Source organism: Treponema denticola ATCC 35405, from assembly GCF_000008185.1.
In the GTDB taxonomy this organism is placed as follows: Bacteria; Spirochaetota; Spirochaetia; order Treponematales; family Treponemataceae; genus Treponema_B; species Treponema_B denticola.
In genome coordinates this window covers 288,357-346,027 of sequence record NC_002967.9, presented here as the reverse complement: position 1 = coordinate 346,027, position 57,671 = coordinate 288,357, and the positions used below count along the sequence as shown (strand labels likewise).

Annotated in this window: 59 protein-coding genes (2 of these 59 cut by a window edge); 38 read left to right on the top strand and 21 right to left on the bottom strand. The window is 36.2% G+C overall.

Annotated features, from left to right (window positions below):
* The 7 genes in view from TDE_RS01530 to TDE_RS01500 are tightly spaced (at most 47 nt apart) and all read right to left on the bottom strand, a layout consistent with a single transcriptional unit that may run on beyond the window.
* Window positions 1–514, bottom strand: partial view of a potassium channel family protein gene (locus TDE_RS01530; RefSeq protein ID WP_002666331.1) — the 5' portion only. Its footprint begins 179 nt before the window's first position; 514 of the gene's 693 nt are visible here — the first part of the coding sequence; it begins with the start codon at window positions 512–514; its stop codon lies beyond the left edge, outside the window.
* A 14-nt stretch (window positions 515–528) separates the two neighbouring features.
* A complete protein-coding gene (locus tag TDE_RS01525; protein ID WP_002681266.1) occupies window positions 529–2,253 on the bottom strand; it encodes a TrkH family potassium uptake protein in 1,725 nt (574 codons plus the stop codon).
* An 18-nt stretch (window positions 2,254–2,271) separates the two neighbouring features.
* Window positions 2,272–3,108, bottom strand: a complete 837-nt coding sequence (gene thyX, locus TDE_RS01520; RefSeq protein WP_002681263.1) for an FAD-dependent thymidylate synthase — start codon at window positions 3,106–3,108, stop codon at window positions 2,272–2,274.
* Window positions 3,109–3,155: 47 nt separating this feature from the next.
* Entirely contained in the window at window positions 3,156–4,268 is a 1,113-nt protein-coding gene (locus TDE_RS01515) for a hypothetical protein (protein WP_002681261.1), read from the bottom strand.
* A gap of 3 nt (window positions 4,269–4,271) precedes the next feature.
* Window positions 4,272–5,222: a lipoprotein gene (locus tag TDE_RS01510; RefSeq protein ID WP_002681258.1), complete on the bottom strand. Its 951-nt coding sequence runs from the start codon at window positions 5,220–5,222 to the stop codon at window positions 4,272–4,274.
* A 29-nt stretch (window positions 5,223–5,251) separates the two neighbouring features.
* Window positions 5,252–6,331, bottom strand: a complete 1,080-nt coding sequence (locus TDE_RS01505; RefSeq protein WP_002681256.1) for a hypothetical protein — start codon at window positions 6,329–6,331, stop codon at window positions 5,252–5,254.
* Window positions 6,328–7,233 carry a hypothetical protein gene (locus tag TDE_RS01500; RefSeq protein WP_002681254.1) on the bottom strand — a complete coding sequence of 302 codons (906 nt, stop codon included), beginning with the start codon at window positions 7,231–7,233 and terminating at the stop codon, window positions 6,328–6,330. Before TDE_RS01500 ends, TDE_RS01505 begins: the two co-directional genes overlap by 4 nt.
* Before the next feature lie 85 nt (window positions 7,234–7,318).
* On the opposite strand from TDE_RS01500, the gene sppA reads away from it, so the two are divergent.
* Window positions 7,319–9,148 carry a signal peptide peptidase SppA gene (gene sppA / locus TDE_RS01495; RefSeq protein ID WP_002681253.1) on the top strand — a complete coding sequence of 610 codons (1,830 nt, stop codon included), beginning with the start codon at window positions 7,319–7,321 and terminating at the stop codon, window positions 9,146–9,148.
* A 38-nt stretch (window positions 9,149–9,186) separates the two neighbouring features.
* Window positions 9,187–10,293 (top strand): redox-regulated ATPase YchF, encoded by a 1,107-nt coding sequence (ychF, locus tag TDE_RS01490; RefSeq protein WP_002666350.1) that lies wholly within the window; start codon window positions 9,187–9,189, stop codon window positions 10,291–10,293.
* Between the two features lie 182 nt (window positions 10,294–10,475).
* Here the strand turns inward: ychF and TDE_RS01485 are convergent, their stop codons facing one another.
* From TDE_RS01485 to TDE_RS01455, 7 genes are all read right to left on the bottom strand, one after another.
* Entirely contained in the window at window positions 10,476–12,032 is a 1,557-nt protein-coding gene (locus TDE_RS01485; protein ID WP_002681251.1) for a hypothetical protein, read from the bottom strand.
* Between the two features lie 76 nt (window positions 12,033–12,108).
* Window positions 12,109–12,390, bottom strand: coding sequence for a type II toxin-antitoxin system YafQ family toxin (locus TDE_RS01480; RefSeq protein ID WP_002676650.1), 282 nt, complete (start codon window positions 12,388–12,390; stop codon window positions 12,109–12,111).
* Window positions 12,387–12,665, bottom strand: a complete 279-nt coding sequence (locus TDE_RS01475) for a type II toxin-antitoxin system RelB/DinJ family antitoxin (protein ID WP_002676649.1) — start codon at window positions 12,663–12,665, stop codon at window positions 12,387–12,389. Before TDE_RS01475 ends, TDE_RS01480 begins: the two co-directional genes overlap by 4 nt.
* A 72-nt stretch (window positions 12,666–12,737) precedes the next feature.
* Window positions 12,738–13,541, bottom strand: coding sequence for a class I SAM-dependent methyltransferase (locus TDE_RS01470; RefSeq protein ID WP_010956712.1), 804 nt, complete (start codon window positions 13,539–13,541; stop codon window positions 12,738–12,740).
* A 73-nt stretch (window positions 13,542–13,614) separates the two neighbouring features.
* The gene (locus tag TDE_RS01465) at window positions 13,615–15,045 is read right to left on the bottom strand and encodes a leucyl aminopeptidase (RefSeq protein ID WP_002681245.1); all 1,431 of its coding nucleotides are present in this window, start codon (window positions 15,043–15,045) and stop codon (window positions 13,615–13,617) included.
* Between the two features lie 343 nt (window positions 15,046–15,388).
* Entirely contained in the window at window positions 15,389–15,808 is a 420-nt protein-coding gene (gene mutT, locus TDE_RS01460; RefSeq protein ID WP_002681243.1) for an 8-oxo-dGTP diphosphatase MutT, read from the bottom strand.
* A gap of 158 nt (window positions 15,809–15,966) precedes the next feature.
* Window positions 15,967–17,925 carry a DUF2075 domain-containing protein gene (locus TDE_RS01455; protein WP_002681239.1) on the bottom strand — a complete coding sequence of 653 codons (1,959 nt, stop codon included), beginning with the start codon at window positions 17,923–17,925 and terminating at the stop codon, window positions 15,967–15,969.
* Window positions 17,926–18,196: 271 nt separating this feature from the next.
* On the opposite strand from TDE_RS01455, the gene ftcD reads away from it, so the two are divergent.
* The 10 genes from ftcD (at window position 18,197) to TDE_RS01405 (ending at window position 30,170) form a co-directional block, all read left to right on the top strand.
* The gene (ftcD, locus tag TDE_RS01450) at window positions 18,197–19,096 is read left to right on the top strand and encodes a glutamate formimidoyltransferase (RefSeq protein ID WP_002681237.1); all 900 of its coding nucleotides are present in this window, start codon (window positions 18,197–18,199) and stop codon (window positions 19,094–19,096) included.
* A 174-nt stretch (window positions 19,097–19,270) separates the two neighbouring features.
* On the top strand, window positions 19,271–21,718 hold the full coding sequence (gene gyrA, locus TDE_RS01445) for a DNA topoisomerase (ATP-hydrolyzing) subunit A (protein WP_002681235.1): 2,448 nt from the start codon (window positions 19,271–19,273) through the stop codon (window positions 21,716–21,718).
* A 9-nt stretch (window positions 21,719–21,727) separates the two neighbouring features.
* Entirely contained in the window at window positions 21,728–22,465 is a 738-nt protein-coding gene (locus TDE_RS01440; RefSeq protein ID WP_002681234.1) for a potassium channel family protein, read from the top strand.
* Window positions 22,466–22,516: 51 nt separating this feature from the next.
* Entirely contained in the window at window positions 22,517–23,920 is a 1,404-nt protein-coding gene (locus tag TDE_RS01435) for an MATE family efflux transporter (RefSeq protein WP_002681233.1), read from the top strand.
* A 3-nt stretch (window positions 23,921–23,923) separates the two neighbouring features.
* On the top strand, window positions 23,924–24,763 hold the full coding sequence (gene rlmJ, locus TDE_RS01430) for a 23S rRNA (adenine(2030)-N(6))-methyltransferase RlmJ (RefSeq protein WP_002681232.1): 840 nt from the start codon (window positions 23,924–23,926) through the stop codon (window positions 24,761–24,763).
* Window positions 24,764–24,877: 114 nt separating this feature from the next.
* Window positions 24,878–25,144, top strand: coding sequence for a type II toxin-antitoxin system Phd/YefM family antitoxin (locus TDE_RS13400; protein ID WP_002681231.1), 267 nt, complete (start codon window positions 24,878–24,880; stop codon window positions 25,142–25,144).
* A gap of 147 nt (window positions 25,145–25,291) precedes the next feature.
* Window positions 25,292–25,867 (top strand): SAP domain-containing protein, encoded by a 576-nt coding sequence (locus TDE_RS01420; protein WP_002681230.1) that lies wholly within the window; start codon window positions 25,292–25,294, stop codon window positions 25,865–25,867.
* Between the two features lie 26 nt (window positions 25,868–25,893).
* Entirely contained in the window at window positions 25,894–26,814 is a 921-nt protein-coding gene (locus TDE_RS01415; RefSeq protein WP_002681229.1) for a DUF4299 domain-containing protein, read from the top strand.
* Window positions 26,815–26,877: 63 nt separating this feature from the next.
* Window positions 26,878–28,563 (top strand): ATP-binding cassette domain-containing protein, encoded by a 1,686-nt coding sequence (locus TDE_RS01410; protein ID WP_002681228.1) that lies wholly within the window; start codon window positions 26,878–26,880, stop codon window positions 28,561–28,563.
* A complete protein-coding gene (locus TDE_RS01405) occupies window positions 28,560–30,170 on the top strand; it encodes an ATP-binding cassette domain-containing protein (RefSeq protein WP_002681225.1) in 1,611 nt (536 codons plus the stop codon). Before TDE_RS01410 ends, TDE_RS01405 begins: the two co-directional genes overlap by 4 nt.
* Window positions 30,171–30,214: 44 nt before the next feature.
* Here the strand turns inward: TDE_RS01405 and fusA are convergent, their stop codons facing one another.
* Window positions 30,215–32,266: an elongation factor G gene (fusA, locus tag TDE_RS01400; RefSeq protein WP_002681223.1), complete on the bottom strand. Its 2,052-nt coding sequence runs from the start codon at window positions 32,264–32,266 to the stop codon at window positions 30,215–30,217.
* Between the two features lie 243 nt (window positions 32,267–32,509).
* Here fusA and TDE_RS01395 point away from each other — a divergent pair, with 243 nt between their 5' ends.
* The 9 genes from TDE_RS01395 (at window position 32,510) to TDE_RS01355 (ending at window position 38,535) form a co-directional block, all read left to right on the top strand.
* Complete coding sequence (locus TDE_RS01395) at window positions 32,510–33,112, top strand: MptD family putative ECF transporter S component (RefSeq protein ID WP_002666370.1); 603 nt, start codon at window positions 32,510–32,512, stop codon at window positions 33,110–33,112.
* Entirely contained in the window at window positions 33,113–33,817 is a 705-nt protein-coding gene (locus tag TDE_RS01390) for an energy-coupling factor transporter transmembrane component T family protein (protein WP_002681221.1), read from the top strand.
* Window positions 33,814–35,283, top strand: a complete 1,470-nt coding sequence (locus tag TDE_RS01385) for an ABC transporter ATP-binding protein (protein WP_002681219.1) — start codon at window positions 33,814–33,816, stop codon at window positions 35,281–35,283. The genes TDE_RS01390 and TDE_RS01385 overlap by 4 nt, the downstream gene beginning before the upstream one ends.
* 164 nt (window positions 35,284–35,447) lie before the next feature.
* Window positions 35,448–35,645, top strand: coding sequence for a hypothetical protein (locus TDE_RS01380; RefSeq protein WP_002676626.1), 198 nt, complete (start codon window positions 35,448–35,450; stop codon window positions 35,643–35,645).
* A complete protein-coding gene (gene vapC / locus TDE_RS01375) occupies window positions 35,642–36,043 on the top strand; it encodes a type II toxin-antitoxin system VapC family toxin (protein ID WP_002681217.1) in 402 nt (133 codons plus the stop codon). The genes TDE_RS01380 and vapC overlap by 4 nt, the downstream gene beginning before the upstream one ends.
* Before the next feature lie 112 nt (window positions 36,044–36,155).
* Window positions 36,156–37,130 (top strand): alpha/beta fold hydrolase, encoded by a 975-nt coding sequence (locus TDE_RS01370; protein ID WP_002676624.1) that lies wholly within the window; start codon window positions 36,156–36,158, stop codon window positions 37,128–37,130.
* Window positions 37,131–37,197: 67 nt separating this feature from the next.
* The gene (locus TDE_RS01365; protein WP_038125541.1) at window positions 37,198–37,437 is read left to right on the top strand and encodes a type II toxin-antitoxin system Phd/YefM family antitoxin; all 240 of its coding nucleotides are present in this window, start codon (window positions 37,198–37,200) and stop codon (window positions 37,435–37,437) included.
* A complete protein-coding gene (locus TDE_RS01360; RefSeq protein ID WP_002672691.1) occupies window positions 37,434–37,829 on the top strand; it encodes a type II toxin-antitoxin system VapC family toxin in 396 nt (131 codons plus the stop codon). Before TDE_RS01365 ends, TDE_RS01360 begins: the two co-directional genes overlap by 4 nt.
* A 79-nt stretch (window positions 37,830–37,908) precedes the next feature.
* Complete coding sequence (locus tag TDE_RS01355; protein WP_002681215.1) at window positions 37,909–38,535, top strand: HD domain-containing protein; 627 nt, start codon at window positions 37,909–37,911, stop codon at window positions 38,533–38,535.
* A 54-nt stretch (window positions 38,536–38,589) separates the two neighbouring features.
* On the opposite strand, the gene TDE_RS01350 is transcribed toward TDE_RS01355, so the two are convergent.
* Window positions 38,590–39,255, bottom strand: a complete 666-nt coding sequence (locus tag TDE_RS01350) for a CPBP family intramembrane glutamic endopeptidase (RefSeq protein WP_002666383.1) — start codon at window positions 39,253–39,255, stop codon at window positions 38,590–38,592.
* A gap of 259 nt (window positions 39,256–39,514) precedes the next feature.
* Between TDE_RS01350 and TDE_RS01345 the strand changes: the two genes are divergently transcribed.
* The 13 genes from TDE_RS01345 (at window position 39,515) to TDE_RS01290 (ending at window position 50,711) form a co-directional block, all read left to right on the top strand.
* The gene (locus tag TDE_RS01345) at window positions 39,515–41,308 is read left to right on the top strand and encodes an ABC transporter ATP-binding protein (RefSeq protein WP_002681211.1); all 1,794 of its coding nucleotides are present in this window, start codon (window positions 39,515–39,517) and stop codon (window positions 41,306–41,308) included.
* Window positions 41,305–43,071, top strand: a complete 1,767-nt coding sequence (locus TDE_RS01340; RefSeq protein WP_002681209.1) for an ABC transporter ATP-binding protein — start codon at window positions 41,305–41,307, stop codon at window positions 43,069–43,071. Before TDE_RS01345 ends, TDE_RS01340 begins: the two co-directional genes overlap by 4 nt.
* Window positions 43,068–43,682: an L-2-amino-thiazoline-4-carboxylic acid hydrolase gene (locus TDE_RS01335; RefSeq protein ID WP_002681208.1), complete on the top strand. Its 615-nt coding sequence runs from the start codon at window positions 43,068–43,070 to the stop codon at window positions 43,680–43,682. The genes TDE_RS01340 and TDE_RS01335 overlap by 4 nt, the downstream gene beginning before the upstream one ends.
* A gap of 385 nt (window positions 43,683–44,067) precedes the next feature.
* A complete protein-coding gene (locus tag TDE_RS01330) occupies window positions 44,068–45,093 on the top strand; it encodes a hypothetical protein (RefSeq protein ID WP_010956708.1) in 1,026 nt (341 codons plus the stop codon).
* Between the two features lie 157 nt (window positions 45,094–45,250).
* A complete protein-coding gene (locus TDE_RS01325; RefSeq protein WP_002675099.1) occupies window positions 45,251–45,742 on the top strand; it encodes a hypothetical protein in 492 nt (163 codons plus the stop codon).
* A 146-nt stretch (window positions 45,743–45,888) separates the two neighbouring features.
* A complete protein-coding gene (locus TDE_RS01320; RefSeq protein WP_002669601.1) occupies window positions 45,889–46,719 on the top strand; it encodes a hypothetical protein in 831 nt (276 codons plus the stop codon).
* Window positions 46,720–46,829: 110 nt separating this feature from the next.
* Window positions 46,830–47,375 (top strand): non-canonical purine NTP pyrophosphatase, encoded by a 546-nt coding sequence (locus TDE_RS01315; protein ID WP_002690264.1) that lies wholly within the window; start codon window positions 46,830–46,832, stop codon window positions 47,373–47,375.
* Window positions 47,376–47,379: 4 nt separating this feature from the next.
* Window positions 47,380–48,171: an SIR2 family protein gene (locus TDE_RS01310; RefSeq protein ID WP_002690262.1), complete on the top strand. Its 792-nt coding sequence runs from the start codon at window positions 47,380–47,382 to the stop codon at window positions 48,169–48,171.
* Window positions 48,172–48,419: 248 nt separating this feature from the next.
* On the top strand, window positions 48,420–48,509 hold the full coding sequence (locus TDE_RS13445) for a BrnT family toxin (RefSeq protein ID WP_252507636.1): 90 nt from the start codon (window positions 48,420–48,422) through the stop codon (window positions 48,507–48,509).
* Window positions 48,472–48,675: a BrnT family toxin gene (locus tag TDE_RS01305; RefSeq protein WP_245522432.1), complete on the top strand. Its 204-nt coding sequence runs from the start codon at window positions 48,472–48,474 to the stop codon at window positions 48,673–48,675. Before TDE_RS13445 ends, TDE_RS01305 begins: the two co-directional genes overlap by 38 nt.
* Complete coding sequence (locus TDE_RS01300; RefSeq protein ID WP_002681198.1) at window positions 48,651–48,917, top strand: BrnA antitoxin family protein; 267 nt, start codon at window positions 48,651–48,653, stop codon at window positions 48,915–48,917. Before TDE_RS01305 ends, TDE_RS01300 begins: the two co-directional genes overlap by 25 nt.
* 66 nt (window positions 48,918–48,983) lie before the next feature.
* The gene (locus TDE_RS01295; RefSeq protein ID WP_002681196.1) at window positions 48,984–49,538 is read left to right on the top strand and encodes a GNAT family N-acetyltransferase; all 555 of its coding nucleotides are present in this window, start codon (window positions 48,984–48,986) and stop codon (window positions 49,536–49,538) included.
* Between the two features lie 99 nt (window positions 49,539–49,637).
* Complete coding sequence (locus tag TDE_RS01290; RefSeq protein WP_002681194.1) at window positions 49,638–50,711, top strand: NADase-type glycan-binding domain-containing protein; 1,074 nt, start codon at window positions 49,638–49,640, stop codon at window positions 50,709–50,711.
* Between the two features lie 76 nt (window positions 50,712–50,787).
* On the opposite strand, the gene TDE_RS01285 is transcribed toward TDE_RS01290, so the two are convergent.
* From TDE_RS01285 to TDE_RS01275, 3 genes are read right to left on the bottom strand one after another with little or no spacing between them, the layout of a single operon-like run.
* On the bottom strand, window positions 50,788–51,246 hold the full coding sequence (locus TDE_RS01285; RefSeq protein WP_002681191.1) for a flavodoxin family protein: 459 nt from the start codon (window positions 51,244–51,246) through the stop codon (window positions 50,788–50,790).
* Window positions 51,243–52,154 (bottom strand): 4Fe-4S dicluster domain-containing protein, encoded by a 912-nt coding sequence (locus TDE_RS01280; protein WP_002681189.1) that lies wholly within the window; start codon window positions 52,152–52,154, stop codon window positions 51,243–51,245. Before TDE_RS01280 ends, TDE_RS01285 begins: the two co-directional genes overlap by 4 nt.
* A gap of 24 nt (window positions 52,155–52,178) precedes the next feature.
* Window positions 52,179–52,631: a MarR family transcriptional regulator gene (locus TDE_RS01275; protein ID WP_002681187.1), complete on the bottom strand. Its 453-nt coding sequence runs from the start codon at window positions 52,629–52,631 to the stop codon at window positions 52,179–52,181.
* A gap of 422 nt (window positions 52,632–53,053) precedes the next feature.
* Here TDE_RS01275 and TDE_RS01270 point away from each other — a divergent pair, with 422 nt between their 5' ends.
* The 4 genes from TDE_RS01270 to TDE_RS01255 are packed head-to-tail and all read left to right on the top strand — an operon-like array spanning window position 53,054 to window position 56,620.
* Window positions 53,054–53,806: a class I SAM-dependent methyltransferase gene (locus tag TDE_RS01270; RefSeq protein WP_002681186.1), complete on the top strand. Its 753-nt coding sequence runs from the start codon at window positions 53,054–53,056 to the stop codon at window positions 53,804–53,806.
* A gap of 21 nt (window positions 53,807–53,827) precedes the next feature.
* A complete protein-coding gene (locus TDE_RS01265; protein ID WP_002681184.1) occupies window positions 53,828–54,442 on the top strand; it encodes an MptD family putative ECF transporter S component in 615 nt (204 codons plus the stop codon).
* A 55-nt stretch (window positions 54,443–54,497) separates the two neighbouring features.
* On the top strand, window positions 54,498–55,196 hold the full coding sequence (locus TDE_RS01260; protein ID WP_002681182.1) for an energy-coupling factor transporter transmembrane component T: 699 nt from the start codon (window positions 54,498–54,500) through the stop codon (window positions 55,194–55,196).
* On the top strand, window positions 55,196–56,620 hold the full coding sequence (locus tag TDE_RS01255; protein WP_002681180.1) for an ABC transporter ATP-binding protein: 1,425 nt from the start codon (window positions 55,196–55,198) through the stop codon (window positions 56,618–56,620). The genes TDE_RS01260 and TDE_RS01255 overlap by 1 nt, the downstream gene beginning before the upstream one ends.
* 35 nt (window positions 56,621–56,655) lie before the next feature.
* Here TDE_RS01255 and TDE_RS13175 read toward each other — a convergent pair whose 3' ends face one another.
* Both TDE_RS13175 and TDE_RS01245 read right to left on the bottom strand, forming a co-directional pair.
* Window positions 56,656–57,234 carry a hypothetical protein gene (locus TDE_RS13175; RefSeq protein ID WP_002681179.1) on the bottom strand — a complete coding sequence of 193 codons (579 nt, stop codon included), beginning with the start codon at window positions 57,232–57,234 and terminating at the stop codon, window positions 56,656–56,658.
* Between the two features lie 8 nt (window positions 57,235–57,242).
* Window positions 57,243–57,671, bottom strand: the 3' end of a protein-coding gene (locus tag TDE_RS01245; RefSeq protein WP_002681178.1) for a hypothetical protein. 1,065 nt of this gene lie beyond the right edge of the window; 429 of the gene's 1,494 nt are visible here — the last part of the coding sequence; the start codon falls outside the window, past its right edge — the gene reads right to left on this strand; it ends in the stop codon at window positions 57,243–57,245.

The following is a 57,671-nucleotide window of genomic DNA, read 5'->3' as shown; positions in this document are numbered from 1 at the left end:
CTTTTAGAGCAACGGAACCGACTGTTTTTCCTATAAAAAATTTCGGCACAATGATTTCTCTTATCGAAAAATCTTTTGTAACTGCAATTGAGTCCATTACATCGGGAGAAATAAGCCGCCTCGCAATTCTTGTTGCTGCTGATATTTCAATATTTAAAACTTCGTTTGCTCCTACCCTTCGTAGAACTGTTGCGTGGAGAGGTGAAACGGCACGCGCTAAAACATAGGGAATATCTCTTTGCTTTAAAAGAGTAGTTGTTAAAACGCTTGCTTCTATATTATTGCCGATGGCGACTATGGCGACTTCTACATCATCCAAAGGGGCTTTTAAAAGAGCTTCTTCATTTGTAGTTTCTACAAGCATTGCTGCCGGAACGATTTTTTTTATTCTTTCGACGGCTTGAATATCATGATCGAAGGCAACCACTGAAGCACCTCCGTCTACAAGAACTTCACAAATCCTTGAACCGAATTCTCCCAAACCTATGACTGCAAAGTTTTTATTTGTTTCCATATATTTTCCTCCCATTATCCTATTGCTATATTTCCATAAGGATATTCTATATCATCATTTTTTTGTTTTTTACCGGCCGCAGTTAAAAAAGTTAAGGGGCCTACTCTTCCGATAAACATTAAGATTATTATTACTATTTTACCGGCTGGTGAAAGCGCTGCCGTTATTCCTGTAGAAAGCCCCACGGTTGCAAAGGCCGAAACGGTTTCAAACAACAATGCTAAAAAAGGAAGGCTTTCGGTAATTGTTAATAAAAAAATTCCAACTGAAATTGCCGCAAGCCCGAAACCGAAAATTAAAAAAGCTTTTTTTACTTGTTCTTCAGGCACCGAAACATTTTTAATTACAACCGTTTTTTGATTTTTTAAAAAAGATTTAAAAAAAGCAAAGACTACTGCAATTGTATTCAGCTTTATTCCTCCGGCTGTACTTCCTGCAGCTCCTCCCATGAACATTATGAATATCATAAAAAGCAAGGTTGCATTTGTCAAATTAAGGAAGGAAACCGTAGAAAATCCTGCGGTACGCAATGTTATAGCTTGAAATAAACTTGCAAGGTATTGAGTTCCCAAAGACATCTCTTTCATAGTATTGCGATGCTCAAGTAAATAAAAAAAAGCAAAAGAAATAAAAAGAATAAAAACCGTAAGGCTTAAAATCATTTTTGTATTTACCGAAATTAAATAATCTGTCTTTTTTTTCTTTAAAAATGTATTTTTTATATCTGTCTTGACCTTAGCTAAAACATCATAAATAACTGCAAAACTTATTCCGCCTAAAATTATGGTAAAGCCTATTGTTAAACTGATAATAATATCGGAGGTAAAAGATTCCAAATTGTTTGAAAAAAGAGCAAAGCCCGCATTACAGAATGCGGATATTGCATGAAATAATGCAAAGCCTAGGGTTTTAAGATTGAAGCCTAAAATGCGTGAAAACCCTATAAATAAAAATACAGCACTTAGGGCTTCTATAAAGAATGTAGATAAAACAATTACTCTTAATGTTTTAAAAAGGTTTGACATGTCATCTTCACTGACCATGTAAGAAATTGTGAGCTTTTCACTGACCGTCATTTTTTTTCGGAAGGCAAGCATTCCGAAAAATGAAAAAACCATTATGCCTAGTCCTCCGACTTGAATTAAAACAATCAGAATAAATTTTCCGACTATGGTAAGTTCGGAAGAAACATCTATAACACTTAAGCCTGTAACACATACGGCGGAAGCAGACGTAAAAAGTGCCGTTAAAAAATTTAAGGGAGAGCCTTTTGCAGATGCTGCAGGAAGCATAAGTAAAAAACTGCCGATGATTATTACCATAAAAAAAGAAATAATCAAAGTACGGGCAGGGTTTGAAATGATTTTCGCAGTTAATCCGGCTCTTTTGCTTATCAATCTAATTATTTTTCCAAACAAAAATATATTTTTAAAAATATCAAAAACAATACTTAATTCTTCAGAAATATTTTTAAAACCTATTTGTATTTTAAAGGTAATAAATATCGATGCAAATATTACCATTGCTAAAAAGTTTGGAAGATTATTTTGAAAATATTTGCGTATATACTTTTCCTGACGGACGGCAAAAAAAGTTTCTGAAATAACAAATAGAAGAATTAAAATATCTATTGCATGGATAATACTTGCAGGCGTGTTTTTAGGATAAAATTGCTGTAAAAATAAAAGTATAAGGCTTAAAGCGAAAGCCATAACGACAAAATAATCTCGCTTTCTCATTTTGCTGTTCCTTGCGTTTTATACCTGTCTTCCGCTTTTAAGTTTTTCGTTAAAACGTTCAAGCTCTTTTCCTTTTAAGCCGCTGTCTTTTCCGGCTATCAAATTACGTATAGCTTCAAGTTCTTCTGCCGAAAAGTTTACGCCGTTTTTTTCATGCCGCTCAAAAGAAGCACAGGCAAGGGGGGTTACGGTTTTACAAATCTCGAACATCACTTCGGCATAGTCTCTGATTTCTTTTTGTGCATGAGCATCCATACGCAGCCGCAAAAAATGAAAAAGATTATGCAAGTCTATTTGCCAATACCATTCGGTATAAGTGGAAAGAGGGAGGTTTATTCTTGCAAGCTCTCTCGCAATATTTTTATCAAGTAATTTAGAGTAGCCTGCATAAATTTCTTCTTGTTGTTTTTGTAAAGAAGTTATAACTTCATTTTGAAGGTCTTGAGGAACTGCTTCATTCATTCTGCCCTGCTTATTATCGCTGCTTTGCAAAGCTATATCCTTTCCGGCGGGTACATAAAACTCGGCCTTTAAGATAGAATACCGTCCCGAAATTTCGTTTAAGCGGGCAGTCCTATGCCTGATCCACTGACGGGCTACAAAAATGGGCAGCTTTACATGAAAGGTAAAAACCACTTGCTCAAAAGGAGAGGTGTGCTTGTTCCGCAAAAGATAATCTATTAAAGCAGCATCTTCACGTACGGTTTTAGTCCCTTCCCCATAAGAAACACGGGCAGACTGCACTATGCGGGCATCAGTTCCCATGTAGTCTACCAATCTGATAAAGCCCTTATCAAGAACCTTAAATTCTTTATCCAAAATTTTTTCCGCTTCCGGAGCTATACAATGTGCCATAGGAGAATGATAGCATAAATTGTGAAAATTGGCTAGAGATTAATTGTTTAGTTTTTTATTATATCCCAACAGTTCCTATAAATATTTGCGTTTATTTTTACATATTTTACCTTGTTTTGATGATATACTCTAAATTCAGGAAACTTTACGCCTTTTATATTTGGCGAGCTTTTTTGCATAAAAAAGATCGCGTCATTAAAAAGTTTAAACCAGCTGATTGTTTCATCATGTTCAAAAATTTTTTCGGATTTTCTTGTATCCCCATCATGGCGGAATAATGCGTTTTTTTGTGTATAAAAAACATTGCCGCCAAGATCAGTATTAAATTCCCCATCCAAACAGACTACATAAATTGTAAAATCATCTAATGACATGGAAACGACGGCTGTTTTTAATCCATCACTCAATGAAATTCTGGTTTTATAATATATACTATTATATTTTTTTGAATATGCGATGTGAACAGGTCTAGCATACGGATAAGGGTACTCCGCCGTTGAATTAGATATAAAAATATAATTGCCGCCATCTTCTTTACCGTAATCATAAGGATAATCTTTATATAGATCCTTACCGGATATTTCAAACTTATAAAGCTTTGTTTCATATAACAATATTTTATTATCCGAATCAAATTCGTATTTATATAAATTACCTCCGTCAAAAAAAAGAATATCACGGTCTCCTATATTTACCGCAACAGTATCTCTATGTTCTAATGGAAGTATTTTAATTATTTTTTTATTTACAACATCAAGATAGCAGATACACCTATCCCCTGATATCACAACAAGACCATCATCAGTAATAGTGATCGAACCTGCGGATAAAGTCATTTCTTTACCGCCTTCATTACATTTTCCGGCTTCAATAAATTGTTGGATAACATCTGTATCTACGTCTCCTCCATTAAACCTTACATCATACCATTTTCCATTTTTGGATAGTTCGAACCATTCATTTTGTGTAGATGCAAATATATATTCCGATTTATCAAAATCATAAATATACTCGTTTGTAACTTCTTGCTGATTTTGGGTGTTAAAATTAAATTTTATTCCTGATTTAAAAAACAGCCAGTGAATCAAAATTCCTACAGGAAGAATTATCATTACTAATACAATAATATAAAGTATAATTATAACTTGTTTTTGTTTCATAGCTTACTCCCAATACTCAATCTCTCGATATGTGGTAGAAAATAAAACTCCATCAGAAAAAAACTTTTCTTCAATCCAGTTATCGTACTCATCATATTGTAAAATTTCAACTGTTCCCCCCAATGAGGTCGTATATTTTCTTATTTTGCCAGAGTTGTCGTACTCACTAATTATCTCATATTCTAATTTATCATTATCATATTTTTTAAATTTTTTTATCATAGCATTTTCATAAATAAATTCATATTTATCAAAAGATCTTTCATGATAATAAATTTTAATTTCTTTATATTTGCCGTCTTCATTGAAGATAAGTTCCATATCATCGAATGTATATTTATTTTCTTTTTCATTGTATAATATCTTTTTATCTTTACGTTTTTTTTCATATTCATTTACAAACTGCCTTACTTCACTATCCGTATTTTCCATCTTATAAACATCTTTGCTAATAAAATTTTTATCATTATAATAATAAGTGTATACTTCATCATGAGAATATGAGTCTGTCGGAATGCAGCCTAATTTATATACATATTTTACTACCTGACCGTTTTTATTAAATAAAGCAAAACTCTTTAAGGTCTTTTGATTTTCAGGTAAATAAGCTTGACAGGGCATATCATATTGCATAACCAAGTCGGATAAATATGATATATATTCGTTAGTCCAACTTTCAAAAATATGTATCTGCTTGCATTTTTTCATGGTTTCAGGCAATACATAATAATTGCTGTTAATATTTGTATATTTCAACTTTCTTATGTTTATCTCATACATAAACGGATTATAAAATTTTAAATCGAGCTCAATGGCCTCATCACTCTTTTTAGCTGAACCTTCTTGTATTACATTTATAGGCTGAAGTTTTTCTTCCTTACTACAAGAAATACTCAAAGTTAGAATAACTAATAAAATAATTAAATTAATAAAAACAGCGCATTTTAATTTCATATTTTCTCCATAATATTTTTATAATACGATCAAACCCCCTGAATAATTCTGGATACAACACCTAAGAAAAAGATCGGTTTAAAGTCTTGATTAAATCCGGCTTGGAATGTAAAAGGAACGTTATCAAATAATGTATAGCCTGCACCTAAACCGCACTCGGCGATAAGGTTTATTTTTTTTACTTCGTTAGAGCCGAAGCCGGCATCTGCAAAGGCTGAAATAAAAAATCCGCTTGAATTAACGCCCGTTCGAGCTGCGTACCATCTAATTTCAGCCCCCCAAATATGCATCGAAGAATATTTTTGAACATCTTTAAACGAAAAGCGCCGCGTCATAGCTTCTTGAGATTTTTCTATTTGGTAATCGGCGGCAGCATTTATATTTTTAGAATTTATCCTACCGGTATTATAAAAAGTATAGACAAAGCCCACGTCAACATAATACAGTTTAAATGTTACCGGCAAATCGAATTTAAGTCTGTAATTAACAAAACGGCTTTCCGGAATCCAATCGGTAAAAAAAGAAAAAGAAGTTGTTGCTTTAAGATAGCCTAAATCTGCAAGATAAACATCGAACCTGATTCCCTGCGATATTTCGGTAATTGTTTTCGGCAGCAACTCTTTTTGTGAACCGGTAAATTTTATTTCATTAACAAGTCTCCGTCCCACACGGGCAGGGAAAGAAATTTTCAGTCTGTTTATAACAAAGATAAAATTATTTCTTGCATAAACAATTTGGTCGGAAGCTTTTTTATGCATTGTAAACGGAACAAAATCATAAAAAGCGTTTATATCCCATTTAAAAAAATCTTTTTGAACAAACATTCCTATGGAAGAACTTATAGCGGGTCCGTTGTCTGCCGAAAAGAAGATTCCCGTATTCGGGAAAACACTGAAATTATTTTGTCTGTAAAGCCATCCGAATTTTACCGAAAGGGGAAATCCGAAATAATGCGGAAGAATATTAAATTTGGAAATGTTTAAAGACTCTTCTTCATTGTTGTTTTTAAGTTCCTCTTTATTTTGAGAAAATCCTGCCGTCATCATAAAACAAAAAATCAAACATAAAATCTTTTTCATTTTTTCTCCGTCTTTTAAACTATTAATCATAATCCGCCTAAGATTCCTTTTTTATAATTTTCATAAAGCAACAAAACAATCTGATGATTGGGGAAAAGATTTTTTGCTTTGTAAAAATATTTCCACCCTTTTTTTGTATCATATATTTTCATATAAAATATGGAATACCAAATAAATGCATTGAATCTATCAATCTCATTTAATTCTTCAATATATTTTTCCGTTGCTTTAATTTGAGAATTAAAATTAGAGGTGGTTTCATCGGCTGAAGAAATCTGCCAGCATGACAGCTTTACAAAAGCAGCCTTATTGGTTTTATCTTTTAAAAGGGCCATCCTGTATAAAACCGGAAGAGCTAATTTTGTGCTAAAACGGTTTGTTTCAGGTAGCTTGAGTTTTGTATATAAGTAGTCTGCATATTTTAAATACACCTCACCTTCCAAATCGGATAGCTTTAAAAATCTTTTTAAATCCTTATCTATCTTTTTTATTTCCTCACCTTGATGATTCATACTGCCGTAATTATAAATGGTAGAAATAATCTCGGCATGTTTAAGATATAAAATTAAGAGCTCGTTTTGTTTTTTTATATCCCTGTTTTTTTTATTCTCTAAAAGAATTTTTTCCAGAGAATCTGTAAGAATATTTTTTCCGTCTGTTAAGATTTTCAAATCTTCATCACCGATAGAACCGGCTCTATAATATTCTGCGAAAAGAGAATTACATTCCTCCAAGCTAAAGATTTTTATCTTATCTGAATCCGACGGGCTTGCAGGAATTTCTTGGGCATAACAAAAAAACGAAAAACCGATAAAAAGAAAAATCCCCGCTATTAACTTATGCGTTCTATTTTGAAAAGAATATTTTTCCATTTTTATAGAGTATATTTTTTTTAATAAAAAGGGAAGTGCCGTTATCATATTCTTTGCCATAAAGATTTCCAAAATCGTTCTTAGTTGAAAAAAAACCGGTTTTTTGCTATGATGATACCTTAAATTGTATTTTTAGGAGACAAACATGCAGGAAAACCAAGAACAAAAAAAGCGTCCGGGTTGTTTTATGGCGTTTTTTCGTGGAATAAATATTTTACGTTTGATAATAATAAACATCATTTTCTTCTTTTTCTTTTTTTCATTTTTGGGGGTTATGGGCAGCATACCCTCTAACACAAAAACAGTAGAGCGCGTACCGAGTGAGGCTGTACTAATGATAAATCCTTCCGGAGTTCTTACAGAAAAGGAATCGGATATTTTTTCGGCCGGCATTCCCGCAATCGGGAAAAAATCGGCAGTCCTCGTTTCAGACCTTGTAAAAGCTATAAAAAATGCGGCCTTCGATAGACGGATAACAAGCCTTTATTTGGACTTCTCGGAATTGGGAGGCCTCTCGTCAGGACACTTAAGTGAACTGGGAGACGCTTTAAAAGTCTTTAAAAATTCCGGTAAGAAAATATATGCCTATGCTGTAGGCTATTCCATTCCTTCTTACTTTTTAGCTTCCTATGCAGACCGAATAGGAATTGATCCGCTGGGAGAAGTCTCCTTTGCGGGCTTTGCTTCCCGTCCGGTCTTTTTTAAAGGTTTGGAAGAAAAATTCGGCATCAAGTGGAATGTGATACAGGCCGGAACCTACAAAGGTATGGCAGAAACTTATTCGAGGGATAATCTTTCGCAAAATGTAAGAACAAACTTAAAATCCATGTTCGATGATTTATGGAATAAGTACACTTCGGATATTGCAGCAAACAGAAATATGCCGCCCGAAAAAATTAGGGCTTTCGCCGAAAACAATAATGCTCTTATAAAAAAATATGAAGGAAACGGAGCGAAGGCCGCTTTAGAAGAAGGCTTTGTTACCGATATTGCTTCAGTCGATGAGTTTGCTGCAAACATAGGCTTTGCCGATAGTAAAACATTTTCGGTAACCGTAAACACAATAGGCTATGATTCATATAATGCAAACTTTGCAGAAATGCCCTCTCAAAATTCTATAGGCGTTATTCATATAAACGGAGCTATCTCTTCTACCGGTACAGGGCGTATAGATGACTCTGCCGTAAGTTACAAGATTGTAGATCTTTTTGATATTGCTCAAGGAGATCCGACTGTAAAAGCTATCGTTGTAAGAGTAAATTCAGGCGGAGGAGAGGTCTTTGCTTCGGAAGAAATAAGACGCGCTATAGACAGAGCTAAAGCATCAGGTTTACCTGTTGTAGTTTCCATGGGGTCCGTTGCCGCCTCGGGAGCTTATTGGATTTCTTCTTCTGCAGATTATATTTTTGCAAGCCCCTACACAATTACCGGCTCAATCGGTGTATTGGCTACAGCTCCATCTTTTAAAGAAGCCGTTAAAAAATATCTGGGTATAACAAGCGATTTGGTTTATTCGGGACAAAAGCCTTCATATTCCGTTTTAGAAGAACCTTCTCCTGAAGAAAAAGAGGTAAGGCAGATGGAAGTTATGCACATATATAAGACCTTTATCGAAACCGTAGCAAGGGGAAGAAATCTTCCTGAAAAAACCGTTGAAGAATTAGCCGGCGGCCGTGTCTATTCAGGTGAACAGGCCTTAAATTTAAAATTGGTTGATGCTTTAGGCTCTTTGGACGAGGCGGTAAAATATGCTGCAGAGCTTGCAAACATAAGCGGACAATATTCCGTAAAAGAAATAAAAAAGCCCCTACCTTTTACGGAAGCCTTGATAAAAAGTATTTTAGAAGATCTTGATGCTTCGACACTTTCGCAGATGAACTTTGCAGACATCAAGGCTTTCACTGACTTTTTAAATTTAAAATCAAAAAAAGGCATCTATGTTTACAGCCCCGAATACCTTATTTGGGAAAACTAAACTTGCGGTAATGAAAAAGTTTTTATGGAGGAAGAGATATGGCTATAAATTGCGGAATTGTGGGTTTACCCAATGTAGGAAAATCGACTATATTTTCGGCTCTTACAAGTGCGCCGGCTGAGGCTGCTAATTATCCGTTTTGTACAATAAACCCCAATGTAGGAATTGTAAGTTTACCTGATGCCCGTTTAAAAAAACTGGCTGAACATTTTAATCCCAAAAAGGTAATTCCTGCAACCGTAGAATTTGTGGATATTGCAGGTCTTGTAAAAGGAGCTTCAAAGGGAGAGGGTTTAGGGAATCAGTTTTTGTCCCATATCAGAGAAGTCGGCGTTATTGCCCACGTTGTGCGCTGTTTTGATAATGATGATATTGTCCATGTTTCAGGGAAAATAGATCCGGCTTCCGATATTGAAACGATAAATATCGAGCTCGCTCTTGCCGATCTTGCAAGTTTGGATAAAAGAGCTGAGCGTGCCGAAAAGGCGAGCCGCATGGGTAAGGAAGCTCAAAAAGAAGCTGCTGTCGTAATGCGGGCTATCGAAAAAATTCGTCCTCTTCTGCAGGAAGGAAAGGGCGCCCGCCTTGCCGACTTGACCGATGACGAAAGAGCCGCAATCTACGACACCCATCTAATTACAATGAAACCTCAAATGTATGTTTGCAATGTAGATGAAACAGGTGCCCAAGACAGCAATCCCTATATAGCGGCGGTTAAAAAGATTGCAGAATCCGAGGGGGCAGATACCGTTGTAATTTGCGGAAAGTTTGAAGCCGAATTAGCCGACCTTGAAAGTGAAGAAGAACGCCTAAGCTTTTTAGCTGAGGTTGGCTTGGAAGAATCGGGCCTTTCACAGCTTGCGAGGGCAGCCTATCACTTAATCGGGCTTAGAACCTTCTTTACGGCCGGAGAAGATGAGTGCCGCGCATGGACAATCCATGCCGGGGATACGGCTCCAAAGGCTGCCGGAGTTATACATACCGACTTTGAAAAGGGTTTTATAAAGGCGGAAGTATACAGCTTTGATGACTTTGTAAAATACGGAAGTGAACAAAAGATAAAGGAAGCAGGACGTTACCGTCAAGAAGGGAAAGCCTATGTAGTAAATGACGGTGATATTATGTTCTTTAAATTTAATGTTTAAATTTTAGATATTTTTGAATAAAAATACTTGACATTTTTATCCGTTTTAAGTATACTCAAGCCACACACAAACGATACACACTGTTTTTCACTAGACTCGCTCATTATCCTCCTTTTGGGTGAGTCTTCTTTTTTTATTCCATTTTATTTTTTTACATAAGTTTATGTTCGTACAGTTTACCCTTACTCTGCGGTTAGGTCAAAAACCGCATCCAAATCAAGTCTATCGGTCTTTATTTGAGAAAATAAAATATTTTGGTCAAGCTTTGCATCAAAGGGAGAGTTTTTAAAAAACTTAAAAAATAATGAGCTGTGATTCTTGGTGTCTTGGTCTATTTCTACAAAGAGCTTGTAGGTTCCGGCTATGTTCCGTTTTGCAAAAATATATAACCGCTCTCCGTTTTTTTGGCCTGCTGCTGCAGCCTTTGACTCTGCTGCCATAAAAAAACTTTTATCGGTCGTTATGCCGGACACAGCAAAGGAGCCAAATTCTTCCAACATATTTTTTCCGTTAAAATTAAAATTCTTTATTAAAACGTTTTTTTTATTTTTGGATTCTTCTGTTTGAATAGGAAATCCTTGTAAATTATCTTTTGAAAGCTCCTCAATAATTTTGGTTAGAACATCAAAGCCCTGATCGTCATTTTCGATGAGGGTACTCATCAGCCGTTTTGCAAAAGCACCGCCTTGGCTTGAGTTTAAGCGCTTTATCATTTCGGCAGGGCTTATTTTTTTTCTTGTTACGGTTTTTTCAGTCTTAGGCTGATTGGTTGTTTTTAAAAATTCCGGGGCAGCCGGAACCTGAGGGAGCACAGGGTTTATTGTATTCGGTTTAGGAATTTCCGGCATACCGGGGATAGGAGGAACAGGCGGAATAGGAATCGGATTAGAGTTTTGTCCAATCGTAGGCAGGGACATAAAGATAGAAAAAATCACTGCGATTATAAATGGGCTTATCGGCATATTGGCAAGCCTGCTTTCAACGGTTTCAAGCCGTGCCTGAAGACTTAAAATGGTTTTTTCCAAACGCCGTTTTTCTTTTTCCAAGGTGCGGCGAGGGTCTTCTTCTTTCTTTTTAGAAATCGTGCCCCGGACTGTTGCAGGGCTTGTCTTATTTAAAAACATTTCTTCTGCCTCAGCCCTTTTTTCCGCATTGCCTATATTGGCCACAAACTTCATCGCCTCATACCCGATGGCAGGGTTTACATTGTAGGCACTGATTTTTTCGATAGCAGTTGCGGATGCCCTCGGGAGGCAGAGCACCCTATCGACATAATCCTCATATCTTACACCGGCTTTTTTACAAAGAGGCCGGGCCTTTCCAAGCAGGCGGCCGAGTTCTTTCATAAGTTTACCGTCTTCTACCATTATGACTTGTCTGATTTCATCGGTTAATTCCAACAGCTCGGGCGACTCCTCAAGAGTGATTTTATAAAAGCCTTTTTTTTCGGCCTCAGCAAGGAGGCTGTGAAAGAGTGTCCAAAACTTGGGGCTGTGTACCCGCGTCGAATAAAAACCGCCCTCTTTTTCACACTGCTTGTGATGAGTATATTCATGCACAGCCGTGTAAATAAGCTCATTATCATTTGCAAAATTCTTATTATGAAGAATAATTTCGTGCGTATCCGGCTTATAAAGCCCGTTTACCTTTTTGCTGCTTTTTCCCGTAAAAACAACAGAAAACTCAAGCTCCGTATCCGCCGTCTCAAGCAAAATTTCTTTAACTCTATCCTGATTCATAGTTGCATTATATACTATTTGAGACAAATTTTCAAAGAGATGAGGTTTGTCAAGATATACATAAATTTGGAAATGCTTATTTCTTAAAAATATCGCTATGTGTTCCCGTATCAACAAGAGTCATAACTAAATTGTTTTCTTCTTTTAAATATAATAATAACCAATCAGGTTGTATGTGACACTCCCAAATACCTTTAAACTGTCCTGAAAGTTGGTGATTTTTATGTTTTACCCCAAGCGGCGTATCTGTCCTTAATTTTTCTATGATACCTTCAAGAAGATTAATATTCAAACCTCTTTTCTTTGCCAATTTGACACTTGCTTTAAACTGAGATGTTTTCTTTAATTGATATATCATACTTCACAATCCGCAAGCAATTCTTTTGCAGTTTTATACTGTTTAACCGAAGCATCACAACTGATTTGTCTTGCTTCTTTTATCGCGGCTAAAACAGATGGTGAAAATTCTTTTTGTGGAGGCAGAATTTCAAAAGGAATTTTTTGCTGATTTATAGCTTGCTTTAAAAATAATCGAATTGCAGTTGTTGTATCAATACCTAATGCATTAAAAAGATCATCAGCTTCTTTTTTTATTTGACTATCAACTCGCGTTTGTAATACTGCAGTGGACATTAGTATCTCTCCTAACATGGTATTTATACTATAAATATAGTATATTTATAGTACATTTGCAAGTATTTATGCTTAAAATTTTAAGTGAACAACCAATGTTCTATGCAATTTATCGGCGAAATACATATATATTCGAGTTAGGAATTTTAATCCCTCACAATGTTTTAATGCTCCATCAAAAAATCCATCGACATCTATAAGCTTTGTATTAGTAATATTTGCAAATTCCTTTGGGTTATCGACACTAAAATACATCTTAGCATTAACATTACCGGTCTTTTGAACATATTTATTAGCTAATTTTAATCCGGTAGAATTTGTTGCGTCAAATACCAACTCTCCTTTAAGAATTAAAGACTTCATTTTTTTTATCATCTCTATAATTTTACCTTCATCGAAGTACTGATATACTCCCGAAACAACAATCATAGTCGGCAATAAAGTATCTATTTCTTTTACCCAATCAAGAGTAAACATATCTCCTGAGATCAACTTTTCATTATCTGCATTTCCTAGTACTTTTTTTCTGGTATCTATAACGTTAGGCAAATCTATTTGATAAAAGTTAGATTTAACATTATTGATACGGTTATAGGCAGTTTCCAAGCCGGCTCCTAAAAACACTACATTGCTCTGAATATTTTCTTCAAGAAATTTTTTTATCTTTTTATCGATTGTTTGTTGTCTGCAAACACTGGCCATATAAAAATATTCGGTAGTATTCTTTTCTATGTTATCCGTCGGTATATATTGTTTTAATGACAATGCTTTTTCATCATAGAAAAATTTAGGGAATTTCTCGGATGCATATATTCTTGCTGCAAGCGGGATATATAATGTATCTTCTACACCATCAAGTAAATTTTTTGTACTCATATCATAACTCTCCTTATATAAAAAATAACCGCAGGAAAGATATTTGCTTCCCTGCGGCATGAGTAAAAGCTGTTTAAGCTTCTTTGCTTAGCATATAGTAAAGACTCTTTACGAGTGTTCCTGTGGCGTTTTCTTTTAGGTAGCCGAATTTTTCGGTAATGTAGGCAGTTCCGGCAATATCAATATGAATCCACGGGATATCTTCTTTTGCAAGGAAGGAACCGACAAAGAGACCGGCCGTCATCATTCCGCCTAATTTTCCGCCTGAATTTTTTAGATCTGCTACTTTCGATTCGTTCATTTTTTTATAATACTCGATAGTGGGCATTCTCCAGACAATTTCGCCGGCTCTTTCATTTGCCTTGACAAGTTCTGAAAAGAACTCATCATTGTTTGTAACTGCGCCGCTGACCTGTTCTCCAAGAGCCGATACACAAGCGCCGGTGAGGGTTGCAAGGTCAATCAGCTTTGTAGCTCCCAAATTATTGGTAGCGTAATAAACGGCATCGGCTAAGGTTAATCTACCCTCGGCGTCGGTGTTAATGATTTCGATGGTTTTACCGCTCATTGAACCGATAATATCTCCGTTTCTGTAGCCGTCTCCCGAAATCATGTTTTCGCAAGAAGCAACAACGGCGACAACGTTTACCTTTGCTTTGAGGTCGGCCAGTGCATGCATTGCTCCGATGACCGTACCTGAGCCACCCATATCCGTGAACATATCAACCATGCTTGTAGCAGGTTTAATGGCGTATCCGCCGCTGTCATAGGTTAAGCCCTTACCTACAAGAGCGATTTTTTCATTGGAGCCGGGATTATTGTAGTATTCCATAACAATGAGTTTGGGTTCCTTGGTGCTTGCTCTGGCTACGTTGAGGAAGGCTTCCATTTTGAGGGCTTCAATTTCTTTTTTGCCGTGGACTGTAACCTTGACACCCTTAGCTTCAAGTTTTTCTTTGGCAATTTTAGCCAGAGTTTCAGGATAGATTACATTTGCCGGCTGGTTTACCAAGTCTCTGGTTAAGAAAACCGCTTCCATGAGCTTGACGGCTTCGTTTATACCTTTTTCGGCTCTGTCTTCCTTGCCTTTTTCGGGATTATAATTGACCGTAATTTCGGTTTGTTCTTTACGATCGCTTTTAAACTTATCATATTTGTAGGTGGCATGGAGCATACCTTCTGCAATAGCCTCAGCCGTCTTATAATTACATAGATTGTTAAGCTTAGGAATATTGAGCTCGACTTCTTCTACCTTGTTCTTTAAAAGCTCACTTGCTGCCTTAAAAAAGGTTTTTCTTAAAACTTCCAAGTCAATTTTTTCTTCTTTACCCAGACCGATAAAAAGCTGGGCTTTAAGATTGGAGTCGAGAGTATAATAAACATCTTCCGCCTTTCCGGAAAATAATTCTTTTTCCTTCAAATGATTAAGATAGCCGCCTTCAATTTTCTCCTCAAAAACCAATTGGGCAACTACACCGCCTTTTTTTGCAATATTAAATTTCATAGTTCCTCCGAAATTGTATTAAAGTTATGTTTAATTTACAATTAGAGTATACATCTTTTATCGATTAACGGCAAGGTACATAGAAAATTACGATAACTTCTTTTTCAATTGGAGTTATGCATCGAATATAGTTATTTTCAATTTCAAAGACTTTTTTGGCATCGAGATTGAAGTTTTATTTGTTTATTAAGCTATTGTTAATCCAAAATGACATCAAGTAAAATAAAAGCATGCATTTAATGGTTTTCTACGTTTTATTTATTATTGGAATCGAGAAGTTTTTCTTAAATCTTGTTACGGAGTCGTGTGTTATAGAAATCATATATCTTAGAAAGGGAAAAATTTAGCATATAAGTTCTTTTATCCTCGCTACGAGTATGACATCTGCTGGAAGCCATGAAACTTCATAGAGAGTTTCCTTTGTGAGCCATTTTCCAGACTCTGCTTCTAGTAGCTTTATTTCTCCTTCTATCAACTCACAAAAAAAACAATACATAACTAGGTGAAAATTGGGGTAGTCATACTCTATGGTATCAATTAATGCTCCTATCCTTACTCTGACTCCAAGTTCTTCTTTTATTTCTCTAATGAGGGCTTGTTCAGGTGTTTCTCCATCTTCAATCTTTCCTCCAGGAAATTCCCATTGACCTTTAAATTCTCCATATCCCTTTGCAGTAGCAAAAAATTTTTTCTTCTGTTCGAGTGAATCACAGATAATTCCTGCCGCGACCCTTATAGTTTTTGTTTTCTTTTTTGAGTTCATTGCTAATCTCCAGTCTTGTTGTACTATATTCAATATCACCTTTGGTCAGCTGAGTTATAGTCTTTATTTTCGTATTAATGTTCAAAATAATGTCATACATAAATGTAATATTTAAAAAAAGTTAAATCCTCGACTATTTTGTAATGTATTTATTATAATTAGATCTCCTTAATACCAATTTCTTTAAGGTAATTATAAATACCGTCATAATATTCTTGTTGACTTGTCATGTCATTATCATCACCAGTAGGAATGAAAATTATGAATCCTTGTCTTGCTCTTGTTAATAGTACCCTATATGCATTTTTCAAGTACAAAATATTATCTTCATTTCTTATATTATTCCATTTTGTCCCTGTGAAATTGTAGTATTCAAATTCAACGCCGTTGAAACGAAGGTTTGCATCCCAACAAACAATTGTCCAGTCAAGTTCAAGACCTTGTATATCAAATTCAGTTGCTGTTTCTTCCAAATAGAAAGATGAACGAACATCATCCATATCATTTAAAAACCATGAAGGAGCATCAACCTTATTTTGCACCCAAACGCCATATTTTCTTAGACGTTTTGCGCCTGAACTTGCAGTTAATCCATACCGTTGAGTACCTTTTGCATTATGTTTTACCCATTTTTTTGCCTCTTGTAAATCTCTTGTTATGCAAATAAGGTAATCATTTCTAAAATTACGATAGAGATTATAAGCTTTCTCCCTATCAACATCCAACAATGCTTTTACAAAGGCTGAGACTTTTTCACTTCTAAATGAACGAAGTGATACTGCCAAATGCAAATCTTTAAAAATATTTACATTTAAACCTTGTATTATTTCATTAAAATCATTATTTTTTGTGTACTCCTTATCGGTTATTTTATCTGAAGTATACACATCCCAATCAGGATATTTTTTTTTCAAGCAATTAAACCAACCTACAATGCCAGCAGATTCACCCCTATTAATTTCTTGTCCGCCACCAATCAAGCATATAATTGTTGCCCATCCATTATGTCGATTCATAATACTTATCAAAAATTCCGGCTCTGACATGTTAAAATCAAGTATTCCTTTTTTACTCTTCATAAAATCTGAAAGATTTGGCTCGTCCCATGCTCTTTGTGCTTCATCAAAAATTGTCACTCTTTCAATCGGAGGAGTATTAACTGAAATTGCATCGTCTCTAAAATGATGAATAATTTGAATAAATTCTTTAGATTTGCGCATAGCATCAGTTTTTTTAATACCATTCCGTTTTACATCATCCCTACATAATGCTTCTTGTAAAACATCAACAAGCGGACCATTCCCAGAAAGGAATACAGCGTGTTCATTTTCATCAATTTTTTGGCGCTCAATTGCAATATTGAGACCCGCAAGTGTTTTGCCTGCACCAGGAACCCCAGTAATAAAACAAATTGACTTTTTGCTATTCTCCTTGCTGTAATCAATTATTTTATTTATAGCTTTTGTAGTTTGATTTAAATTTTTTGCACTTGCATCATTTCTTGAAATATCTTTGACATTGTGTCCCATATACAATGCTTGTGCAGCCTCAATAATTGTAGGTGTAGGCATATAAATTGAGTTTATCCATTTATAATAATAGAATTGACTTCTATTGAAATTCTCTGAAACTTTTTTTATATACTTTCCAATCCCAAACTCATTACAGCAGTAGGTATTTAGAATATTTTCTTTCATAATAGAAATATTCATTTGGGTATTCTGAGCATTTGTACATATTAAGATAGGTACTAACAATTTATCATGACTTTCTTTGTGAAAACAATTTAAATCAAGAGCATAATCTGTTACTTGATTTATTGCATATTTTGGATAATAATTTTCACCAACTTTAAATTCAAGTAGGAATACAATTCCTTTATGTAAAACTACATTATCGATACGATTTCCTATTCTTGGTATGGTATACTCAAAAAGCAAATGTCCTTCTAAAAAATCTGCAAGTTCTCTCTTTAGAATTTTAATTTCCTTTTTCCATGTGTTTTTTTGCAGATCCTCAGCTGAAGATTGGTCATTACTTGCAATTTCCCCAAAAACCTCATATTCATTTTTATATAAAAATTCTTTGATATTGCTTGAATAGTATGATCTACCCATTAAATTAACTCCTTAATATATCTACTGCATTTTAATGCTCATTTTTCTCATACAAATGAGGTATGGTTGCATAATAGTTTTAATATATTCTTTGTTTTTATTTTTTCCTGAATTTCATAGAGTTCATTTTTCTTGCCATATAAGCCATATAATGTTATATCATTTTTTTTCTATAATTACAATATTTATTATAAACGGTTCTTATTATCTTGTCTAAGACTTTTTTTTGTGTTACACTTGCGAAAGACGTTGAAGGTCTTAGGAGTTTTTTATGATGAACAAAATAATTGAATGTGTTCCCAACTTTAGTAACGGCCGCGATCCTGAAGTTTTGGAAAAGATTATAGCCCCCTTCCGCGGAAAAGAAAATGTAAAACTGCTTGATTACGAATCCGACAAGGATCATAACCGCTCTGTTGTAACCGTAATCGGTGAACCCGAAGAACTTAAAAAAACCGTAGTAGAAGCTATCGGAATAGCCGCTAGTCTCATTGACTTACGCAAGCATGAGGGAGCCCACCCCAGAATGGGAGCTACCGATGTTGTCCCCTTTATTCCGATTAAAAATTCCACAATGGAAGAATGTATCGAATTATCCAAAGAGGTTGGAAAGCTCATCTGGGAGCAGCACAAGATACCCGTATTTTTATACGAAAAATCGGCATCTTCCCCTGCACGTGAAAATCTTTCCAATATCCGAAAAGGACAATTTGAAGGCATGGCTGAAAAGGTAAAGCAGCCCGAATGGAAACCCGACTTCGGCGGAACGGAAATTCATCCTTCTGCAGGTGTTACGGCTGTGGGCTGCCGAATGCCCCTCGTTGCCTTTAACGTGAACTTGGCCACAAACGATCTTTCAATCGCAGACAAGATTGCAAAAAAAGTTAGGTTCATAGGCGGAGGCTTGCGCTTTGTAAAAGCAATGGGTGTAGACCTTACGGAGCGCGGAATTGTTCAAGTTTCAATGAACATGACGGACTACACAAAAACTTCTCTTTATCAATCTTATGAAATGGTAAAAATGGAAGCAAAACGCTACGGCGTAAATGTCGTCGGTACCGAAATTGTCGGCCTTACCCCGATGGCAGCCTTAATGGATGTTGCTTCTTATTATCTCCAAATCGAAAACTTTGAATTCAGCCAAATAATTGAAGCAAGATTACTCGAATAGATTTACTATAAGAATTTTTAAAAAACAGATTGTCGGGAATGCTCGGTAATCTGTTTTTTTATTTTATGCTACGGCTAGGTGCACTTTTCCGGTTTGCAGATAGTTGAATTTTCTCCATTCCTTGACCAAGCCCCTTTTTTATGCTAAAATGCCTCGAATTTAGGAGTATAATGCGTGGAAGAGATACAAACTAAGGAAGGCGGAGCCGTAATTCCGATTCCTATCGAAAATGAAGTAAAAAGAGCCTACATAGATTATTCAATGTCAGTTATCGTAAGCCGAGCCCTGCCCGATGTAAGGGACGGTCTAAAGCCCGTTCACAGACGTATCCTTTATTCAATGGAAGAAAAGGGCTTACGCAGTTCAGGCCCCACCCGAAAATGTGCTAAGATCGTAGGTGATGTATTAGGAAGTTACCACCCTCACGGCGACGCTTCGGTCTATGATGCCCTCGTCCGCCTTGGACAGGACTTCTCTCTCCGCTATCCGGTTATTTATCCCCAAGGAAACTTCGGAACCATAGGAGGCGACCCGCCCGCAGCTTACCGATACACGGAAGCTAAGATGGCCAAAATAGCCGAAACCATGGTCGAGGATATAAAAAAAGAAACAGTCGATTTTATTCCGAACTTTGACGATTCTACAAAAGAACCGACCGTTCTTCCGGCTAAATTTCCCTTCTTGCTTGCAAACGGTTCAAGCGGAATTGCCGTCGGTATGGCAACCAATATGCCGCCCCACAACTTACGCGAAATAGCCGATGCGGTTTCAGCCTACATAGACAATCCCGAAATCGAAATAGACGAGCTTTGTAAATATATGAAGGGTCCCGACTTCCCGACAGGCGGAGTTATCTACGGACGAAAGGGAATAAAACAAGCCTTTAAAACAGGCCGCGGAAAAATATTGGTACGCGGTAAATTTACAATCGAGGTCGATAAAAAAGGAAAAGAAACAATAGTCTTTACCGAAGTACCCTATCAGGTAAACACGACCACCCTTGTATCCCGTATCGGGGAACTGGCCCGCGAAAAAATTATAGACGGAATCGCAAACGTAAACGATGAAACTTCGGATAGAACAGGCTTGCGAGTTGTTATAGAGCTAAAGAGGGGGGCTATTACAAAGGTTGTTTTAAACCAGCTTTTTGCAAAGACTGCCCTTCAATCTTCTTTCGGAGTTATAAACCTCGCTCTTGTAAACGGAAGGCCTGAAACCCTTAACTTAAAACTTCTTGTAAAATACTTTGTCGAGCACAGGGTCGATGTAGTTACCCGCAGAACAAAATTCGATTTGCGTAAGGCGGAAGAAAGAGCTCATATCTTGGAAGCCCTCATCGTCGCCATCGACAATATAGATGAAGTTATCAAAATAATAAGGTCATCCCGAGATCCGCAAACGGCAAAAAACAACTTGATGGAAAGGTTCGGCTTTGATGATGTTCAAGCTCAGGCCATAGTCGATATGCAGCTAAAGCGTTTAACCAGCTTGGAAATTGAAGACCTCCGAAAAGAGTTACAGGAATTACAGGTTCTAATCGCTCACTTAAAGGACCTCCTTGCCCACCCCGAAAAGATTTTAGCTCTAATAAAGGAAGAAACTAACGAGATAGCCGAAAAATTCGGAGATGAGCGCAAGACCGATATAGTAGCCGATGAGGTTGAAGAACTCAATATCGAAGACCTTATTAAAAAAGAAGAGATGGTTATTTTAATTTCCCACCTCGGATATATTAAGCGTATTCCTGCCACAGCCTATAAGAGCCAAAATAGAGGCGGCAAGGGTTCCAATTCCGTAAACCTTGCCGAAGATGACTTTTTGGATCAGATTTTTACGGCCTCAACCCATGACTATATTATGTTTATCACAAATGCGGGAAAGGCTTACTGGTTAAAGGTGCATGAAATACAGGAAGCCAGCAGAACAAGCCGCGGCTCTCACATAAAATCCCTTCTTTCCGTTTCTTCCGATGAAGAAATTACGGCTGTTGTTTCCTTAAAAGAATTCGACGATAAGACCTATCTTTTGATGGCAACAGCAGGCGGTGTTGTAAAAAAAGTAACAACCGATAATTTTGCAAATGCAAAAACCCGCGGAATCATAGCGATAAAACTCGATGAGGGCGATAAACTTGTAAGTGCAATTCTTACAGGCGGCAAGGACGAAATCATGCTGATTACCCGCCGAGGTCAAGCCCTCCGCACAAGCGAGGAAGACATCCGCTCTCAAGGGCGTTCTTCCCGCGGTGTTACCGGAATAAAGCTTTCTTCTGAGGACGAACTTACGGGCGCACTCCGAGTGACGGAAAATCAAAAGATGCTTGTTATGACCGAAAACGGCTACGGTAAGCGCGTGGAGTTTTCCGAATTTTCAGCTCATGGAAGGGGAACCGGAGGACAGCGTATCTATACCCTCTCTGAAAAAACGGGAGAGGTTGTAGGGCTTCTTACCGTCTTTGATGACGATGAAGTTGTCTGCATAACGGGCCAAGGAAAAACAATCCGCATAAGCGTAGACTCTGTCGGCACTATGGGAAGGTCTGCACAGGGTGTAAGAATATTAGATATTGAAAGCCCCGATATGCTTATAGGGCTTGATGTTGTTGCCCGCGATGAAGAATAGGTAAAGTTTATGAAAAAATTTGCGATTATGGGATTGGGTACCTTCGGGGTACGAATGCTGGATGAGCTTATAAAAATCGGGGCTGAGGTTATAATCATTGAGCAAAATAAAGACCTTATTGAAATGTATAAATCTAAAGCTTCTTCTGCAATTGTACTTGAAGAAATAAGCGAGCTTTCAGTACGCAAAATTCTTCCCTCCAAGGTGGATACGGTAATCGTAGACTTCGGCCGCAAGGTAGAGCTTTCAGTAATCAGCACGACCATCTTAAAAAATTTAGGCATTGCAAACATTGTTGTACGAGCCCAATCCGATGAACACGGAAGACTTTTAAAAACCGTCGGAGCCACCAGAATAATTTATCCCGACAGTGAAGCGGCCAAAAGAACAACCCCTATTTTAGCTGCCGACCTCCTTCTTAAATTTATGCCTATTTCAAAAAACCTTGCCCTTGCCGAAGTCGGAGTAGAAGCACGATATGTCGGTAAAAGCCTTGCCGAATCCAATATCAGAAAAGATATGGGGGTAAACATTATAGCCCGCCGAAAAAAAGAAAGCGAAGACTTTATCTTTATGGATGACCCTGAGTATAAATTTGAAGAAGATGATGTTCTTTTAGTTGTTGCCTCTGAAGAACACATCTATAATTTTTCCGGCGGAAAGATAAGCCTAAAAAATAATTTAAAAAAAGATGGAGAGATAAAACCGTCAATCTTTAAAAATCTTTTTTCTTCAAAAAAAGTATAATTGGTAATTGGGAGATTGCCGATTTAAAAGCCTAAAGGAGAGTGTGCTATTATGGAGAATCTATCCTGCTCAAAGTGTGTTTGTGATGAAACCGGTCTTCAATTAAAACCTAAAAAAATATCAAAAAATTTATGGAAGCTGGCTTATCCTACGATGATTTCTGCAGGCTTGCAAAACTTTTATGACATTGTCGATATGGTTTGGGTAGGACAGATATCCAAAACGGCTCTTTCAGGTGTTACCCTTTTTTCTTCCATATACATGCTTTTTACCATTTTAAATGAAGTCGCAGGTGCAAGTTCCGTGTCGATGATTTCGCAAAACTACGGCCGAGGCGATATGGAAAAGACTCAGCGTATTGCCGAACAGACTATCAGTTTTAAGGTTGTCCTTGCAATAATGTCTGCTTTTCTTTTAGCCATTTTTTTAAAACCGATTTTATGGTTTTTTCTTCCGGATCAAGAAGTTTTAAATTCCGCTTTGGAATACGGATGGCTGAGAATCTTTTTTATTCCTGTAATGTTTTCTTCATATTCGGTAAATACGATTTTTAGATGTACCGGAGATGCAAAAACTCCCTTGCACATCATGATAATATCCACTATCATAAACTTGGTTTTAGATCCTGTTTTTATGTTCGATATAATTCCCGGAACAAATATTCCGGGCTTAGGTATGGGTGTTTTTGGTGCAGCCCTTGCAACGGTAACAGCCCGAACTATAAGTTTCTTATATGGATTTTTAATTCTTTTAAGCGGAAGACGCAAGGTAAAAATAAGCTTTAAAGGTCTTTTTAAACTCGACAAAAAAATAGATACCGACCTTTTACTCATAGGGCTTCCTTCAGGTATTAATTCCCTTGTCCGCAGCTTTGCTCAAGTAACGATTATGAAATTCGTAACGGTATACGGTGCCGATGCAGTTGCTCTTGCAGGTGTCGGCGGAAAGCTTTCACAGTTTGCCTTTATGCCTATTTTCGGGTTTAATATGGGAGGCGCAACTCTGGTGGGGCAAAGCCTTGGCCGAGATAATGTTAAGGAAGCAAAACTTACTTCTAAGATAAACGCTTTTATGTCAGCCTCTGTAGTAGGAATTTTTGCAGTCATAATTATGGGAATGCCTCAAACTTTTTTGCGGTTTTTCTTCCCAAATGATCCGTCGATGCTTTTGCAGGGTAGTTTAATGTTGCGTATATTTTATCCGTCCTTTATAATTTTATCTATGGGATTGGGGCTTGCTGTGGTCTTTTCAGGTTCGGGTCATACAAGGCCCATACTTTATTCTACCTTGGGTTCTCGCTGGTTTGTACAAATCCCGTTTTTATTTTTAGTTGTAAATATTTTACATCTTCCCTTATTTGCCGTTTGGACTTCATATATTTTTTCGGAGGCAGCCGAATTTATGGTCATTCTATATCACTACCGCAAAGGGGCTTGGTGTAATAAGAGGGTTTAAAATTTGCTGAGTTATCGCCACGGCTTTCATGCGGGAAATCAGGCTGATGTTTTTAAGCACTCGGCTCTCTTTTCTTTTTTAAAAGTCTACACTCAAAAGCAAAAACCATTTACGGCCTTTGATTTAAATGCAGGAAGTGCTTCCTATAATCTTTTAAGCGAATGGAGTTTAAAAACCGGCGAAGCGGAAGAGGGGATAATCCGCTTTTTAGATTTATATAAAAAAGAAAAACTGCCTCTTCCGATACCTGAAGGCTTTAAAGCCTATTTGGATTTTTGCCTAAAAAACTATGATGAAAATTCCTCTTATGCCGGCTCTCCAGAAATCATCCGTTCATTTTTACAAAAAGAATCCAATTTGATTTTATGCGATCTACATTCTGCCGAAGCTGAAAAATTAAAAGAACTGTATAAGCGTGTAGAAAATGTTCATGTGCATAAACGAGATTGCTATGAGGCTGTCAGAGCACTTACACCTCCTCTTCCTATCCGGGGCTTTGCCTTGTTTGATCCCAGCTACGAAGTCGATTCTGATTATACAGCGATTGCAGAGTCTGTCGAAAAGGTCTGTAAAAAATGGCCTATAGGCATCTTTATAATTTGGTACCCTATATTGAATCACAAAACCGAAGAGTGCCGAAATTTAAAAGACCGAATCAGCAAGGCCATGAACAATAAAGTATTAAACATTGAAGTCAAGCATTTTTCAAACAAGATAGACTCTGAAAATGAATACGGCTTACAAGGCTCAGGCCTTTTAATCACAAATCCGCCATGGGGTTTGGAAGAAAAACTGAAAGAAATTTGTGAGTATGTTGAGAAAGTAAGTGCCGGGTTAGATTGAAGAACCATAAGGTTTAGGTTTTTGCCTATGATTATGTGAAAATTCATAGTGAAATAAAAAAGTATTTACTATAGGCATAAAGGTATCATTATGGTATAATGATACCTTTAGGAGGTGTTTATACCGCAAATAGTACCAATTCGCGACTTAAAAAATACGAGTGCGATTTCAAATCTTTGTCATAAAACAAATGAGCCGATTTTTATAACAAAAAATGGCTATGGTGATATGGTTATTATGAGTATGGAAACATATGAAGGAAATGCTTTTTTTAATAATCTTTATGGTAATTTGGAAGAAGCAGAAATGGATTTACAAAACGGCAGGGTTTCCGGTATTGATGAGGCTATAGAGGAAATAAAAAGTCGATATGATTTATAATGTTCAAATCACTGATAAGGCAAGATGATAATAAAAAAATAGTTACTATAATGCATATATTTTATGCAAAACGTGATTATGGAAAATTATTATAACCGTTAATGCATACAGTTACACAATAATTACTGCACATAAGCAAAAGATTCTATGACAATAAAAGAATTTGAGAATAAATATTGGTATATGAGTGAACTCAAAGCACTAGCAAAGTCGCTTGAAATTCCTTTTGATTCAAGAACACGAAAGGATCAGCTTGAAGACATGATTATTCAATTTTTGGAAATCGGAACGGTAAATAAAAAGAATAGTTTTCGGATTAAAAACCGGAATATAGACATATTGAATAATCATAGTTATGTTAAAAATTTTAGAAACAAAAAAGAAACATGGGAATTCATCAATAGTGAAATGGATAAACGAGTTCCGGGATTAAAACCGAAATCAGGCGCAAAATATTGGCTTAATCGTTGGATTGAAAATAAGCTTTCTAATGGCGAAAAAATAACTTATAATGATGTCGTTTGCGAATATATTCGATTAAATAAAACTGAAGAAAAGCTTCCGCAAATTCCATCCTGTAAATTTAATAACTTTATAAGCGATTATCTGGCAAATGAAAAAAATGCAACAAGAAAAGACGCTTTGGAAGCATGGACTATGCTAAAAGATATGAAGGTAAAAAAAGATTATATAACATGGAAAAAAATAAACATCCATAAATAAATTTGTCAGATACGATGGAGGACATTATGAGCGTATCATTTTATATTAACAACAAAAAAACTTTTTTTAAAAGTAAAACACCCATGACCGTAAAAGAATGTTTAGGGTTTTCTTCACAAAAGATAGAGCAATTTGCTTTTGATGAAACACAAAATAATTTCGATTTAGAAAAATTCTATAACTCGTCTGTTGCCGATTATGAATGTTTGCTATGCGGAGTATATGGGGAAAGCTCTCGCGGGTTTGAGCTCTCTTTTGCAAAGGAGTTTAATCAGTATGTTGTGAGAGTTTTCACGCCAAGCACAAATGAAGATTGGCAAATTGCTCTCACCTATATTAAAGATTTAGCCCGGAAGTTAGGGAGTGATATTGTCAGTGAAAGAGGGGAACATTTTACAGTCGAGGATATTGATCAATTTAATTATACCGAGGATATCTTATTCGGAATAAAATCTTATTTTGAAAATAAAGATACGGATGAATACATCAGTTTTGGAATTTTCCGCGAAGTAGCTATTAACCATACGATTGTCGAAGGATTTTTAAATTCTGAAAATCCAATAGAAGCATTTAGTAAATTCTTTAAAGATATTCAGTATTTAGATGCTTTTTCAGCAAATCAGATGTTTTTTGAGGATAATGCTACAAAAAAAATTATTGGGCTTTATACTTTAACCCAAGAAGTAGAAACCATTTTGCCCTATAAGCCGAGTGTAGAATACAGGAATATAAACATAGTAAAAGATGAAGATATAAGTTCTTGGAAATTATCCCTAGTTATTATTAACGGCGATCCAGATGATGAAGAATCTTATCAAGGCGCAGGAGATATTGAATATCAGGATTTTATAGCACGCCTGTCAAAAGACAAATATCGATTTATAGATGCTAAGTATATTTTAGTTGATGCTTTAACACAAGAAGAAATTTTGAGTATACTAAAATAAATATAACTTGACAATATATATATAATAGAATAATAAGTGTAGTAATTATATAAGGAGGTTTTAATGTCAAATAAACCAAAGTTAAAAGTTTTCTCTTTTTATATGAGTTTTATTTTTTTGTTTTTACTCGGGGCTCAATATATTCTTTTAGATTTATATTCTTCCCGCTTATTTGCATTTCAAGAAAATTTATTAAGCCTTAAAACTATTCAAGCAAGACCTCTTGTAGAAACTCTTGTTTTAATTGCAGGTCTTTTATTTATCAATATACTTGCGCGTTTTGCAATCATCCGTTTTGGGCGTAGAAAATTGCAGATAAAAAAAGATATGGTAGAAAAATATTTAAGACTTCCCTTTACTTATTATTATGATGTAAACTATGCTCAAGTTTTAGATTCATTGCAAAGTTATCCCGAGTTTTTTATAAATGATGTTTTAAAAATATACAGGCTTTTTTTTAATGCTGTAATTTGTGTTTTGATTTTTATAAAACTTTTTTATGTAAGTGCGATGTTGACTGTCTTGTCACTGGGATTATTATTTATATTTTTTTTAATAGATAGGTTCTTTTTACGCCTTATTCGGAACATAGATAAGCTGAGAATAAAAACCGCTCCCTCCTTGTACAAGGAACTCGGAGATTCCGTTTCCGGACGCTTGGATATCCGCTCGGTAAGCTCGCATAAATATTTTGAACAAGGTATTTTTTTTAAAATGGATAAACTTTGTAACGGGTGTTTTAAAAAGAAGGAAGGTATAGCGATAAGCCGAAATAATTTGGAGCGCATTATTCAAAAAGTTTTACCTCTTCTTTCACTTCTGGTTGCCTTATTTCTTTTTAAAGATAAGAGCGCAGGGAACACGATAATGCCTTTCTATATGCTTTTTATTTTATTGCCGAATCCTTTGAGTACGATTTCTATATTTGAACATATTAAAAATCTAAAAACAATGATTGAACCCATTGAAGAGATTTTACAAAAAGAAGAAGCCAAAAGAGGAAGCGCTTTATTTAATTATGATGATATCAATGTTAATTCATTAACCGTGAACTTACGAAACCAATACCTTCTTAATAATGTCAATCTAAATATTAAACAATGTGAAAAAGTTTTAATCATAGGAGACTCCGGCTCGGGAAAATCCGTATTTTTAAATTGTCTTATGGGTGCAGACTATAATCAAAAAGGGCAAGTAAACTACGGCAGTACGGAAGTAAAAGAATTCTCTTCTGAAAGTTTTTTGCAAAACACTTCATTCCTTGATCTAAAAGGATTGGTCTTGCCCGGTACGTTAAGATATAACCTGCTTTTAAATAGTCTTGAAAAAATTAGCGACGATGTCTTAAAGTCTCTTATTCGTTCTGTGGGTATTGCGGAATTTATTCCGTTTTTACATGACCTTGATACGGTTCTTGATCCCGATACTTTATCTGACGGGGAAAGAATTACGGTTTCACTTTTAAGAGAGCTTATTAAAAAGCCTCAAATATTTTTTCTTGATGAAACTTTCAGCTCTCTGGATGTTGCGGTTGAAGACAGCTTTTTAAAATACCTAATGTCAACCGATAGTACGGTAATTATGATTTCTCATAAAAACGAACATGTTCAATACTTTGAACGGGTGCTTTATTTTCAAGCCGGAAATATCCGCGTCGATATAAAAGCAAAATATGCTTTAACGAATCCGCCGATAAAAGACTTTTACAATTCGGTATATCAGAATATGCAAAAAGGAGAGAACTTATGAAAACCGTTTATACTTTATACAAAAAATTTTATAAGAGTTTAACATTTCTTCTTATTTTTTTACTTGCTCTAAATGTGTGTAATTCCATATTTCTTGTTTTAGGAAGGATGAGCCTTAATAAAATATTGGACGGGTTTCCTTTTGCTTCTCTTTTAGCTATGTCGATATCCGTTGTAGTGTATGCTATAGTCCAAAGTATTTATGAGCTCATTTTAAATAATTCCATTACTTATCGTGCATTACCGCCTATGATGAAAACGGCCTTTCACCATAGTTTGGTAAACAGCAACCGTAAGGCAGAGGAAGAGGGCTTTTATATAATGTCCTATACTCAAGACATAAATGTTCTTATTCCTTTTTGTTTTCAATTTACGGCTGCTTGTTTTAATATTATTATTCTTAATGCTTTTTTATTGTCCATATCAGTATTTCTTCCTGCTATTTTATTGGTAATAATTATATCAGCTAATATTTTTATTACCTATTTGGATAAGCAAATAAACGGAGCTTACGACTTACTTGATGATGAGAGCATAAGTTACGGCGGTATTGTTAAAACTACATTTCAATCGATTTTTTTAACATTAAATAATTCGATTAAATCTGAATGCGAAAAATCTATTTTACAAAAAGACGAAGAGCTTTTAAAAATCAGAAATAGGATTCAAAAACTGGAAGCCGTAAAAAATATTTTTTTTGAAGGCCAAAATTATTTTATTCCTATTGTCATAAGTGTTTTCTGTCTTTTTACATTGCCCAGCGTTAATTTGGCAAATCTTTTATACATAATCTTTATTATTTCGTTGGCTAATCAAAACATGTCAACTATTTTTTTAGCGGCAAGGCAAATAAAAAGATCGGTTCCTATAGCAAAAAAATATTTTAATTATATTGAAGAATGTGAAAACAATCACAAGAAAAACATTCATGGCGATGGAGCTCTGATTAACGCAAAGAATGTTTCGCTTGCTAAAAACGATAAACTTATATTTAATAATATCGATTTTAAACTAAATGAAGGCGATAGAATTGCCGTTGTAGGACAAAACGGTTCGGGAAAGACAAGCTTATTACGAATCCTTACTATGAATGAAGCGGAGTTTCCAGGCTCGCTTACATATAATTTAAAAGCCTTAGGCGCAAATACAATTCCTTGTCTTTGGAGTCATCCACATATTTTTAATATTTCATTGCGGGACAATCTTGTATTCGGCAAAGCTATTCCCGATTCCGATATAATGGAAATATTAAATGCACTTAAATTATCGCATTTTGTAAACTCCTTACCGGAGGGCTTGGATACTGTTATGGATATGAATAACTTAACCGTATCGGATGGAGAGCGCAGTAGAATTGCATTAGCTAGAATTTTGCTTTTGACTTCCGATTGTCCCGTCCTTCTTTTGGATGAGTTTTCCCGTAATGTGAATACGGAAATAGAAGACTTGATGTTTAATTTAATTTTTACTAAAAAGTCTGCAATCGCTGCCGTTACAAATAATATTTCAACTGCAAAACGCTTTCAAAAAATTTTATTTGTTTCAAAACAGGACGGCAGTATCAGTGAAATCGATAAAGACGAAATAGAGGAAAGAATAAAGAATTAGCTGATATTAGTGAAATATTTAAACCCTAAGACTTTTTTTTATTTCTACCGTTTAATTTCAAAATGGCTGAAGCTCATGGTAAAGGATGCTCTTCCCTGAGTGGCTGAACGGAGGTCGGTGGAAAAGCCGAACATCTTTGCCATGGGGGCTTGAGCGTGTACAATGTCGGTACTTGCCTTTGAATCCATGCTTGAGATTAAGCCTCCCCTCTGAGTGATTTGGCTCATGGCATCTCCGACGAATTCTTTGGGACTCATAATGTCCACAGCCATTACCGGCTCCAAGAGCACGGGGGCTGCTGCACTGCAAGCATCATCAAAACATTTTGCGGCGGCAGCTTCGTAGGCGAAGGGGGTTGCCGTAAGTTCATTGTATTTTACCGAAACAAGTTCTACCTCGATGTCGGTGCAAGGATAACCGACCTTGATGCCAGAACTAAAGCAGCCTTCAATAGAACGCTTAACGGCTTCTAAAAGATCTTCGGGGAGAGCATTGGTGCCGCCCGAACCGGACTTTTGGAAGGTCTTAACTTTTGAAACAAAGCGGTTTCCGCTTCCTCTTTCAAGGGGGCGGACAGTAAGGGTAAGTTCAGCTTCATTGTCTTTCCCGCCCAGCTGCTTGCTGTATTTTTCGGTTTGAGTTTTTTCGGTAGTGATGGATTCCCTGTAAGTAACCTGCGGGTTTCCGACTCTGGCTTCTACCTTAAAATCATCCAACATTCGGCGGGTTAAAACATCTATATGAAGTTCTCCCATGCCGGAAATTATAAGCTGCCCCGTTTCACTGTCTTCGCGGCTTGTAAAGGTCGGATCCTCCTTTGAAAGAATTTCCAAGACCTCTTTTAAGCGGTCGCTTTCCGATAAGCTTTTAGGTTCTACCGAAACGGAAATAACAGGTTCGGGGAATTGCATGGATTCAAGCAAGAGAGGCTGTCCCTCGGAGCCCAGAGTATCTCCTGTCTGAGAGATTTTTAAACCGATAAAAACGGCAATATCTCCGGCTTGAACGGAATCCATTTGTTCCGACTTATTTGAATGCATACGCAAGATTCTGTTTACGCGTTCTCTTTTCTTTTTTCCCGTATTAAAAACTTGATCGCCCGATTTGATTTTACCCGAGTACATTCGGACATAGCAAAGGCTTCCTGCATCCTTATCGTATTGAATTTTAAATACAAGGCCTAAGGGTGCTCCTTCTGCCTTGCAGGGGACAGAAAGCTTTTCTTCCTTTTTGGGATTAAAGGCCTCTGCCGGAAGAACCTCATTGGGGGCGGGCAAAAAGTCGACGACTGCATCGATTAAGGGTTGAACTCCGATATTCTTTCGTGCAGACCCGCATAAAAACGGAATATAGCTTTGATTTAAAACCGCCTTTCTTATTTCTTTTTTGATAAGCTCTTCGGGGACATCTTTTCCTTCAAGGATGAGCTCGGTGATTTCGTCCGAAGCTGAAGAAATAGTATCGAGCATTTTTTCGCGCCATTCTTCCGCCAAGGCGAGGCGCTCTTGGGCTATTGCGGTATATTCGTATTTTTCGCCTTCGGTTGCAGCATCCCAGTGAATTTCTTTCATTGCAATAAGATCGATAACTCCTTCAAAGCTGTCGCTTGCTCCAATAGGAATTTGAACGGGCATGACTTCAACGCCGAATTTTTCGTGCACATCTTTTAAAACTGCAAAAAAGTCGGCTCCGATTCTGTCCATCTTGTTTACAAAGCAAATGCGGGGAACCTTGTACCGGTCTGCCTGATGCCAAACAGTTTCGGTCTGGGGCTGAACTCCTCCGACTGCACAGAGGACTGCAACGGCTCCGTCCAAGACACGCAAGGAACGTTCTACCTCGGCCGTAAAGTCTACGTGCCCGGGAGTGTCGATTATATTTATCTGAAAGTTTTTCCAATAAGTGGTAGTGGCTGCACTTTGGATAGTGATTCCCCTGTCCTGTTCTTGTGCCATCCAGTCCATGGTTGCTTGACCGTCATCTATTTCGCCTATCTTATGAATTTTTCCCGTATAAAACAAAATACGCTCGGTTGTGGTGGTTTTTCCAGCGTCTATGTGAGCCATTATTCCTATGTTACGCATCTTATCAAGCATTTTCACATTCTCCAAAATCTTATTTAAGCAAAAATAATAGCAAAAAATTCAAAAAAAAACAATCGGGGAACTGTTGGAAATTCAGCGGTATTAAATTTGCAAATATTTATTTCTCAAAAAGATTAATATGCGCCCCAACAGTTTTTTATTACCTTGACAATCAAAAAGAAATTGTATATACTAAATAAAATAGCATTGCTATTTTTTAATGGGAGGGGCTTTTAAAGCTGATATAAGGAGAATATGAAAAACAAAAAAACTAACACATTACAGACCAAGGATTTTATTTCTATCGGCGTTTTCTCGCTTGTTTATTTTGCGGCTGCTTTTATCATCGGCGGTGTTGCGCAGATGACGCCGGTTACGTTTCCGTTTATGCCGATGATTGTCGCATTGTTTGCGGGCAGTATTTTTATGCTATATACCGCAAAAATTCCAAAACGGGGTGCAATTTCGATTTTGGGGATTTTAGCAGGATTGTTGCTCTTTATTACCGGAATGTTTTGGATGATGTCGGTCTTTTTTATCATCTTCGGTTTTATTGCAGACGGTATTGCATCTTTCGGCGAGTTTAAATCTTTTAAGAAAAACCTTACGGCGTATTGTATTTTTGCGCTTGCACCGATGGGGGCGTATATACCGATGGCTGTGATGCCCGCTCAATTTGATGCGTTTATGCGCAAAAAAGGAGACTTTTCATCTTTTGCCGAAGTCATTAACGCAATCGGTGCTAACCGATGGGTGGTTCCGGCAATGATAGCGGGAACGGTTGTGTGTGCGATAATAGGCGGAATGATCGGAAAAAAATTGCTGAAAAAACATTTTGAAAAGGCGGGAATTGTGTAAATGTTTTTGGATCCCCGCACCAAATTACTCATTCTTGCAATTACGAGTGTATCGGTTTTTTTGAATGAGAGTACGCTGATAGAAGGCGCTTTTACATTTATCCCCTTTTTGCTGCTCTTACAAGCAAAACATATTCGGCTTGCATTTAAGAGCGGTGCGGCCTTTATCATTTTGCTGGCACTGCCGATGCTGCTAGTGCCGCACCTCCCGGTAACGGCAGGCGGCATTCTCTATATGTTTGCCGTATACATACGCAAACTCATTCCGTGTTTTATGCTCGGCAGTCTTCTCATCCGGACAACCAAGGTAAGTACCTTCTTGGCGGCAATCAGCCGCTTACACCTGCCGAAAGGTTTTACCATTGCATTATCGATTACGCTGCGCTATTTTCCGACAATGACGGAAGAATGGGGTTTTATCAAGGATGCGATGTCCTTGCGGGGCATATCGGTTTCTCCTGCAGGATTGCTTTTTCATCCGGTACGGACAATGGAATATGTGTATGTACCGATGCTTGTGTCAGCGTCAAAAATATCCGACGAGATAACACAGGCTGCTATTACACGGGGAATAGATCATCTTGAACGGAGGAGCTGTCTTGAAAACATACGGTTCCGGATGATGGATGCACTGCTCCTCCTTCTTTACTTGAGTCTTGTTGTACTTATCATTTTCAATTCTGTAAAAGGAGCGGTTCTTCCTTGATTACTTTACGGAATATTTCTTTTTCTTATAATGGAACAAAAGAAAATAATTTGTGTGATATATCTCTTCATATTCCGAAAGGACAATGCGTTCTGCTATGCGGCGCATCAGGCTGCGGTAAAACAACATTGACTCGGTTAATCAACGGTTTAATTCCCCATTTTTTTGAAGGAGAATTTTCCGGAGAAGCAATTATAAATGGAATGAACAGTGAGGAAGCGGATATTGCGCAGCTTTCCGATAGCGTCGGGACGGTCTTTCAAAATCCAAGAACACAGTTTTTTAATACCGATACTGATAGTGAAATCGTATTCGGTTTGGAAAACCGAGGACTTCCTCCGGAGCAATTACTGAGCCGCCTTGAAAAAGTTACCGAGGATTTACAGATACAAAATTTGCGCGAACGCAGCATTTTTGAACTTTCCGGAGGAGAAAAACAAAAGATCGCATTTGCTTCAGTGTATGCTGCAGCACCTGACATATTTGTGTTGGATGAACCTTCGTCTAATATGGATTATCATTCTATCAAAGAACTGAGCGAACTGATTAAAAAAATCAAATTACAGGGAAAGACTATTATCATTGCCGAACATCGTATATGGTATTTGATGGATATAGCTGATAGGGTAATTTTTATGGAAAATGGAAAGATTGCTCATGATATGGATATTAAAACATTTGTTGATCTTCCTGAAGCACAGATAAAAAGTATGAAATTGCGCTGTAGAAATCTTGCTGATGTTAAAGCTGAGACTGTAAATGTATCTCCCGATGTAAGCGTATCTTTCGGCGGGCATACCTTTGCAGTAAAAGATATTACCGTCAAATTAGGGCATACATCCGTTCTGCAAGATATTTCGTTTTCTACAACAGGAGGAGAAATTATTGCAATAACGGGAGAAAATGGAGCGGGGAAAACGACATTGGCGCGTACGTTATGCGGTCTTACACAAGAAGCAGCGGGAAGCATATCTTTTGACGGCAACCCCCTATCGAGAAAAATGCGGAGAGAGCGTTCATATATGGTGATGCAGGATGTCGGTCATCAGCTTTTTACGGACAGCGTATATGCTGAATGCCGATTAGGTATCAAAGATTTGCCGGATCCCGCTATCGATGAAGTGTTAACGGAACTCTCGCTTAACCGGCTAAAAGAGAGGCATCCGCTTTCCCTTTCCGGCGGGCAAAAGCAGCGGCTTGCAGTAGCGGTCAGTGTACTGTGCGGAAAGGACATCCTTATCTTTGATGAACCCACCAGCGGGCTTGATCTTAAAAGCATGCAAGAGGCAGGTCGCATAATCAAGCGGCTTGCTGACGATAAAAAGACTGTTATCGTTATCACCCATGATATTGAGTTTATCAAAACAATCTGTTCGCGTGTACTGATTTTATCCGGCGGAAAGATTGTCAAAGAACTGTGCGGTGAAAAAAAGAATGAACTTGAAATGCAGCTGGAGACATTTTAACAACACGGAAATGATGGATTGAAATACGGTATATGCATTCGTAAGGGCGAGATAAAATGTTTTTTATTGCTTGAAAAACTTGATATCTTGGTATATCATATTAGTAGGTCTAATATGCGTTATGCTCACACGCTATTGGCGTGTTTTTTATAAGGAGGTTTTTGATGGTAGAAACGGCTCTTAAAAAAAAAGCGATGGATTATTTTGCAATGCTTGATAATGAACAGGCACGAATGGTTATTTCATACATGGAAACAATTGAATTTCCCGCTGAAAAAAGACAGCATAGTATTGCCGATCTAAAAGGTAAAATTCAGTTTGCCGATGGATATGATTATAAAGCAATGCGGAGTTCTCAATGATTTTAGTAGATACTTCTGTGTTGATCAATTTTTTTCGCGGCAGGAAAACTGTCGGTACCACATATTTTGAAAAATTGATTGAGGAAGAAAAACATTTTTGTATCAATGAATTTATTTATCAAGAAATTCTGCAAGGTGCAAAGGACGAAAAAGAATTTGCTATTTTGAAATCTTATTTAATTGATGTACCATTGTATTCGTTAAGATTAGGTATTCAATCATTTGAAAATGCAGCTTTGTTGAATTTCCGTTGCCGTAGAAAAGGTTTTACAATTCGTAGTACGGTAGATTTGCTGATTGCAGAAACAGCGATTGAAAATAATATTCCGCTTCTACACGATGATGATGATTTTGTAAAAATAGCTAAAATTATTACGGAGTTAAAGCTGGCCGTGTAGATAAATCCGCCTAACATCCGCTTCAACGCCGACAAACAGGACAAGCCGCAAATGCAGGTTAAGCGGATGTTAGAGCGACAACCCAGAGGCTTGATAAATAAAGATAAAACAAATGAATAAAACCAGAAAAACAGTCATAAAAAATAATAAAATTTCACATATTTCAGAATTTAATCTAGGCGGATTCTCGCAAAAGGTTTTAGTTGAAGGCAAACGTGATGATTTGCCGATATTAATAACGTTGCATGGAGGCCCGGGAACGCCGATTCCGCTTTGTGTGGGTTGTAGAGGAATGTTTCCTGAATTTACCGATAATTTTATTACGGTTTGTTGGGATCAGCTCGGTTGCGGAATCAATAACTATAAAATTGACGATAATTTCACAATAAACCGGTTTGTTCAGATGACCTGCGATTTAATTGATTCTATAAAAAAAGAATTTCCGAACAATAAATTATTTATTTTCAGTGCATCATGGGGAAGCATATTAAGTTTATCGGTCACTGAAAAAAAAGCAAAAGTGATTGATGGAGTTTTGGCGATAGGACAAATTGTAAAAAATATTTTCTACAACGAAGAAGTGTATAATGCATTAAAAGAAAGCGGCGTTTCGGAACGGATAATAAATAGGATAAAAAATACGGATATCGATAATATAAAAAGTAAAGATTTGCAATTAGTATCCTGTTTGCTGAGAAAAAAGACAAATGCGTACAATAATAAAAAATCAAAGCCCCTTGAAATCGGAAAAATTATTTTAGGTTTATTTCAATCGCCTGATTACACATTTAAAGATTTCAAAGCTATGTTTATAAACGGCTATAAAGATAATATTTCTTTGTGGAACGAAATTCTTCGTATTGATTTATCTGAGAAATTAAAGAATGTAAGCGTTCCGTATTATATTTTACAGGGAGAAACCGATATAGTTTCCCCTACAAAAATTATAAAGGAACTTTGTGAAAGTTCTGGTAATAAAAATTTACACTATAGAGTAGTAGGAAATTCAGGCCATTTGCCGAACAAAGAAATGATGGAAGAACTTTTTAAAGTTTTATTAAGTATAAAAAGGATATTCTCATTATAAAATTTTCTTAATACTGACTTAACAAATGCAACTTGACTATGTTGTACATATATGTTATTATATTTATATGAAAACATTACCGGTAGCTAAAGTAAGAATGAATTTTTCTGCACTTTTGAAAGAAGTAGAATTAGGTAACGAAATTGGTATTGCCTTTGGTCGAAAACAAGAAACGATAGCCGTGATTGTTCCAATTGAAGAGTATAAAAGAATCAAAGCGAGAAAGCTTGGCACATTAGAAGGAAAAGTAAAAGTTGAATTCAGTGAGGATTGGACAATAACAGATGAAGAGTTTATTAATGTATGAAAATCCTATTAGATACGCACTATTTATTATGGGCATTTATTGATACAAGCAAAATATCTAAATCAGTTTATAATAAATTATTAGCAGACGAAAATGAAATTTTTTATAGTCAAGCTAGTTTATGGGAAATATCAATAAAATATAATATGGGAAAATTATCCCTAAAAGGAATGAGTCCGGAAGAATTCTACAAAGAAGTAGAAAATAGTTTTCTTAAGTGCAGACCTTTTAAAAATGATGAATTAATTAGTTTTTATAACTTACCTATAGAGCACAAAGACCCATTTGATAGAATTATGATTTGGCAATCAATAAAGTCTGATTATTATTTTTTATCTGTTGATACACAGGTTATAAAGTATAAAAAATATGGCTTAAAAATACTATCCTAACACCCGCTTCAACGCCGACAAACAGGACAAGCCTTGTTACAGGTCAAGCGGAAGTTACAAAAACGAAAGGAGAAAAAAAATGGAGTCGAAAAGAATAGGAACATTTTTAATTGATTTTAATCAAAATGATAAACTAGTTAATCAACTCAATTTTATTATAGAAATAGATAAAGTTAAACATATTTTCCGGCAATCAAAATTATTTAATTCCGAAAGATTGGAAAATGATGCCGAACACTCTTGGACAATTTCAATCATGTGTATTTTGTTAAAAGAATATGCCGATTTTGAAGTTAATATTGAAAAAGTTATTTCAATGCTATTAATCCATGATATCGTTGAAATAGATGCAGGAGATACCTTTTTATATTCTTCACAAAGAGATGAATCTTATAATAATGAAAAAAAAGCGGCAGATAGAATCTTCGGTTTATTGGAACCGGATCAAAAAAAATATTTTTTAAGCTTATGGGAAGAATTTGAAGAAAGAAAAACGAATGAAGCAAAATTTGCTTCCGTATTTGATAGATTGGAACCTATAATTCAAAATTATATGTCTGAAGGTTATTCTTGGAAGAAAAATAACATAACATATGATATGGTAATAAATAAGAATATGCATATTAAAGACGGCTCGGAAAAAATATGGAATTTTGTCCTGCAATTATTGGAAAAAGCCGTTGAAAAAGGATATTTAATTAAATAACAGAAAATGTATAATTACAGTTTTAGCGGTAGTCTGTACTTTTCAGTTCTTCCATTATTTGTTATATATGGGTAAAACTATCACACTGTACGCAATTAAATTGTATCCCATATGAGCAAGTATACAAGAAAATATTGAGCCTGTATGAAAATAAAGTAAGCCTAAAATCACACCACAAATAAATGAAGGAACTATTTGGGCTATATTGAAATGGAGCATAGCAAAGAGTGCTGCAGATATAAGTAAGGCAACAATTTTTCCATAATTTATTGATAGACCCTCAAGCAGAAATCCTCTCATTAAGATTTCTTCAAGAATAGGTGCAAGTATGCAAAAATCAAGTAAACCGATAATTGGTGCAGCTCTTATTGATTGAATTGTTTGTTGATAATTTTCTCTGCTTGATGGAAAAAAACTTTCAAATATAGGATCTAATCCTTTATCTAAAAGGAAATAGAACAATATGGAACAGCCTACAGCTAATATTAATCCTTGAAAAGAAATATTCGTAAATAAATTAGGTCTGAAATTTGTTTTTCTCATTAGTAAAGCAAGGAATATAGTCATACACAAAATAACAGTAATTATGTTCAAAACTCTGCTATGTTCAGGGGCTATCTTTCTCCATATTGAAACATCAAGAATAGTATACAAGATCATAAAGCCAAACCAAACAAGTACCCACAAAATGCCTTTTCCTATAGATATCCCATTGTGCATAAAATATGTTCCCTCCATATAACTTACCCTAAATATTCTTTTCTTTTTATACCATAAATTCTCAATAATATCCACAGGAATACTCTATTTTTCACTATTTGCCGGCAGTATATCATTCTAAATTCATTTTTTTCTACCATATGATAATAATACTCGGTAAATTATTTAAAAAAAAATAGCATTGCTATCTTGACAGTCAAAAAAGAATTATGTATACTAAATAAAATAACACTGCTATTTTATTTAGTAGGAGACAATAATGAAAAACTCTGAACATACAAATCAAAAAAATGCTTTGCAGTATTTATTGGAGCTTGCAAAACCGTGCAAGGGTCTTCTAATAAGTTCCGTGATTTTTTCGGTTTTGGGCGCAGCGGCTGGAATTGTTCCATACCTTGCCGTGTCTCGCCTTATCATTCGGATATGTGCACACAATTATACTCTACAGGCAATTTTTGTAACGGCTCTTATCGCTCTTGGCGGGTATCTTGGACAGCTCTGTCTGTCTACACTTTCTACGATACGTTCTCACCGTGCGGCCTTTACCGTGCTGAAAAATATCCGTATGCAGCTGACAGCAAAGCTCTCCCGCGTTCCGATGGGCTTTATACTGGATACCCCATCCGGTAAATTCAAAACAATGCTGGTCGATACGGTCGAAAAGCTGGAATTACCACTTGCTCATATCATACCGGAACTGACGGCAAACCTGTTGATTCCTTTTTTAATGTTAGTCTATTTCTTTTATCTTGATTGGCGCTTAGCACTTACCGCTTTTGCAACCTTTCCGCTCGGTCTTATTTGTTATATGGGGATGATGAAGGACTACAAAAAACGGTATGCAAAAGTTCTTACAGCAAGTAAAAATACGGATGCCGCAACGGTTGAATACATCGGCGGCATTGAAGTGATAAAAGCCTTTAATCAAAGCACCGTATCATATCGGAAATATACTGAGGCGATAGCGGAAAGTGAGAATGCGAATGCGGAATGGTTTAAAAAGACCAACCCCTACTACGCTGCGGGAATTGCAATTGCTCCTTCCAGTTTATTAGGCGTGCTGCCGCTCGGCTGTTGGTTTTTTATACACGGGAGCATATCCGCCGGAAGTTTTATATCGTGCATTATCTTGTCGCTCGGTCTTATTGCACCGCTCATCCAGGCGCTGCGTTACACGGACAGCCTTGCAATGGTAGACTCCACAGTAAAAGAAATTGCGAAATTGTTGGAAGCGGAAGAAATGAACCGGCCGAAAGAAGTTGTACCGCTTAAAGAAAATACTATTGCCTTTTCTCATGTATCGTTTGCATATAGCGATACGGAAGTTCTGCACGACATTTCATTTCAAGCGGTTCCGAATGGAATGACTGCATTTGTCGGTCCGTCCGGTTCGGGAAAATCTACCGTTGCCCGTTTAATCGCCTCGTTTTGGGAAGCAAGCAATGGTTCGGTTATGATAGGCGGCTGCGATGTACGAAACATTCCGCTTTCGCAAGTAATGGAGCGGGTTGGCTATGTTTCACAGGATAATTATTTATTCCATTTGTCCATTCGGGAAAATATACGGATTGGGAAGCCGGACGCGACGGATGCCGAGATAGAACAGGCTGCAAAGAAAGCAAGCTGCCACGATTTTATCAGCGCACTTCCTCAAGGTTATGATACGGTCGCAGGAGACGGAGGGAATAATCTTTCCGGCGGAGAGAAGCAGCGCATTGCAATCGCACGCGCAATACTAAAAGACAGTCCCATCATTGTGCTGGATGAAGCGACCGCTTTTACCGACCCCGAAAACGAAGCAGTCATTCAGCGTTCCATCGGAGAACTGGTCGCAGGAAAAACATTGATCGTCATTGCGCATCGGCTTTCAACCATCACGATGGCGGATAAAATTATCGTTATGAATCACGGACGCATTGAAGCGGAGGGGTCTCATCAATCGCTTTTGGAATCGTGCGAATTGTATCGCACGCTTTGGAATGCTCACATCAGCGTAAGCGACAAAAAGGAGAACAGTTTAACTTCAACCGCTGCTTTAGGAGAAATTGTATGATTAATATGTTTAAACGATTGTTGCATTTTTCAGGTGCGGAAAAAAGAAGATTGATACTCTCTTTTATTTTTCATATCGGTAATTCGTTTTTTGAGATGCTTCCCATTATGGCAATCTTGACTGTTCTCTCCGGAATCCTTTCCGCCATTTCAGGAAATGGAATGCCGTACAAAACGATTTGGGTATCTCTCGGGATTATGCTGCTCAGTGTTGTAGGGAAAATTGTTTTTATCAATATCGCTTCCATAAATAGAACATTGGGAAGTTTTGCCATGTGCAGCGAGTGGCGGATGAACCTCGGTGAAAAATTAAAGCGTGCACCGATGGGATATTTTAGTGAGCATCGATTAGGAGACATTACCGCTGCGGTTACCACCACACTCGGCGATCTTGAAACAAGTGCGGTAACGGTGCTGGAGGCGGTTGCAGGCGGATTTATTCATGCCTTTGTTATCAATGTATGGTTGTTGGTTTATGAATGGAGAATCGGATTGCTGATGCTCGCAGGTCTTTTAATCTCGTTCTTTATTTATGCAAAAACACAAGTCGCGGGAAAAAAATATTCGCCGCGCAGGCAGGCAGCGCAGGCACAACTGGTAACCGGTATTTTGGAATACATTCAAGGGATGACAGTGGTAAAAGCATTCGGACTCGGCGAGCAATCCGGTAAAACGGTTGATGCAGCAATCAGTGAAAGCGCAGCGGCAAATATCATTTTGGAAAAAATTTTCTCCGAACTCGCAGCTGCTTTTCAAACAGTATTCAAAGTAGTTAGAGCTACGATGTTGATTACGGTTCCATATCTTTTAATGCATGGAAACATAACACCGGAAAAGTGTTTGTTGCTGACTGTCGCAAGTTTTATGATTTATGCAACCGTGGAACTTGCCGGAAGTACGGCAGCTGTTGCACGGGTAGTTGATGCCTCTCTTGACCGGCTGGAAGAAATATCGGATATGCCGTTATTGGATGAAAACGGTACGGAGCATATTCCGAATAATTATGACATTACAGTTCGGAATATTTCTTTTTCTTACGATAGAAATGATACAAAAGAAGTGATACGGAATGTCGATTTTACGGTGCCGCAAAAAACAAGCTGTGCGATTGTCGGTCCGTCCGGTTCGGGAAAAACAACACTGTGTAATTTAATTGCGCGCTTTTGGGATGTCAGTCAGGGTGAAATTTTACTCGGCGGTATCAACGTTAAAGACTACACATGCGACAGTCTTTTAAAAAATTTTTCTATTGTATTTCAGCACGTATACCTGTTTGAAGATACGATAGAAAACAATATCCGTTTCGGTAAGCCGGATGCAACGATGGACGAAGTGATTGCCGCAGCAAAAAAAGCCTGCTGCCATGATTTTATCACTGCAATGCCGGACGGCTATCAAACTAAAATCGGCGAAAACGGAGCAACACTGTCGGGGGGAGAAAAGCAGCGTATCTCCATCGCGCGGGCAATTCTCAAGGACGCGCCCGTTGTTATTTTAGACGAAGCGACTGCCAGTGTCGATCCTGAAAATGAACATGAGCTACAAAAAGCCATAGAGGAGCTGACAAAAAATAAAACACTCTTGATGATTGCGCACCGACTAAATACGGTACGCAAAGCCGATCAAATTATTGTGCTTGATGAGGGGCGTATTGTGCAGCAGGGTACTCATACCGAACTTATGCAGCAGGACGGACTATACCGGAGATTTGTCGGCATCCGCGAAGAAGCAATCGGCTGGAAGATTGATCGGAGAGAAGCATGAAATATAAAAGATTTTATTCGCGCAGTGGCTTTGTTGATTCAGGGAAATTAACGCCGCACATATTAGAGCATATAGATGCGGCGCATAAAGAGAAAATGAAACTTCTTATTCAAGAACTCGATCGCGGAGCATGGACAAAAAAACAAAAGAAGCGGCAAAATAGCAGTATCATATCAAACATAGCTCTCTATAAAACTTTTATCGACAATGGAATTCCTGCGCAAGAAGCAAAGGAATTGGTAAAAGAATATTCTTTTTATATTGCAGGAAAAGCTCACCGTATTTTGAATACATTGTTTCATATTCCCGGTTTTTTTAAACTGTTCCGGTTTTTTATGAGACAGGGAATGAGCGGTGAAGAAATTTGGATAAGTAAAACTTTAGTCGACGATGCGAATGAGTATTCTACGGATGTTTTAAAATGTCTTTGGTTTGATACCTGCACCCATTTTGACTGCCCGGAAATCTGTGAGATATTTTGTTTATGTGATCATATCGTCTTCGGAAATATAAAAAAATTGCAATTTGATAGAAGCGAAACCTTAGGAATGGGCGGCAATAAATGCGACTTTTGTTTTCATTCTAAGACAAATACCGTGAAGAGGTTTTAAACCCATGTCCTAAACCGCGGCGATCTAGACATTTAATGCTATATAGACAGGATGTGATTTTTTTATCTCATTTAATAAAGATAGACCTAATCTGCCAGCTGTTTATTTATCCGATTTGTATTATAGTAGAAAGATGTGTTTTTTTTGCTTTTCAGTAGTTTAGGTTGAAAATTGTTGGTTTTTATGATATAGTGAGGAAGGGTCGAAAGGGTGTTATACGCACAAGCCAATGGCTTGGATATTTTTTGTTTATTAGGGCAAATTAGGAAGCGGTTGTATTAAAGCTCGCACGGAAGAAAAAAAATCAAGTAAAACAAAGAGGCGATTGAAAAATGGTTTCAAAAATATAATATAAACTATAAAAATTTTATAAAAAGGAAGATTAATGAAAAAAATATTTTTTCTAACAGTAGTATATTGCTCACTACTAATTTCTTGTAAAAATAATTCCGACGGTAAAAAACTCAGTTATGATGGAAAAATATTGACCGAACAGTTAACACAAAGAGAATTTGATTACTCTAAAGCTAAAGAAGAATTAAATCGTGAGCGAACAGATTCACGAATTCCTTTTACAATGAATTTTTATGGTTGTTTGGGAAAACCTGTTTTAAAAGCGGAAGGGAATAATGACGTATATGTAATGTTAGATTCAGGTTCTACACGGAACTGGTTTTATTATTCTTTATTAGAAAAGATTAATGTGACTGAAGATGATTTCATACAAAAAGTAGTTGAATATATCAAGCAGAATGAACTAGAGCTGATAAAGAATCATTCTTCAGAAAAAGAAGTTGCTCAATACTTAAAAAACGAATGGTCTAATTATAATCTTAATTATCTAGCTTCCGTGTCTTTTGGAGATATTTCTCTGCGATATGATCCTAATGTTAATGAAACTTTTGATGGAGTTCTCGGAGCTGAATTTCTATTGAATTATGACAGAGTTACAATAGACTTTATCAATCAATATATTATTTTAAATGACGAAAAACTTGATGGTGCTGCTTTAAAAATGTATCAAAGTCCTAATGATGAATTTGATATTTATTTTGAATATAGAGGACAACCTGAATTCGGAATGATTGATACAGGTAATTATGGGTTTACTCCAAGACATAATTTTGGAGATAGAAATCAACAATATGATATAAATGATTATTCAAATTATGGATATGGCTATAAAGATAAAGTTCCTATTACACCAAGAGTAATGTATTCTTATAATGATATAAAAATAGGTGAGGTTATTTACAACAATATGAATGGTGCTTATTCAACAATAAAAGGCTCTGGTTTTAATAAAGGAGCACAATCTCATATGATGAAACTAAATGGGCTTGGTAATGTTTTTTTCTATAACCATATAATTCAATTTGATTTTGTAGATATGCAGTTTATTATTAAATAACAATACAAACAGGAATGTATTTGAATATAAAAAAAGGGATTTGTATTCGTGAAGCAGAAAATTCATCTGTTTAAGAAAGAATATTAGTTGGACGCTCTCATAGATCCGCTAGTTTTTTAATTTAAAATATAATACAAATAAATAAGGTGTATAACAAATGGCAATAACAATGATAACAACTCTTATGCTGATGGTGTTTTATTTTCTTTTGTTGTATGGAGGTGTGGCTTTTGTTCAAAACAAGAAGTTTTTTTCTTCAGCCCCCAAAGAGGTTTATGATGCTGTTCCTGACCGAAAAGAAAGATTTCACGGTGCACATATAATCGGTTGGATTATAATTGCAATTGCTTTTCTTATCCTTTTTGGTGCATTTATACTTGGAGCATGGGACGGAATTCATAATAATTTTAATTTTATTGAATTTTTCATAAGATTTTTAATTATGCTTTACGGAATGGAAACTTTCGATATTGTGTTTTTCGATTGGGTTCTTCTCTGTCATTCAAATTTCTTTCCTCATTTTTATCCGGAAGTTAAGGATATGGTAGGTTCGCATTTATTTGGATATAATTGGAAAACACATGTCATTCATTACATTATATATATTCCGATTTGTGCTGCACTAGCGTGGATATGTACTTTGTTTTAGGATGCCCATTTGTTATGGAAAAAGAATTAAGATTATTAATACAAGATAAATGAAAGACGCCTAACACCCGCTTCAACCTGACATTGCCTTTGCGGCAATGCAGGTTAAGCGGATGTTAGGCTGACGCCTTCGGTACAGGAGAGAAAATGAAAAACAAAGTATGTTTTGTAATTACTTTTGTAACTACTCTAATTTATTCAGCTTATGCTCAGGATAAAATAGATTATCTTGTATTAAACAAAATAAAAATAGCTCAAGAAATAATTGTTGAAAATATTAAAACAAAAGTTACTGTAAAATTAGATGAGAATCAAAAAAAAGAGTTTCTTAATAATTTGAGTGTTGTAAAAAGCAGAGATTGGGGTAAGTGTCTGCTCCCATATAAGGTGTCTATCATATATGATGATAAAAATATTTCTTTTCGTACAAATGGAAAGACCCTAGGACAATTTGGAACTATGGCGATATATGATTTTGAATCTGATTTGAAGCTTTTGATAAATTCTTTTTTTATTATGGAAAATGAATTTCCGCTTTACTTAGAAAAAATGGTAAAAGTAAAGAATCAGGATATTCGCTTATATCAGGTAAATTATTCAAGGAAAAACTTAAAATTTATTCAGGGGTTTTCTTCAAGTAAAACATTGGATGAAACGCATTGCATATGGAAAATTGGACAAGAGCTTATTGATATACAAAGCAGCTTTACTGAAAAAGAATTAAAAAAACATATTAAAAAAGAAAACTTAAAAGAAGTTGCTGATTATTATATAAAAGAATTATGTAAACGGGACTTGTTTTTTTCCACATATGAATTACATCCTATTGATGAGGCAAATGAAAAATGGATTATTTATTTTGTATATGTTGAAAAAGAACATAAAGATAAAAAAGAATATTGGGATGAAGTTGTGTTTATGTTACCAGATGGTACAATTGTAATCAGCGAAAATAATTTCGAAGAAATAACATTTTAGATAAAACTGCCTAACACCCGCTTCAACCTGACATTGCGGACGAGCCGCAAATGCAGGTTAAGCGAATGTTAGGCAGACGGTTTGCGTGAAAATAGTATATAGAGGTATATATGGATTTACGATTTGTTACTAAAAATAAGTTTAAAGTGGATGAAGTTCAAAAACTGTTAACATCAATTAATGTAATTCATTGTCCTATTGAAATTAAAGAAATTCAAACGGAAAGTATTGATGAAATTGTTAATGATAAAGTCCTTAAAGCATTTAATAAAATAGGTCGGCCTTTATTTATTGAACACACTAGCTTATATCTAGGAGGAATGAATGGTTTTCCTGGTGGTCTAACTCAAATCTTTTGGGATAAATTGCAAGCAGATAAATTTTCTGAAATAGTTTCGAAAATGAGCGATCAAACGGTTGAAGCAAAAACTGTTATTGGATATTGTACAGGTAAAAAGATTTATAAATTTGAAGGAGTCATTAAAGGGAAAATATCTGATTTACCAAAAGGATCGAAAGATTTTCAATGGGATTGTGTTTTCATACCTGATGGCCATTCACAAACATTTGCTGAAATGGGAGAGCAAAAAAATATTATTTCTATGAGAAAAATTGCATTTGATAAATTCTATGATTTTTTAAAAGATAAAAGGTAAAAATATGCGGGATCTAATTAGTCAGTATAATGAAAAAAAAGTTATTCTTTTCGTAGGTGCTGGGGTGTCTAAAAATCTTAAATTGCCTACTTGGAGTGAATTAATAGATCAAATCGCTAAAGACTTAGATTATGATCCAGATGTGTTCAAAACATATGGAGAAAATTTAGCACTTGCAGAATATTATCGAATTATTAAAGGAAATATTGGGCCATTACGTAGTTGGATGGATACAAATTGGCATGCAAATGGAATAAATATATCAGACTCAAAAATACATGAATTAATAGCAAAAGCAAAGTTTCCAATAATTTATACAACAAACTATGATCGTTGGCTCGAAAAAGCTTTTGATGCATACTCAATTGCTTATACAAAAATTGCAACTGTATCTGATATCTCAAAAATTACAGATGGTGTTCCACAAATTGTGAAGTTTCATGGTGATTTTGATTATGATGCGACTTTGGTGCTGGATGAATCGAGCTATTATGAAAGATTAGAATTTGAAACTCCTCTTGATATTAAATTTCGTTCAGATGTTTTAGGTAAATCAGTACTATTTATTGGATATAGTTTGTCAGATGTAAATGTTAGGTATTTATATCACAAATTAAAAAAACTATGGAAAGCGAATGTTTATGGAGGAGTTCAACCAAAATCATTCTTTTTCACAAATCGTTCAAATCCTATACAAGCGGCAATTTTAGAACAATGGGGGATTAAAATGATTGTTTCTGAAGAAGATAATCCGCAAAAAGCTTTGGAGGTATTCTTAGCAAAATTAACAACTTAGAAGACGCCTAACACCGTTTTCAAAGCCGGCAAGTTGCTGCTGCAACTTTCGGTTTAAAACAATGTTAGCTTGACAAGCTAATCGCTTGCGGAAAAGTATACGGAAGCGACCTATGATGTTTGCTTCTATTGAAAAATATTGTTAGGAAGCCAAGTATTATAAAGCAGCAGAATAACTATATAAAATATTATTTTCTAAAATAGAAATATATGTATTGAAAATATTGCAAAAAGTATGTATAATATACTATGACATTTGAATGGGATAAGAATAAAAATGAAATAAATATAAGAAAACATAATGTTTCATTTGAAGAAGCTCAGGAAGCTTTTTTTTGATAAAAATAGAGTTATATTATATGATGAAAGACATTCGGATAAAGAGAAAAGATATTTTTGTCTTGGTAAAGTTGAAGATAAAATATTGACGGTACGTTTTACCTTGCGTAATGAGAATATTAGGATAATAGGTGCCGGATATTGGAGAGAAGGAAGAAGAAAATAGAATATAGTGATGCTCCTAAACGAGTAGCTGAGTCAATATCATTATCGGAAAGGATAGATGATTTTTTACCGCCTCCTGACAGATTAATAAGAAAATCTGAAAAAGTAAAAATTACGATAACGCTTGACTGTGAAAGTGTTGCATTTTTTAAAGCTTCAGCAAAGAAAAATAATGTAAAGTATCAAACGATGATAAATGAAATATTAAGCAAGTACGCAGAAAGATATAAGTACACAATTTGATAATTATAAAATCTAACACCGCTTCAACGCTGAAAATATTTATTCAAAATGTATGAGAGGAATGATATGAGTTATTTTATGGAGAGTGAGAGAATAAAACTTCGTCCGGTCCAAAAAGATGATCTTAAAAAATTGGCTGAGTTAATGTCCGATAGAGAAATAGGAGTATTAAGCGGAGAAGTATATCCAATAACTGAAAAAGAAATGGATAACTTTTATGATCGATGTCAAAAAATAGATGACAGGATCTGGTTTGTAATTATTGATAAGGAAACAAATTCAATAATTGGAGAAACCGGTTTTCTAAGAATTTTTATGCCATGGAGAACGGCAGATTATTCGCTAATGATTTGGAATAGAAATTATTGGGCTAAAGGTTATGGAAAAGAAACTGCGAACTTAATGCTTGAATATGGTTTTAATAGCTTAAATTTCCACAGAATAGCAATTGGAGTTGTGGGAAGTAACGAAAGAGGATTAAGGTTCTGGAAAAGTATAGGATTCAAAGAAGAAGGTAAACAAAAGGATGGATTCTTCAATAATGGCAAATATTCGGATTTTATAATGATGTATTTGCTAGATGAAGAGTACAGAGTTACTCGAAATAATAATAAAACCTAACACCCGCTTCAACGCTGACAACAAGGACAAGCCGCAAATGCAGGTTAAGCGCATGTTATACGGATACGTCGCCGGCATACTAATTTTTAGGAGGAAAAAATGAAAAAAATAATCTTATTTTCATTGTTAATATTTACTTCAATTCCAGGCTTTACTTATGACTATAGAGAAATTCTTTTTGGAAATAATTATGAAAATATTACAGAATGTACGGATGACGAAATATTAAAATATTTTAAAAATCAAAAAAGCATACGAGATGGGGATTATGGAGATAAATATGTACGTCTTTTTGAAGAAAATTATGAAAATGGAACTGTCTATCGGCTTTTAACAAGTTATGAAACTTTAAACGATGAAAATCTTTCAAAAATATATGAAAATAAAATGAGACTTAGACAATGGGTTTATATAAAAGTTAATGGGGTTTTCCATGAAATATCATATGGATATATTTATATACAGAATTCAGGTGATGGCACGGTAACAAGCTGGAATGAAGATAATTACGGCAATGTATCGGTTATAGAACGAAATAATAACATCATAGGAATTCTGGAGTTCAACAGCGCTAAGCGTGTAATATCCCATTCTGCCGATTCGGATGATGGTGAAAGCTGGGAAACAACAGAACGTTCTACTTCCGCAAATTTTAAATATTGGAAAGATTTACAAAATGAATCTTTTTATAAAAACTGGTTGGGAGATGAATGTTTGCATTTAATAAGGAAGGATGTAGAAATTCCTGTAATTAATATCGATTATTCATATCCTCTTATTGATAAAGTTCGTCCGTTTAAATATACAATTCAAAATGCTTTTGATGGTAATCCATCAACAAGTTATGTAGAAGACACAGAGGATAGCACAATAAAAATTTCATTATATTCAAAAAATCTTAATTCAAACTGCATAAAAATGAAAATCATAAATGGATATGCGCAAAATGAAATGCTTTATAAAAATAATAATCGGATAAAAGTTATTGATTCATTTAATGAAAAATCTACGGCAGTTACCTTAAAAGATAAAAATCTTGAACCGCAGATTATAAATTGGATTGATTATAGTTTTTATGTAAAGGAACTTTATAAAGGGAAAAAATATAATGATACATGTATTGCCGAATTAGATTTTCAATCAGAAAATGGAAATTGGATATTTGAAAAATAATCGTCTAACGCCCTTTTAGAGTGGTGATATAAAAGGAATAATTTTCAAAATCTATGATCCGGTCTTTATAAAGCCTTTATGCGTTTATAATATTTTTCTCAAAAAAATCGATTGCGTTTTTAAAATCCTTTTCGTTCGGGCTGTTCTTGTTTAAACCGCCGATGAGTTTTAAAGGGCCGAAGGTATCAAATCCTTTACAGCCGAATATGCCCATACAGATTTTTCCGCTTTGTTCGGTTTTTTTGCGCAAAGTTTTTTCAAAACCGGCATTGACCGCTCCGGCGGTGTAAATAAAAAACAGCTTTTGTACACTGCCCACAAGCGCTTGTTCAAATAACTTATCGACCGGTTTTGCAAATTTAAAGTAAAAAATTCCTGAAGCAAAACCGATTGCTTCATAGCGATTAAAATCATCAGGATTAAAATCACCGGCCTTTATCAAAACCGTTTCAGGAAACTTTTCCTTTATTTTGTTCAGTACCTTTTCGGTATTTCCATGATGTGTTGAACTGTACACAATACATACGTTACTCATAGCTGATCTCCTTTATTATTTATATAGCCGTATTTTTTAGGATATATGGCCGATATATCTTTTTCAAAAACAATATTTCCATCGTTTAATCTTTTTTGTGCAACCGTTCGGTATGCAAAATCGATTGCGTTGCAGCCGCAGTTATAAAAACACTCTCCACATAATATACAATTTTTTTGATTTTTTATCGATACCCTACCGTCTGTAAATATAAAATTGTTAATGGGGCACACTGAAATACATTTTTTGCATGCACTACAGTTTTCCCGTATAATCGATACGGTTTTAAACTTTCCGTGTATTTTTTCCTGCGAAAGGAGTTTCAGTATAAAGCGCATTGGACCTTTGGTATAGGCAAAAGAAGCACTATTGTCTTTTATGTGTTCTTTATGTGAACACAGAGCAAACACTTTATTTACTGCCGTTTCTATTAAACCCTCTTCCATATCGCCGGGTTTGTTCTCCAGTATTTTGGTATGGAAAAATCTGCTAAGTGTATGAAACGAAGCAAGTTTGATTCCTAAAACCGGCACATATTTTTTCTTCTTTAATGCTCTTCCCATTTCTTCCAATGCGATAAACGAATGTGCTCCTCCATAAGTAATAAACGGAACAGCAATTTTTGAACGCTTTTGATCCGGCAAAGGCAGCGATTCGAGAATGCTCAGTATGTGGCTTTCGGCGTGTCCTGCGTATACCGGCGCTCCTACAAAAAGTACATCGAAATCTTGTAAGCGGTCTTCCAAGATTTTTTGCCTTTCGGATTTTGAGGCAAACAGCAGACTGTCATCTTTTGTAATATTTATGATATCAGCCGCGCCGCCTTTATCTTTAATTTTTTTCTGAATCATATGTGCAGCAATCAATGTATGTCCTGACGGACTGAATACGATGATAACAGCTTTCATAATAAAACCTCCTTAAAATAAACCCTACTGTGTACTTAAATCGGGAATGTTGTTGTCTACCAATTCCGCCAAACGTGCAATCGCATCGAACTCTTTTTTTGAAAGAGAACTCAAATATGCTGCAAGTTTCTCGTTAAAACCGGCATGGAATTTTTCGTGATTGTTATATGCAACGGTTCCTTCTTTTGTCAGCTTAAAATAAACGGTTTTTTTGTTATCCGCTTTTTTATATTTTTCTATCAATTTTTTCTTTAGCAGCTTATCTGCAACTTGTGTTACGGCACCGTTCGTAATGCCGAGTTTTTCCGAAAGCTCGGAAGCGCTGTATCCGCCGTCTAAACCTATTGCTTCTATAAAATGAATTTCGCTTTGGTATAATTTATGCTGCGTACCGAAAGTTCTGGGTTTTTTATCGTTAGCGTTTACTTTGTACTGAATTTTTGCCGTCCGTCGTATAAGGCTTTCTACATCATTCATTATATCTCCCTTAAAATTCGACAACCGCAGCCTTTATCAAAAGGCGAGGATTGGCGAATTGCCGCACTTTTGCAATGAAATGAAAAAGTGCAATCAATAAAGCGACGTTTGCGTAAGCAAACTCGCAGCGTTTTTAGACAATGCCAACTGCATTGTCTAAAATAAGCCTTCCTTTTTCTTTTAGTTGCTAAAATAAATATACATCAAAATACTTTTTTTGTCAATATGTTTTAGTAACTAAAATATATTAATGTAAGTCTATAATTGCAGAGACATCATTTTCCTTAAATATTAAAAAATAACACCGCTATCTTGACAATCAAAAAGAAATTATATATACTAAAAATAACATTGCTATTTTTTATTAACGGCGAAATATTGTGTTTTGCCGGAATCCGTAAATAAACAATCAGAGGAAAAGAATGGATATAAAAGATTTAATGAAAAAATGGTCTGAACAGGCAGAAAATATGCGGATGTTTCACATGCAGGAATTAAAAGAAAACGGGAGTGAATGGAAAAAACTGCTTCAGGAAAATCTCAAGGACTGCAAGGGAAAGAAAGTTTTGGATGCAGGGTGCGGTACAGGTTTTTTAGCTATTCTGCTTGCACAAGACGGCTGGGAAGTTACAGCCATAGACAGCAGCGAGGCGATGCTTGAAGAAGGAAAAAAAACAGCGGAAGAATTGGGGCTTTCTGACAAAATCACCTTTTTGCTTAAAGATGCTCATTCAACGGATTTTCCTGAACACTTATTTGATGCTGTGGTTTCCAGACATGCTTCATGGCTATTCACTGCACCGGAAACCGTATACAAGGAATGGAAAAGAATACTAAAGCCCGGAGGGATCATGCTGAACATTGACGCTAATTGGCTTAAACCGATATGGAATACAGATGAGTTTGAAAAATTCAAATCATATGAAGCGGAGCTTGTTAAGCAATACGGCGAATTCAGAGATTATTATCATGATGAACAGATGATAAACATTCTGAAAAAATTTCCGCTTGCCTACATAAATCGTCCTGAATGGGATGAAAAAATGCTGAAAAAAATCGATTTTAAAGAAATTGCGAGCAGGCTTCTTTCCAAAGAGAAGTATATGGACGCTTTTCAAGCGGCAAGGTATAAAACCATACCTATGTTCGTGATAAAAGCAAAAAACATAGAATAAACAGAAAAATAGGAGATTCAAATGAATAAAAAAATGAACACAACAGCCAAATGGACGATAAAAGATGTAATAACTACGGTTTTATTAAGTGCTCTTCTTGTCGTTATGCAATTTATTGTAAATATGGTGTGCATGGCAAACCATTTTGTCAGTATGACATTATCAGTCGGTTTTTCAGTATTTATCTGCGCACCGGTTTATTTTCTCATGGTACAACGGGTGGGAAAACGGGGCGTGTCTTTTATCTACATGACACTTCTCGGCATCATTTTTCTAATAATGGGAAACTGGTATTTATTGCCGTATTACATCATTATCGGCTTAATATGCGAAGCCGTTTTATGGAAACATGGGGCCTATCAAAATCCGCGCCGGCTTATGGCTGCATGGACGGTTTCCAGCCTGTTATTTAACGGAACAAATTTGCTTCCGATCTGGTTTTTCTGGGATGCTTATTATGCCTTTGCCGTTTCAAGCGGGATGAGCCAAGAATATATCGACTCATATGTTCGGTATTTTACCGTCCCTTATTGGATTATTTTTATCGTTGCGTTTACAACCGTCTGCGGTTTTGCAGGAAGTCTGATTGCTTCAAGGTTGATAAAAAAACATTTTGAAAAAGCGGGCGTATTATAAAAACATTTGCAAAAAGCTCATCAGAGTTTTTAAAAATGCCTTGTTAAAAAATTAAATGAAAAAGGTTTCAAAAGATTTTACGGCTCCGGTAAAATTGTGGACGCTTTTGTGCGTTATTGTAAGCTCATTTTTTATCGCCGATTACAGGATAAACGGTATTCTTTCGCTTATAGGTCTTTTATATCTTGCCGTCCAGTGTAAATGGCGGCTGCTGATATCATTCGGTCTCTTTTATGCGCTGCTAATGCTTCTCTTAATAGGTATCCGCCGGTATGGCATTAGAACAATCATCATACCGGAATTCTATATTTTTTTATGTTGGAACCTCTTGCCCATTATGCTTATAGGATGGGATGTGATAACAACGCCGCCCGGAGAGATTGCAGCTTTCCTTTCCCGTATCGGAATGCCGGTCTCCGTTATTTTAGGACTACTCGTTATTTTCCGTTTTATACCGGTGATGAAAGCGGAAGTAAAAAAGCTCCGCCTTTCAATGAAAACCAAAGGCCTTTTGGACCCGGCCCGCATCCTAACTCATCCCTTAGAAACGGGAGAATATGTACTGATTCCTCTGCTTTTACGCTGCATTCAAATTGCCGATCAACTCGCAGTCTCGGCAGTTGTGCGGGGTATTCAGTGTCCGGTAAAACGGAGCAGCTATTACGGAAAAAAGATGCGGACTTTCGACTATATAGCTGTTATCGTGTGGAGTACTACTACAGCTGCGGTTATCATAGTAAGGAGTCTTGCTTAATGATACGGATGGAAAATGTAAGTTTTCATTATGAAAACAGTGAAAGAGGTGTATCAAACATAAACCTTACAATTAACGAAGGCGAATGTACGGTTCTAACCGGGCCGTCGGGCGGCGGAAAAACGACAATATTGCGCCTTTTAAACGGATTAGCACCGGGTTATTACAGTGGAGCGCTTTCAGGAAATATCTCTATCGGCGGAAAAGATATGTCTTCTACCCCATTATGGGAGAGGGGCAAATTTATAGGCAGCGTATTTCAGGAGCCGCAGAGCCAGTTTTTTTCTTCCGAGCTTGCAGGTGAGATTGCTTTTTCATGCGAAAATTACGGACTGGCACAACACGAGATCATCGCCCGCACGGAGGGGGCAATCGAAGCATTTCATCTTGCAACATTACGAGACCATACGCTTGACACATTTTCAAGCGGAGAAAAACAGCGCGCTGCAATCGCTTCGGTCTATGCCCTCTCGCCTTCAATATACGTATGTGATGAGCCGACTGCTAATCTCGATGAAGAAAGCGCCGTAAGGCTTTCTCATGTTTTAAAGAAGCTCAAAGAAGAAGGGCGTACTCTGATTATTGCAGAACATAGGTTAAGCTGGCTGTATGGAATTGCCGACCGTTTTATCTATATAGATGGAGGGACAATACAGTGGTCGCATACGGCTGAAGAAATGCAGAAAATGACGCTTGAGCAAAAAAAGCTTTTTGGATTGAGGTCATTTACGCCTGCTTTAAAACCGGATCTTCCCCCTCCTTCATCAAGAGCCTTATCTTCCGGTACGGCAAACGAACCCTTACTGCAAGCAGACGGGATATACCGCAAAGAAAAGGGGAACCTTATTTTGCAAACAGTATCTTTTCCCGTATCGCGCGGACAGATTATTGCGCTTACCGGTAAAAACGGAGTTGGAAAAACAACGCTCGGCCTTATTTTGAGCGGGCTTAATAAAGAGTCGGGCGGCACGGTATTCCTTAACGGAAAAAAATGCGGGCTTTGGGCGCGCCGCAAAGCGGTATGGTACAGCGCCAACGATACTGGAACGCAATTCTTTACCGAAAGCGTTTCCGAAGAAATTTTATTGAGTATGATGAACACCCCTGATAAGCTTGAACGGGCGCGGAATATCTTACAGACCATGGGGCTCTATGACCTCAAAGATGTTCACCCTGCAACGCTTTCCGGAGGACAAAAACAGAGACTTTCCGTTGCCTGCGCCCTGCTGTCCGGCCGCGATATCCTCATTTTCGATGAGCCGACCAGCGGTTTGGACGGCTATCATGCGGACATCCTTGCAAAAGCTTTTTTGGACGCGGCAGCTCGCGGTAAAACGATTATCGTTATTACGCACGACTTTGAACTTATCGCTGCATGCTGCAGCTTTGAAATCATGCTTGAGGAAGAAGCTCAAACGAAATAAAAGTTATTTTTTGATATGTACCCTAATCCCCAAAATTATTTCCAGAATCCTAATATTTCAAAATCTTCACAGTCAAATGTGATGATTTTATCCCAATCTTTTTTTAAAATAATATCATCGACTTGAGTTGCCGTATATAATTCATCCAATGTTTTGTAATAATATTCTCCGCTTGATTTTTTGATATTACCGCACCTTTGAAAAGAGCAGCGGTCTTTGTAGATAATAATCATATATTCGTTGGAATTATTTTCAAAAAATAAGCGTAACTCCGCTTCACAGTCATATTCATCTATGCTTTTTAATAGTAAAGTTTTAATTTCTTCAAACGTAAATTCGGCTGTGCTGTCTGTCTTTTGAATCCACTCTATATTTTCTTTTGACTTTTTCGCAACTTCTTTGCATTCTTCGACACTATCAAAAAAATAATCACTGACTACATTGTATTTTTCATCACAAAACAATAAATAAAAGCCTTCTTCATTTGCATAACTGCAAATTGTAAGATAATGTATCGATATGATTTTTTCACCGTTGTTGTAATCGACGATTCCAAAGTGATCTTCATTTGTGTAATATCTAACTCTTGCACCGTCCAAATAATTCGGAAACATTATTTATCCTAAAAATCCCGTATCGTATCAAAAATTTCCAAGAGCTTTTCTTTATTGATAGATAGAGAAGGCGGTATTAAATCTAAAAGTTCTGTAAGAGCACAATAGATATCCTCTCTTTCTACTGTTTCAATAAAATATTTGCGTTTGTCCATCTTATTAAAGGCTTCGGTGTATGCCCTCACCAAAGCTTCGGCAGTCCGAGCAGCTTCGATCGGCGAGCTTTGTTCCAATTTGAGAATTTCGGCTCTTGTTTTTTTATATAAATCTGCTGCTTTCTTGGCATTCGCTGCAGAAATATTTTCTTGTCCGTCCCATGAGCGGAACGGATTGTCAAGGTTTTGCGCCAACCATTCCGGTTTTCGCGGCTTTTGTATCCAAAGATCAAGCCCTTCTTCTTTTCTCTTTTTATAAAGCTGTTTAGCTTTTTTTGCTGC

Coding starts and splice junctions, on each gene's coding strand:
- TDE_RS01440 (WP_002681234.1), top strand. CDS start 21,728: ATGAAAAAATTTGCGATTATGGGATTGGGTACCTTCGGGGTACGAATG.
- mutT (WP_002681243.1), bottom strand. CDS start 15,808: ATGAACTCAAAAAAGAAAACAAAAACTATAAGGGTCGCGGCAGGAATT.
- TDE_RS01405 (WP_002681225.1), top strand. CDS start 28,560: ATGAAAACCGTTTATACTTTATACAAAAAATTTTATAAGAGTTTAACA.
- TDE_RS01370 (WP_002676624.1), top strand. CDS start 36,156: ATGAATAAAACCAGAAAAACAGTCATAAAAAATAATAAAATTTCACAT.
- TDE_RS01380 (WP_002676626.1), top strand. CDS start 35,448: ATGGTAGAAACGGCTCTTAAAAAAAAAGCGATGGATTATTTTGCAATG.
- TDE_RS01320 (WP_002669601.1), top strand. CDS start 45,889: ATGAAAAACAAAGTATGTTTTGTAATTACTTTTGTAACTACTCTAATT.
- TDE_RS13175 (WP_002681179.1), bottom strand. CDS start 57,234: ATGTTTCCGAATTATTTGGACGGTGCAAGAGTTAGATATTACACAAAT.
- TDE_RS01345 (WP_002681211.1), top strand. CDS start 39,515: ATGAAAAACTCTGAACATACAAATCAAAAAAATGCTTTGCAGTATTTA.
- TDE_RS01525 (WP_002681266.1), bottom strand. CDS start 2,253: ATGAGAAAGCGAGATTATTTTGTCGTTATGGCTTTCGCTTTAAGCCTT.
- TDE_RS01465 (WP_002681245.1), bottom strand. CDS start 15,045: ATGAAATTTAATATTGCAAAAAAAGGCGGTGTAGTTGCCCAATTGGTT.
- TDE_RS01355 (WP_002681215.1), top strand. CDS start 37,909: ATGGAGTCGAAAAGAATAGGAACATTTTTAATTGATTTTAATCAAAAT.
- TDE_RS01365 (WP_038125541.1), top strand. CDS start 37,198: ATGAAAACATTACCGGTAGCTAAAGTAAGAATGAATTTTTCTGCACTT.
- TDE_RS01480 (WP_002676650.1), bottom strand. CDS start 12,390: ATGATATATCAATTAAAGAAAACATCTCAGTTTAAAGCAAGTGTCAAA.
- TDE_RS01475 (WP_002676649.1), bottom strand. CDS start 12,665: ATGTCCACTGCAGTATTACAAACGCGAGTTGATAGTCAAATAAAAAAA.
- vapC (WP_002681217.1), top strand. CDS start 35,642: ATGATTTTAGTAGATACTTCTGTGTTGATCAATTTTTTTCGCGGCAGG.
- TDE_RS01470 (WP_010956712.1), bottom strand. CDS start 13,541: ATGAGTACAAAAAATTTACTTGATGGTGTAGAAGATACATTATATATC.
- TDE_RS01295 (WP_002681196.1), top strand. CDS start 48,984: ATGAGTTATTTTATGGAGAGTGAGAGAATAAAACTTCGTCCGGTCCAA.
- TDE_RS01505 (WP_002681256.1), bottom strand. CDS start 6,331: ATGATTAATAGTTTAAAAGACGGAGAAAAAATGAAAAAGATTTTATGT.
- TDE_RS01395 (WP_002666370.1), top strand. CDS start 32,510: ATGAAAAACAAAAAAACTAACACATTACAGACCAAGGATTTTATTTCT.
- TDE_RS01410 (WP_002681228.1), top strand. CDS start 26,878: ATGTCAAATAAACCAAAGTTAAAAGTTTTCTCTTTTTATATGAGTTTT.
- ychF (WP_002666350.1), top strand. CDS start 9,187: ATGGCTATAAATTGCGGAATTGTGGGTTTACCCAATGTAGGAAAATCG.
- TDE_RS01390 (WP_002681221.1), top strand. CDS start 33,113: ATGTTTTTGGATCCCCGCACCAAATTACTCATTCTTGCAATTACGAGT.
- sppA (WP_002681253.1), top strand. CDS start 7,319: ATGCAGGAAAACCAAGAACAAAAAAAGCGTCCGGGTTGTTTTATGGCG.
- TDE_RS01330 (WP_010956708.1), top strand. CDS start 44,068: ATGAAAAAAATATTTTTTCTAACAGTAGTATATTGCTCACTACTAATT.
- TDE_RS01335 (WP_002681208.1), top strand. CDS start 43,068: ATGAAATATAAAAGATTTTATTCGCGCAGTGGCTTTGTTGATTCAGGG.
- TDE_RS01275 (WP_002681187.1), bottom strand. CDS start 52,631: ATGAATGATGTAGAAAGCCTTATACGACGGACGGCAAAAATTCAGTAC.
- TDE_RS01285 (WP_002681191.1), bottom strand. CDS start 51,246: ATGAGTAACGTATGTATTGTGTACAGTTCAACACATCATGGAAATACC.
- TDE_RS01310 (WP_002690262.1), top strand. CDS start 47,380: ATGCGGGATCTAATTAGTCAGTATAATGAAAAAAAAGTTATTCTTTTC.
- TDE_RS01290 (WP_002681194.1), top strand. CDS start 49,638: ATGAAAAAAATAATCTTATTTTCATTGTTAATATTTACTTCAATTCCA.
- TDE_RS01360 (WP_002672691.1), top strand. CDS start 37,434: ATGAAAATCCTATTAGATACGCACTATTTATTATGGGCATTTATTGAT.
- TDE_RS01325 (WP_002675099.1), top strand. CDS start 45,251: ATGGCAATAACAATGATAACAACTCTTATGCTGATGGTGTTTTATTTT.
- ftcD (WP_002681237.1), top strand. CDS start 18,197: ATGATGAACAAAATAATTGAATGTGTTCCCAACTTTAGTAACGGCCGC.
- TDE_RS01340 (WP_002681209.1), top strand. CDS start 41,305: ATGATTAATATGTTTAAACGATTGTTGCATTTTTCAGGTGCGGAAAAA.
- TDE_RS01455 (WP_002681239.1), bottom strand. CDS start 17,925: ATGGGTAGATCATACTATTCAAGCAATATCAAAGAATTTTTATATAAA.
- TDE_RS01510 (WP_002681258.1), bottom strand. CDS start 5,222: ATGAAATTAAAATGCGCTGTTTTTATTAATTTAATTATTTTATTAGTT.
- TDE_RS01315 (WP_002690264.1), top strand. CDS start 46,830: ATGGATTTACGATTTGTTACTAAAAATAAGTTTAAAGTGGATGAAGTT.
- TDE_RS01280 (WP_002681189.1), bottom strand. CDS start 52,154: ATGAAAGCTGTTATCATCGTATTCAGTCCGTCAGGACATACATTGATT.
- fusA (WP_002681223.1), bottom strand. CDS start 32,266: ATGCTTGATAAGATGCGTAACATAGGAATAATGGCTCACATAGACGCT.
- thyX (WP_002681263.1), bottom strand. CDS start 3,108: ATGGCACATTGTATAGCTCCGGAAGCGGAAAAAATTTTGGATAAAGAA.
- TDE_RS01435 (WP_002681233.1), top strand. CDS start 22,517: ATGGAGAATCTATCCTGCTCAAAGTGTGTTTGTGATGAAACCGGTCTT.
- TDE_RS01500 (WP_002681254.1), bottom strand. CDS start 7,233: ATGGCAAAGAATATGATAACGGCACTTCCCTTTTTATTAAAAAAAATA.
- TDE_RS01305 (WP_245522432.1), top strand. CDS start 48,472: ATGTTTCATTTGAAGAAGCTCAGGAAGCTTTTTTTTGATAAAAATAGA.
- TDE_RS01515 (WP_002681261.1), bottom strand. CDS start 4,268: ATGAAACAAAAACAAGTTATAATTATACTTTATATTATTGTATTAGTA.
- TDE_RS01350 (WP_002666383.1), bottom strand. CDS start 39,255: ATGCACAATGGGATATCTATAGGAAAAGGCATTTTGTGGGTACTTGTT.
- TDE_RS01260 (WP_002681182.1), top strand. CDS start 54,498: ATGAAAAAGGTTTCAAAAGATTTTACGGCTCCGGTAAAATTGTGGACG.
- TDE_RS01415 (WP_002681229.1), top strand. CDS start 25,894: ATGAGCGTATCATTTTATATTAACAACAAAAAAACTTTTTTTAAAAGT.
- TDE_RS01485 (WP_002681251.1), bottom strand. CDS start 12,032: ATGAATCAGGATAGAGTTAAAGAAATTTTGCTTGAGACGGCGGATACG.
- TDE_RS13445 (WP_252507636.1), top strand. CDS start 48,420: ATGACATTTGAATGGGATAAGAATAAAAATGAAATAAATATAAGAAAA.
- TDE_RS01265 (WP_002681184.1), top strand. CDS start 53,828: ATGAATAAAAAAATGAACACAACAGCCAAATGGACGATAAAAGATGTA.
- TDE_RS01255 (WP_002681180.1), top strand. CDS start 55,196: ATGATACGGATGGAAAATGTAAGTTTTCATTATGAAAACAGTGAAAGA.
- TDE_RS01420 (WP_002681230.1), top strand. CDS start 25,292: ATGACAATAAAAGAATTTGAGAATAAATATTGGTATATGAGTGAACTC.
- TDE_RS01270 (WP_002681186.1), top strand. CDS start 53,054: ATGGATATAAAAGATTTAATGAAAAAATGGTCTGAACAGGCAGAAAAT.